Source organism: Micromonospora globosa (assembly GCF_000717585.1).
Taxonomy (GTDB): Bacteria; Actinomycetota; Actinomycetes; order Mycobacteriales; family Micromonosporaceae; genus Micromonospora; species Micromonospora aurantiaca.
In genome coordinates this window covers 1-45779 of record NZ_JNZR01000040.1, presented here as the reverse complement: position 1 = coordinate 45779, position 45779 = coordinate 1, and the positions used below count along the sequence as shown (strand labels likewise).

The 45779-nt window shown below is 74.1% G+C and carries 35 protein-coding genes and 2 pseudogenes; 18 read left to right on the top strand and 19 right to left on the bottom strand.

Annotated features, from left to right (window positions below):
- Nucleotides 1–211 precede the first annotated feature (211 nt).
- Genes IF06_RS0128625 through IF06_RS0128610 form a run of 4 tightly spaced genes read left to right on the top strand, consistent with a single transcriptional unit; the run spans nucleotide 212 to nucleotide 7884 of the window.
- Nucleotides 212–3397, top strand: a complete 3186-nt coding sequence (locus tag IF06_RS0128625; RefSeq protein WP_030274713.1) for an FtsX-like permease family protein — start codon at nucleotides 212–214, stop codon at nucleotides 3395–3397.
- Nucleotides 3394–6123, top strand: coding sequence for an FtsX-like permease family protein (locus IF06_RS0128620; RefSeq protein ID WP_030274711.1), 2730 nt, complete (start codon nucleotides 3394–3396; stop codon nucleotides 6121–6123). The genes IF06_RS0128625 and IF06_RS0128620 overlap by 4 nt, the downstream gene beginning before the upstream one ends.
- Nucleotide 6124: 1 nt before the next feature.
- Complete coding sequence (locus IF06_RS0128615; protein ID WP_030274709.1) at nucleotides 6125–7159, top strand: ABC transporter ATP-binding protein; 1035 nt, start codon at nucleotides 6125–6127, stop codon at nucleotides 7157–7159.
- Nucleotides 7159–7884 (top strand): ABC transporter ATP-binding protein, encoded by a 726-nt coding sequence (locus IF06_RS0128610; RefSeq protein ID WP_030274707.1) that lies wholly within the window; start codon nucleotides 7159–7161, stop codon nucleotides 7882–7884. The genes IF06_RS0128615 and IF06_RS0128610 overlap by 1 nt, the downstream gene beginning before the upstream one ends.
- Before the next feature lie 46 nt (nucleotides 7885–7930).
- Here IF06_RS0128610 and IF06_RS0128605 read toward each other — a convergent pair whose 3' ends face one another.
- Together IF06_RS0128605 and IF06_RS0128600 are read right to left on the bottom strand one after the other, a co-directional pair.
- Nucleotides 7931–8383: a GNAT family N-acetyltransferase gene (locus IF06_RS0128605; protein ID WP_030274704.1), complete on the bottom strand. Its 453-nt coding sequence runs from the start codon at nucleotides 8381–8383 to the stop codon at nucleotides 7931–7933.
- Between the two features lie 47 nt (nucleotides 8384–8430).
- Nucleotides 8431–9579, bottom strand: coding sequence for a helix-turn-helix domain-containing protein (locus IF06_RS0128600; protein ID WP_030274702.1), 1149 nt, complete (start codon nucleotides 9577–9579; stop codon nucleotides 8431–8433).
- A gap of 172 nt (nucleotides 9580–9751) precedes the next feature.
- Here IF06_RS0128600 and IF06_RS0128595 point away from each other — a divergent pair, with 172 nt between their 5' ends.
- On the top strand, nucleotides 9752–11029 hold the full coding sequence (locus tag IF06_RS0128595) for a YncE family protein (RefSeq protein WP_013284837.1): 1278 nt from the start codon (nucleotides 9752–9754) through the stop codon (nucleotides 11027–11029).
- A gap of 45 nt (nucleotides 11030–11074) precedes the next feature.
- On the opposite strand, the gene IF06_RS0128590 is transcribed toward IF06_RS0128595, so the two are convergent.
- Together IF06_RS0128590 and IF06_RS0128585 are read right to left on the bottom strand one after the other, a co-directional pair.
- The gene (locus IF06_RS0128590) at nucleotides 11075–12679 is read right to left on the bottom strand and encodes an alpha/beta hydrolase (protein ID WP_030274700.1); all 1605 of its coding nucleotides are present in this window, start codon (nucleotides 12677–12679) and stop codon (nucleotides 11075–11077) included.
- 19 nt (nucleotides 12680–12698) lie between these two features.
- Nucleotides 12699–13811: an ATP-dependent DNA ligase gene (locus IF06_RS0128585; protein ID WP_030274698.1), complete on the bottom strand. Its 1113-nt coding sequence runs from the start codon at nucleotides 13809–13811 to the stop codon at nucleotides 12699–12701.
- Between the two features lie 136 nt (nucleotides 13812–13947).
- Here IF06_RS0128585 and IF06_RS0128580 point away from each other — a divergent pair, with 136 nt between their 5' ends.
- Together IF06_RS0128580 and IF06_RS0128575 are read left to right on the top strand one after the other, a co-directional pair.
- A complete protein-coding gene (locus IF06_RS0128580) occupies nucleotides 13948–14160 on the top strand; it encodes a hypothetical protein (RefSeq protein ID WP_013284840.1) in 213 nt (70 codons plus the stop codon).
- Nucleotides 14161–14423: 263 nt separating this feature from the next.
- Complete coding sequence (locus tag IF06_RS0128575) at nucleotides 14424–14846, top strand: SRPBCC family protein (RefSeq protein ID WP_013474539.1); 423 nt, start codon at nucleotides 14424–14426, stop codon at nucleotides 14844–14846.
- Between the two features lie 58 nt (nucleotides 14847–14904).
- Here IF06_RS0128575 and IF06_RS0128570 read toward each other — a convergent pair whose 3' ends face one another.
- Nucleotides 14905–15393 (bottom strand): GNAT family N-acetyltransferase, encoded by a 489-nt coding sequence (locus IF06_RS0128570; protein ID WP_013284842.1) that lies wholly within the window; start codon nucleotides 15391–15393, stop codon nucleotides 14905–14907.
- Nucleotides 15394–15448: 55 nt separating this feature from the next.
- On the opposite strand from IF06_RS0128570, the gene IF06_RS0128565 reads away from it, so the two are divergent.
- Nucleotides 15449–15970: a DUF1990 family protein gene (locus IF06_RS0128565; RefSeq protein ID WP_030274696.1), complete on the top strand. Its 522-nt coding sequence runs from the start codon at nucleotides 15449–15451 to the stop codon at nucleotides 15968–15970.
- A 4-nt stretch (nucleotides 15971–15974) separates the two neighbouring features.
- Here the strand turns inward: IF06_RS0128565 and IF06_RS0128560 are convergent, their stop codons facing one another.
- The 11 genes and pseudogenes from IF06_RS0128560 to IF06_RS34475 all read right to left on the bottom strand — a co-directional run.
- Nucleotides 15975–16889, bottom strand: coding sequence for a DNA-3-methyladenine glycosylase (locus tag IF06_RS0128560; RefSeq protein ID WP_030274695.1), 915 nt, complete (start codon nucleotides 16887–16889; stop codon nucleotides 15975–15977).
- Between the two features lie 148 nt (nucleotides 16890–17037).
- Nucleotides 17038–17697 carry a hypothetical protein gene (locus IF06_RS0128555; protein WP_013474542.1) on the bottom strand — a complete coding sequence of 220 codons (660 nt, stop codon included), beginning with the start codon at nucleotides 17695–17697 and terminating at the stop codon, nucleotides 17038–17040.
- 205 nt (nucleotides 17698–17902) lie between these two features.
- Nucleotides 17903–18682 (bottom strand): anti-sigma factor family protein, encoded by a 780-nt coding sequence (locus IF06_RS0128550; protein ID WP_013474543.1) that lies wholly within the window; start codon nucleotides 18680–18682, stop codon nucleotides 17903–17905.
- Nucleotides 18679–19377 (bottom strand): sigma-70 family RNA polymerase sigma factor, encoded by a 699-nt coding sequence (locus tag IF06_RS0128545; RefSeq protein ID WP_013284847.1) that lies wholly within the window; start codon nucleotides 19375–19377, stop codon nucleotides 18679–18681. Before IF06_RS0128545 ends, IF06_RS0128550 begins: the two co-directional genes overlap by 4 nt.
- A gap of 82 nt (nucleotides 19378–19459) precedes the next feature.
- Nucleotides 19460–20317, bottom strand: coding sequence for a spermidine synthase (locus IF06_RS0128540; RefSeq protein ID WP_030274693.1), 858 nt, complete (start codon nucleotides 20315–20317; stop codon nucleotides 19460–19462).
- Nucleotides 20317–21288, bottom strand: coding sequence for a hypothetical protein (locus tag IF06_RS0128535; protein WP_030274691.1), 972 nt, complete (start codon nucleotides 21286–21288; stop codon nucleotides 20317–20319). The genes IF06_RS0128540 and IF06_RS0128535 overlap by 1 nt, the downstream gene beginning before the upstream one ends.
- 25 nt (nucleotides 21289–21313) lie before the next feature.
- Complete coding sequence (locus IF06_RS0128530) at nucleotides 21314–23788, bottom strand: AAA family ATPase (RefSeq protein ID WP_030274689.1); 2475 nt, start codon at nucleotides 23786–23788, stop codon at nucleotides 21314–21316.
- Complete coding sequence (locus tag IF06_RS0128525) at nucleotides 23788–24936, bottom strand: exonuclease SbcCD subunit D (protein ID WP_030274687.1); 1149 nt, start codon at nucleotides 24934–24936, stop codon at nucleotides 23788–23790. Before IF06_RS0128525 ends, IF06_RS0128530 begins: the two co-directional genes overlap by 1 nt.
- Nucleotides 24937–24947: 11 nt before the next feature.
- Complete coding sequence (locus IF06_RS0128520; protein WP_013284852.1) at nucleotides 24948–26696, bottom strand: ATP-binding protein; 1749 nt, start codon at nucleotides 26694–26696, stop codon at nucleotides 24948–24950.
- A 750-nt stretch (nucleotides 26697–27446) separates the two neighbouring features.
- Nucleotides 27447–27749: pseudogene (locus IF06_RS34480) on the bottom strand (dihydrofolate reductase family protein); the annotation flags it as partial.
- A gap of 264 nt (nucleotides 27750–28013) precedes the next feature.
- Nucleotides 28014–28505: pseudogene (locus IF06_RS34475) on the bottom strand (dihydrofolate reductase family protein); the annotation flags it as partial.
- Nucleotides 28506–28655: 150 nt separating this feature from the next.
- Here IF06_RS34475 and IF06_RS0128510 point away from each other — a divergent pair.
- The 6 genes from IF06_RS0128510 to IF06_RS0128485 all read left to right on the top strand — a co-directional run bounded on the left by IF06_RS0128510 (nucleotide 28656) and on the right by IF06_RS0128485 (nucleotide 35518).
- Nucleotides 28656–29219, top strand: a complete 564-nt coding sequence (locus IF06_RS0128510) for a plasmid pRiA4b ORF-3 family protein (protein ID WP_030274683.1) — start codon at nucleotides 28656–28658, stop codon at nucleotides 29217–29219.
- A 414-nt stretch (nucleotides 29220–29633) separates the two neighbouring features.
- Complete coding sequence (locus IF06_RS0128505) at nucleotides 29634–30953, top strand: ABC transporter substrate-binding protein (RefSeq protein WP_013284855.1); 1320 nt, start codon at nucleotides 29634–29636, stop codon at nucleotides 30951–30953.
- 119 nt (nucleotides 30954–31072) lie between these two features.
- The gene (locus IF06_RS0128500; protein WP_013284856.1) at nucleotides 31073–32053 is read left to right on the top strand and encodes a carbohydrate ABC transporter permease; all 981 of its coding nucleotides are present in this window, start codon (nucleotides 31073–31075) and stop codon (nucleotides 32051–32053) included.
- Nucleotides 32054–32158: 105 nt separating this feature from the next.
- A complete protein-coding gene (locus tag IF06_RS0128495) occupies nucleotides 32159–32959 on the top strand; it encodes a carbohydrate ABC transporter permease (RefSeq protein ID WP_030274682.1) in 801 nt (266 codons plus the stop codon).
- Nucleotides 32956–34389, top strand: coding sequence for a GH1 family beta-glucosidase (locus IF06_RS0128490; RefSeq protein ID WP_013284858.1), 1434 nt, complete (start codon nucleotides 32956–32958; stop codon nucleotides 34387–34389). Before IF06_RS0128495 ends, IF06_RS0128490 begins: the two co-directional genes overlap by 4 nt.
- Before the next feature lie 82 nt (nucleotides 34390–34471).
- Nucleotides 34472–35518 (top strand): LacI family DNA-binding transcriptional regulator, encoded by a 1047-nt coding sequence (locus tag IF06_RS0128485; RefSeq protein ID WP_013284859.1) that lies wholly within the window; start codon nucleotides 34472–34474, stop codon nucleotides 35516–35518.
- A gap of 25 nt (nucleotides 35519–35543) precedes the next feature.
- On the opposite strand, the gene IF06_RS0128480 is transcribed toward IF06_RS0128485, so the two are convergent.
- Both IF06_RS0128480 and IF06_RS0128475 read right to left on the bottom strand, forming a co-directional pair.
- Nucleotides 35544–36755 carry an acyl-CoA dehydrogenase family protein gene (locus IF06_RS0128480; RefSeq protein WP_030274680.1) on the bottom strand — a complete coding sequence of 404 codons (1212 nt, stop codon included), beginning with the start codon at nucleotides 36753–36755 and terminating at the stop codon, nucleotides 35544–35546.
- A complete protein-coding gene (locus tag IF06_RS0128475; RefSeq protein ID WP_030274677.1) occupies nucleotides 36756–37829 on the bottom strand; it encodes a phosphotransferase family protein in 1074 nt (357 codons plus the stop codon). It abuts the gene before it with no gap.
- Nucleotides 37830–37978: 149 nt separating this feature from the next.
- Between IF06_RS0128475 and IF06_RS0128470 the strand changes: the two genes are divergently transcribed.
- Nucleotides 37979–38683 (top strand): amino acid-binding protein, encoded by a 705-nt coding sequence (locus IF06_RS0128470; protein WP_013474552.1) that lies wholly within the window; start codon nucleotides 37979–37981, stop codon nucleotides 38681–38683.
- Between the two features lie 80 nt (nucleotides 38684–38763).
- Nucleotides 38764–39852, top strand: coding sequence for a GNAT family N-acetyltransferase (locus tag IF06_RS0128465; RefSeq protein WP_030274675.1), 1089 nt, complete (start codon nucleotides 38764–38766; stop codon nucleotides 39850–39852).
- Between the two features lie 175 nt (nucleotides 39853–40027).
- On the opposite strand, the gene IF06_RS0128460 is transcribed toward IF06_RS0128465, so the two are convergent.
- Nucleotides 40028–41593 carry an aldehyde dehydrogenase family protein gene (locus tag IF06_RS0128460; protein ID WP_030274673.1) on the bottom strand — a complete coding sequence of 522 codons (1566 nt, stop codon included), beginning with the start codon at nucleotides 41591–41593 and terminating at the stop codon, nucleotides 40028–40030.
- A 429-nt stretch (nucleotides 41594–42022) separates the two neighbouring features.
- Here IF06_RS0128460 and IF06_RS0128455 point away from each other — a divergent pair, with 429 nt between their 5' ends.
- Together IF06_RS0128455 and IF06_RS0128450 are read left to right on the top strand one after the other, a co-directional pair.
- The gene (locus IF06_RS0128455; protein WP_030274671.1) at nucleotides 42023–44896 is read left to right on the top strand and encodes a glycoside hydrolase family 9 protein; all 2874 of its coding nucleotides are present in this window, start codon (nucleotides 42023–42025) and stop codon (nucleotides 44894–44896) included.
- A gap of 214 nt (nucleotides 44897–45110) precedes the next feature.
- On the top strand, nucleotides 45111–45779 hold a 669-nt coding region (locus tag IF06_RS0128450; protein ID WP_198039694.1), incomplete at its 3' end, for an endo-1,4-beta-xylanase.

The window sequence follows — 45779 nt, the reverse complement described above, 5'->3', positions numbered from 1 at the left end:
ACCCGGGCCGGCGCCGTCGTCGACTGCGGCGCTCAGGGACCGTGACGCCGACATGCGGAACCGCCGCCGGCCCCGACGAGCGAGGGGCGGCGGCGGGGTGGGGAAGGGGGCCGGGGGGACCGATAACGATCATGTAACGGGCGCGAACCTTTTGGTGGGCGTCACTGCTCTCTCTCGGCATCGGCCCGCCGGGGCCAGGAGAGGACGTCGGATGAAGCTGGTGTGGAGGCGGGCGATAGAGGCCCGTGGGCTGCTGCTCGCCGCCGCTGTCGCGGCACTCGTCGCGGTCGCGTTGGTCACCGGGCTCTCCGACTACAACCGCCGGGCCGTCGAGGCGGGCGCCCGGGCGGTGCTCGACGCCGCCCCGGCCGAGGAACGCAGCCTGCTGATCAGCGGCTCCGGTGGTGCCGACGCCGCCGCGTTCGCCGAGCGGGACCGGGCGGTACGGGAGCAGTTCGCCGACGGCCTCGGCGGTGCTCCGGTCACCGTGGCCGCGGGCCGCTCCGGGACCGGGCGGGAGCTGACCGGTGACGTGGGCGCCGCCCGTACCGACGACGATCCGATGTTCGCCAACCTGGCCACGCTCGACGACCTGCCCGCGCACGCCGAGCTGGCCGCCGGGGCGTGGCCGGTGCCCGGCAGCAACCCGTTGCAGGTGACGTTGCCGGAGAAGGTGGCCGCGCAACTGAGCCTGGAGGTCGGGGAGCGGGTGCCGCTGTACGACCGGGGCGCGGAGCGCGCCGGCACCGTGGTGGTCGTCGGCACGTGGCGGCCCCGGGACGCGTCCGAGGCGTACTGGCGTCTCGCCCCCGGGGTGGGGGAGAGCCAGGGCGACGCGGAGATCACGTCGTACGGGCCGTTCGCGCTCGACCCGGCCGACTTCGCCCGCACCTTCCCGGGCTCCACCTCGGCGGCCTGGGTGGTCGACCCCGACCTGGTGGCGGTCGAGCCGGCCCGGCTGCCCGCCGTGACCACGGCGCTCGACGAGATCACCGGGAAGCTGCCCGAGGCCACCGGCCTGGGCTCCTCGACACAGCAGGTCAGCCACCTGGACCGGCTCGTCGACCGGCTCAGCCGGGCCGACCTGGTGGGCCGGTCCGCGCTGCTCACCCCGCTGCTGCTGATCGTGGTGCTCGGCGGGTACGCGCTGGTGCTGGTGGCGGCGCTGCTGAACGAGGACCGGCGGGCGCAGACCGCGCTGCTGCGGGCCCGGGGTGCCGCCCGGGGGCAGATCGCCGGGCTGGCCGTACGCGAGGCGACGCTCGTGGTGGCGCCGGCGCTGCTGCTGGCCCCGGCGCTGACCGGGCAGGCGATCCATTACCTGGGCGCGGACCTGGGGCTGGCCGACGGTGACCTGGCCCGGGTGTGGGTGGTGGCGGTCGGCGCGGCGGTGGGCTGCCTGCTCGCCATGGTGCTGCCGGCGATGCGCCGGGCGGGCACGTACGTCGCGGACATGGCGTCCCGGTCGCGGCCCTCCCGGGGAGCGGCCGTGCAGCGGGCGAGCGTGGACATCGCGCTGGTGGCCCTCGCCGTGCTCGCCTGGACGCAGCTGCGGCAGTACTCCTCGCCGCTCGCCGGCGCGAACGGCAGCCTCGGCATCGATCCGCTGCTGGCCGCCGCGCCCACCATCGGCGTGCTGGCCGGCGCGGTGATCGCGCTGCGGCTGCTGCCGCCGACCACCCGGATCGCGGAACGCTTCGTGGACCGGCGGACGTGGAACGCCACCATGTTCGGCATGTGGCAGGCGGGCCGCCGCCCGCACGCCGGGCCGGTGCTGCTGCTCGCGCTCGCCGTCGGCGGCAGCACGCTCGCCTGGTCGCTGGTGGCCTCCTGGGAACGCTCGCAGCGGGACCAGGCGCAGCACACGGTCGGCGCGGACCTGCGGCTGACCGAACGGGACGGCACCGCCCCCGCGGACCGGGCCGCCCAGCTGGCCGCCGTGCCGGGCGTGGACCGGGTGCTGCCGGCCTGGCGCGACGACGTACGCCTGGGCCGTGAGGCCCGGCCGGCCACAGTGGTGGCGTTCGACGCCGCCGCCGCGAAGGGGATGATCCGGCTCGACGACGCCGGCGGTGACGCGTCCACCGGCGCCCTGCTGGACCGGCTCGCGAACGGCCGGACCGCGCCGGCCGGCGGCGTCCTGCCCGAGGGGGCGAAGACGCTGTCCGGCACCGTGCGCACCCCGGTCGAGAGCATGTACGAGCGGCCCCGGGTGGCTGTCACCGCGTTGTTCGCCACCGACGCCGGGGCCACCTGGCGGGTCCGGCTCGCCGAGGGGGACGGCGACGGTAAGCCGGTGCGCTTCTCGGTGCCGCTGCCGGACAGCGGCGGCGTCCCGCTGCGCCTGGCCGGTTTCGAGGCCGACGGCGGTGACGCCACCGGCAGCTCGTACCGGCTGCTCCTGGACGAGCTGCGGCTCACCGACGCCGCCGGGGCGGCCCTGAAGCTGCCGGTGGAGGGGTCCTGGCGGGTGATCGACCCGGGCGCCGGGCCGCGCGACACCGCCGAGGCGAGCCCGACCCGGATCGACGGGACGCAGGGCTTCGACGTGCCGGCCGGGCTGTTGCAGTTCGCCCGGGTGCCCTCGTCCCGGTTCGCGCTGGTGCCGCAGGCGCCGGACCGTCCGGTGCCGGTGCTCGTCACCCCCGGCGTGGCCGCCGCGATGAGCCTCAAGACCGGCGACACCGTCAAGCTGTCGGTCGCCGAGGTGACGGTCGAGGTCACAGTGGTCGGCCAGGTCGCCGCGGTGCCCGGCACCGGGGGCGACGGGGTGCTGCTGGACCTGCCCACCGCCACCACACAACTCCTCGAACGCAGCGGCGGCGTCCGGCCGGTGGCCGAGTGGTGGCTGGGCACCACGCCCGGCGGGCACACCGCCGCCGCTGACGCGCTCGCCTCGACCGGCGGCACGGTGCTGCTGGACCGGCGGGCGGTGGCCGCGGAGGCCGCCGAGGATCCGTACTGGCAGGGCGCGCGCACCGGGCTGCTGGCCGCCGCGCTCGGCTCGGTGCTGCTCGCCCTGGTCGGCCTGGCGGTCGACGTCTGGGCCACCACCCGGCGCCGGCTCACCGAGTTCGCCGTGTTCAACACGCTCGGCGCGAACACCCGGCTGCTCGCACGCGCGTACCTCGCCGAACAGACGTTCCTGGCCGCGATCGGCGTCGGCGTCGGGATGCTCGTCGGCGCCCTCGTCGCGGCCACCATGGTGCCGCTGGTGATCCTCACCCCGGCCGCCGGCCGGCCGGTGCCCGAGGCGGCCTTCACAGTGCCCTGGCTGCCGATCGGGACGACAGCCGCCGGGCTGCTGCTCGCCGCGCTCGCCTTCGCCGCCCTCATCACCACAGGCATCCGCCAGCGGGTCGCCGCCGCGCAGCTCCGGATCGGAGGAGAACGATGAGCCTTCCTGGTGCCGCGCGCCGGGTACGCGCATACGGAGGGCAGTTCCTGCTGCTCGCCGTCCTGACCCTGGTGACCGCCCTGCTGATCACCGGCGTGCCCCGGGTCGCCGACCGGCTGACCGGGCAGGGGCTCACCGAGTACGTCGCAGGGCAGCCGGTGGCCCGCCGCGACCTCACGTACAGCACCGCGCCGACCGCGTTCCCGCCGTCGACCCGGACCGCCGTGACCGGTCACGCGGCCGAGCTGGCGGGGATCGAGGAGGCGATGCCCGGCGTGGTCCGGGACACCATCGGCCAGCGCTGGTACGTCGCCCAGACCGTGCCCGGACGGCTGCGCGGCCCGACGCTCGCCCCCGAGAAGGGCCTGATCGACGTCCACCTGCGCGCCGGTACCGGCATCAAGGAGGCGGCCACACTGGTCGACGGGCGGTGGCCGGAACGCCCCGTCGCCCCGGCCCGCACGGTCGAGGTGACGCTCGCCGAGACGATCGCCGGCACGCTCGGCGTGAAGACCGGTGACCGGTTCCTGCTCCTGATGCTCGACCCGGACGACAACGTGCTCAAGTCCCTCCCGGTCCACCTGGTCGGTGTGTGGCGGCCGAACGACCCGGCCGACGGTGTCTGGGACACGCTGCCGTCGATGCTCAAGCTCTCCCCGCCCGAGGGCGACGGCGACCCGTTCGTGGGCGTCGCCTACACCGCCGACGGCGGCGTCGACGAGGCCGTCGCGACCGGCTGGCCGGTCAGCTTCGGCTGGCGGTACCGGATCGCCCCGGACCGGCTCGAACCCGGCCGTCTCGACGCGCTGATCGCCGGCGTCGACGGGCTGGACCGGGCCCGGCCCGCCCAGATCGAGATGACCCTCACCCAGGGCGTGGACATCCCGCTGCGGCGCTTCGCCGACGCGCTGGCCGCCGCGCGTACCCTGCTCGCGGTCATCGCGGCCGGGCTGCTCGCCACGCTGGCCGGGCTGACGCTGCTGGCCGCCCGGCTGGCCGCGCGCCGCCGCCGCGCCGAGTTCCACCTGATCCGGGCACGTGGCGGCTCGACCGGCGCGGTCCTGCGCCGCGGCCTGGCCGAGTCGCTGCTGGTGCTGCCGGCCGCGGCCGGGATCGGCTGGCTGCTCGGCGGGCTGCTGCCCGGCACCGGGGCGTCGTGGCGCTGGGTGGTGATCGCCGCGCTCCTGGCCACGCTGCTGCCGCCGCTCGCCGCGCTCGCCGTCGGCCGCCGGGCCGGTGGACGTGCCGACCTGGGCGGCCGGTCACCCGCCGTCCGGCTCACCGTCGAGGTGGTAGTTCTCGGGCTCGCCGTGCTCGGCGCGTTCCTGCTGCGCCGCCGCGGGCTCACCGCCGGTTCGGTGGACCCGCTGCTGGTCTCCGTGCCGGTGCTGCTGGCGATCGCGGCGGCGCTGCTGGCGCTGCGCGCGTACCCCTGGCCGTTGCGGCTGGTCAGCCGCATCGCCGCCCGGGCGCGCGGCAGCGTCGCGTTCCTCGGCACCGCCCGGGCTGGCCGGGCCGCCAGCACCGGGCCGCTGGTCGTGGTGGTGCTGGCCGTCGCCACCGCCGCGTTCTGCGGCGTGGTGGCGACCGGCATCGAGACCGGCCGGGACACCGCCGCCGCCCAGGCCGTGCCCGGTGACCTGCTGGTACGAGGGGAGCGCTTCACCCCGGACACCGCGGAGAAGCTGGCCGCGCTGCCCGGGGTACGCGCTGTCGCGCCGCTGCTCACAGTGCCGGCCGAACGTCCGTACGCCGACCGCGCCGGACGCCCCGCCCCGGTCACCGAGCTGCGCGTGGTGCTCGTGGACGGCCAGCGGTTCGCCGACGTGGCACGGGAGGCCGGCGTACCGGTGGACGTGCCCGACCCGGTGCGGGCCCGCACCGACGGGAGCACGCCGCTGCCGGCGCTGGTGTCTCCGGCGGTGGCCGGGGAACTGGCCGACGCCGGGCTCGCCGACGCCCGGGGTGAGCGGCCCGCCTGGCTGGACGTGCAGGGCAACCGGCTGCCGGTGCGGACCGCCGCCACAGTCGACGAGTTCGCGCTCGTCGGCGAGGGCATACGCCGGTTCGTGGTGCTGCCGTGGCCGGCGTTGCCGGCCGACGCCCCGCACCAGCTCGCGCCGACCGGTTTCGTGCTCGCCGGGTCCGGCGTAAACGCGGCCGAGGTGGACCGGGTCGCGAGCGACGGGCAGCGGCGCTACCTGCGCATCGGCGAGGTCGACGCCGGGGACAAGGCCCGCGCGCCGGAGGTGACGACCCGTTCGGCAGTGCGTGCCGACCTGGGCGGCAGCGGCGTGAACGGCCTGCTGGTGTTCGGGTTCGTGCTCGGTGCCGGGGGCGGCGCCGCGCTGGGGCTGCTCGGGCTCGCGCTCGCGGTGCTCGCCGGGGCCCGCTCGCGCGGGCAGGTGCTGTCCCGGCTGCGCACGATGGGCCTGTCCCGCCGCCAGTGGCGCGGACTGCTGATGGTGGAGCTGACGCCGCTGGTGCTGGTGTCGGTGCTCACCGGAGCGGTGGTCGGCGCGTTGCTGCCGCTGCTGCTCACACCGGTGCTCGGGCTGCCCGCCTTCACCGGGGGCGTGGACGTGCGCCCGAGTTTCGAACCCGGCCTGGTGGCCGGGGTGTCGGTCCTGGCCATGCTGGCCCTCGGCTTCGCGATCACCGTGGAAGCCGTGAACAACCGCCGGTTGCGCCTCGGCGAGGTGCTGCGGCTCGGAGAGGAGAGCTGACATGACCGCGACCGCTTCCGGCCACCCGGGCCCGGCGCGTCTCACGCCGCGTGACGAACCGTCGTCCGCCGTACCGGACCTGGCGTCGCTGCAACAGCGCGCCGCCCAGCGGGCCGCCGAACGGGCCGGCGGGCGCGACCGGCTGCGCGGGCACATCGTCTGCGACGGCCTGGTGCGCATCTTCAAGACCGAGGGCGTCGAGGTCGTCGCGCTCCAGGGCCTCGACCTGGTCATCGACCGGGGCGAGCTGGTCGCGATCGTCGGCGCGTCCGGCTCCGGCAAGTCGACGCTGCTGAACATCCTGTCCGGGCTGGACACCCCGACCGCGGGCATCGCCCGGGTCGCCGACTACGACCTGCTGTCGCTGTCGAACAAGCGGCGGCTGGCGTACCGGCGGGACGTGGTCGGCTTCATCTGGCAGCAGACCGGCCGCAACCTGCTGCCGTACCTGACCGCGCTGGAGAACGTGGAACTGCCGATGAAGCTGGCCGGCCGGGCCGGCGGAGGGCGCAAGCGGCGGGAACGCGCCCGTGAGCTGCTGGACATGGTGGGCGTCGGCTACTGCGCCGACCGCCAGCCGGGCCAGATGAGCGGCGGCGAGCAGCAGCGCTGCGCGGTCGCCGTGGCGGTGGCGAACGACCCGGAGATCCTCTTCGCCGACGAGCCGACCGGTGAGCTGGACGAGGCCACCGGCGCCGAGGTCTTCGCCGCGCTGCGCACCATCAACGCCGAACTGGGGGTCACCATCGTGGTGGTCACCCACGACCACGCCGTGGCCGGCCAGGTCCGCCGTACCGTCGCGATCCGCGACGGCCGGACCGCCTCCGAGGTACGCCGGACCGCGCGCGTCACCGCCGACGGCGGCACCGAGATGGTCAGCGAGGAGTACGCGGTGCTCGATCGCACCGGCCGGATGCAACTGCCGGCGCAGTTCGTGGAGGCGCTGTCCCTGCGCGACCGGGTCCGGCTCAACCTGGAACCCGACCACGTCGAGGTGCGCCCCGGCGACCGGGCGCACGGCGAGGAGAGTGAGTGATGACCGACCAGACAGTGGTGCTGCCGGCGGTGCCGGGGACGGCCGTCGACGACGTGGTCCGGGTCGAGGGGGTGAGCCGCACCTTCGGCAAGGGGGAGCACGCGGTGCTCGCCGTGCGGGACGTCTCGTTCACTGCGGGACGCGGCGAGCTGGTCGCCGTCCGGGGCCGCTCCGGCGCCGGCAAGACCACGCTGCTGAACCTGGTCGGCGGCCTGGACCGGCCGGACGCCGGGCGGATCCGGGTGGCCGGGCACGACGTCACAGCCGCAGGTGAGCGGGAGCTGCTGTCGTTGCGCCGGGGCACCATCGGGTTCGTGTTCCAGACGTTCGGCCTGGTGCCGATCCTGTCCGCGGCGGAGAACGTCGGGGTGCCGCTGCGGCTGGCCAAGGTGCCGGCGGCCGAGCGGGAGCAGCGGGTCGCGGTGCTGCTGGAGCTGGTCGGGCTGGGCGGGCACGCGGCGCAGCGCCCGTACGAGCTGTCCGGCGGGCAGCAGCAGCGGGTGGCGGTGGCCCGGGCGCTGGCGAACGAACCGGACCTGCTGATCGCCGACGAGCCGACCGGTCAGCTCGACTCCGAGACCGGGCGGTCGATCATGGACCTGCTGCGTGCGGTGGTGCACGCCCGGGGCATGACAGCGCTCGTCGCCACGCACGACCCGGCGCTCATCGAGCTGGCCGACCGTACGCTCACACTGCGCGACGGCCGGCTGGTGTCGGAGGACTGATCCGGGTGCCGGGCCGCGCGCCTCCGTGCGGCGGCCCGGTGCCGGGTCAGAGCGCCAGCTTCATGCCCTCGTGGCTGGCCACGAAGCCCAGGTCGCGGTAGAACCGGTGCGCGTCGGCGCGCTGCTTGTCGGTGGTGAGCTGCACCAGCGCGCAGCCGTGCTCCCGGGCCCTGTCGATCGCCCAGCGCATCATCGTCCGGCCCAGACCGCGGCCGCGCCGGTCGGAGCGGACCCGCACCGACTCGATCAGGCAGCGTTCGGCGCCGTGCCGGCCCAGCCCCGGGATGTACGTGAGCTGGAAGCAGCCCACCAGTTCCCCGCCGTCGTCAGCGACGATCAGATGGTTGCGCGGGTCGGCGTCGAGGTCGGCGAAGGCACGCTCGTACGCCCCGTCCACCTCGGGCAGGTCGCGGGTGCGGCCCAGCACGTCGTCGGCGAGCAGCGCGAGCACGGCGGGCAGGTCGGCGCGGACCGCCTCCCGGAAGATCACCTCGGTCACCGGGCCAGCCTGGCACAGCGCCGCGCGCCGGTGTGGCCCGGGCGGCGTCAGCCGTCGTCCAGCCAGCTCCGCAGCGCCCACCACCAGTGCACGGTCTCCGGCACCGTGCACCGGGCGCCCTCCTCGACCGGCGGCCCGCCGGTCAGCTCCCGCAGCCGCCGCAGCCGGTAGCGCACCGTGTTCGGGTGGACGTGCAGCTCGGCGGCCGTCTGGTCCAGGCGCTGGCCGTGGTGCAGCCAGGCGAGCGCGGTGCCCGCCAGCTCCCGGTGGAACTCGTCGGCCGGGTCGAGCGCGCCGAGCAGCGTGCCCCGCAGCAGTTCGGCCAGCAACGGCTGGGCGGCGAGCGCGGTCTCCCCGGCCAGGTCGGTGACCTGACGCAGCCCGCGCAGCCGCCGATTGGCGGCCGTGGCCAGCGCCGCCAGGCAGAGCGCGTACATGTCCGGGGCCCGTGCCAGCGGCTGCGCCGGCGCCACCAGCGTCAGCATGTCGGCCGGCGCGGCGTCGGGCGGTCGCGGCAGCAGCCCGGCCAGCCGGTCCCCGACCGTGCCGAGCAGGCCGCCCCGCGCGGTGAGCTGCCGGTGCAGCGCGTACGCCCGGACCGGGTCGGGCGGCGCGGCGACCAGGCAGTGGTAGCGCCCGTCCGGCCGCAGCCCGAACCGGGTCAGCTCGGCCGGTTGCAGGCCCGCCGGACCGTCGCGCAGCAGCCGCCGCAGCAGGTGAGCCCGGGCAGCCGCGCCGGTACGTGCCAGTTCCCGTTCGGCGCCGCGGTGCCCGTCAACCACCGCCCGCTCCACCGCCGCGGCGTACCGGCCGATGGTGAGCAGCCCTTCCAGCAGCACCTCGTCCGGGATGCCGGCGGCCCGCCCGTGCCGGACCACCAGCTCCACCGCCCGGTCCCGCCCGGCCTGCACCCCGCGCAGCAGACCGGCCACCGAGACGCCCTGCGCCGCCCGGTCCGCGCCCAGCCGCCGGGCCTCGGCGAAGTCGCGTCCGGCCGGGTCCTCGCGGCGTTCCAGCGCACCCAGGCCACTGGTCAGCAGCAGCACGACCTGGCGGCGTACCTCGTCGGCCGGAAGCCGGGCCACCTCGGGGGAGTCCGCGCGGGCCGCCCGCGCCACCTCGTCGACAGCGGCCGGATCGGCGGACAGGTCGCGCAGCAGCGCGCCGAACGTCGGGGCCTGTCCGATCCGGGTCATCGGCGTCCGCCGCCCTCCGGTTGTCGACGCGGCACAACCGGGCCGCGCGGGCGTTGGCGTCAGGTCCCTAGCCCGGGCGGGCGGCCGGTTGCTCTCCTGGTTGTTACCGCAAGGTAACACCGCTCGCGCCACTGAGAAACGTCGATGTCGTACCGGCTGCCAGGAGGCGTCCATGACACCCGTGCCACAGCACCCGTCCCGTACCCGCCGCCGCCGCGCCGGCCTGGCCGTGCTGGCCGCGCTCGCCCTGGTCGCGCCGGCGCCGCTGGTGACCGCGCCCGCGCCGGCCGCCGCCGCGGCGGCGCTCCAGGAGGTGATGTTCGTCGGCAACAACTGGGACGGCACCGCCGACGTGATCCGGTCCCGCGGCGACTACGCCAGGCTCGGCCGGATCAACGTGATCCCGGACCGCGCCGCGCGGCTGCGCGAGATCTACCTCAACCCGATCAAGCTGGCGTTCTTCCTCGGCATCCGGCAGGGCCCGGGGGAGGGCCACGACCAGCTCATCGACGACATGTACACCACGCCGGACGGCACCGCGCTCGTGGTGTCCCGGCCCAGCTTCGCCGACGTCGTCTCGATCGACCTGGCCACCGGCGCGCTGCGCTGGCGGTTCCCGGTCTCCGGCTACCGCGCCGACCACATGGCCGTCTCGCCCGACGGCACCCGCGTCGCGGTCTCCGCCTCCACCTCCAACACCGTGCACGTGCTGGACATCCGCACCGGCGCGCAACTCGGCTCGTTCGGCGCCGGCGACAAGCCGCACGAGAACATCTACACCGACGGCGGCACCCGGCTGTGGAACATGTCCATCGGCGAGGTCAACACCGACCTGGACGCGCCGTGGCTCGACTGGACCAAGGGCGACCGCCGGATCACAGTCGCCGACACCAGCACGTACCAGGTGGTCAAGGTGATCGACATGCGGGACCGGCTGGACGCCGCCGGCCGCCGGGACCTCTCCGACGCGGTCCGCCCCGCCGTCTTCACCCCGGACGGCAGCCGGCTCTACTTCCAGGTGTCCTTCTTCAACGGCGTCGTCGAGTACGACGTGGCCACCGACCGGGTCACCCGCGTCGCCACGTTGCCGAAGAACCCGGCCACCAGCGAGGACCGCACCACCTGGGTCAACGACTCCCGGCACCACGGCCTGTCGATGAGCCCCGACGGCACCCGGATCTGCGTCGCCGGCACCATGGACGACTACGCCACGGTGCTGGACCGGGCCACGCTGCGCGAGGGACCGCTGGTGCCCGCGAGCAAGCCGTACTGGGCCACCGTCAGCGGGGACGGCCGGGACTGCGTGATCTCCGAATCCGGCGCGGACCAGGTCACCGCGATCAACTTCGCCACCGGGCAGAAGGTCGCGAGCGTCCCGGTCGGCGACCACCCCCAGCGCGTCCGTATCGGACACATCCCGGAGGGCTGGACGCCCCCGGCCGCCGGCTGACCGCCGGCCCGGCCGGCGTCCGCACCCCGACCGCCGGTCACGCCGTCACCGGGCGGGGCAGCGCAGCCCCTCCCGGGGGACGGTGAGTGAGATCAGGTACGCGTCGACCGCAGACGTCACGCACGAGGTCTGCGGGTAGGCGGTGTGCCCCTCGCCCTCCCAGGTCAGCACCCGTCCCACGCCGAGCATCGACGCGAGCGCGGGCGTCTGCTCGTACGGCGTGGCCGGGTCACCGGTGGTGCCGACCACCAGGATCGGCGGGGCGCCGTTCGCCCGGCCGGTCGGATACGGATCCCGCTCGCCCGGCCACTCCACGCAGCCCAGCATCCCCACCGCCAGGGCGGGACCGAACAGCGGATACTTCTGCCGCCACTGCGACTGGAGCGAGCGGACCTGCTCGCGCGACGGCTTCTCGGTCTCGTCGGCGCAGTTGACAGCCAGGTTGGCGTCGAACAGGTTCGAGTAGTGCCCGTCGGGCTCGCGGCCCGCGTACGCGTCGGCCAGCTTGAACACGCCGTCCGGGTCGCCGCCCTGGAGGTCGTCGATCGCCCGGGCCAGCTCCTGCCAGCCCTGCTCGGTGTAGAGCGACGAGATCACCGCGTAGAAGACCCAGCCGGCGGTGGCCTTGCGGCCGTCCTGCGCGCGTACCGGAGAGGTCTTCGCCTTGGCGATCGCGTCGGTGACCGCACCGCGGGCGTCCGGGGCGATCGGGCAGCGGCCCGCGTTCGCCGCGCACCACCTGGTGAAGTTGTCGAACGCCCGCTCGAAGCCCTTCGCCTGGCTCTCCGACCCGGCGATCAGCTTCTGCTGCGGGTCGACCGCGCCGTCGAGCACCAGGGCGCGCACGCGCTGCGGGTAGAGCTGCGCGTAGGTGGCGCCGAGCAGCGTGCCGTAGGAGTAGCCGAGGTAGGTGAGCTTGTCGTCGCCGACCGCCGCGCGGACCGCGTCCATGTCCCGCGCGGCCTGCTCGGTGCCGTAGAGCGGGAGCTGGTCGCCGTACTTCGCGCCGCAGCGCTCGCCGACCCGCCGGTTGAGGCCCACGAAGCCGTCGAACGACGACTGGCTCTCCGGGTCGGGGTCGTAGCCGAAGCTGGCGTCCAGGTCGGCGTCGGAGATGCACTTGACCGGGCTGGACCGGGCCACCCCGCGCGGGTCGAAGCCGACGATGTCGAACCGGTCGGTGATCGCCGTCGGCAGGCCGCCGAACGCCGGGCCGAATGACAGGTAGACGGCGGTGTCGACGCCGGACGCGCCGGGACCGCCCGGGTTGATGACAAGCGAGCCGATCCGGTCGCGCTGCTTGGTCGAGCGGGCCCGGATCAGCGCGATCTCGAACGTCTCACCGGCGCCCGGCCCGGCGGTCGCGCCGGTGGTGGCCCCGGTGCCCCAGTTGCGCGGCACGGCGATCCGGGCGCAGTCGTAGCGCATGTCCGCCGCGCCCCGGCCGACCAGCTCGTCGGGCACCTCCGGGCAGGCCCGCCACTCCGGCGCCGTGCCCGGCGGGGCGGCCTCGCCCTCGCTCTCGGCGCGCGGGGCGAACGCCGGCAGCGTGCAGCCGGCGGTGAGCACCACCGCCGCGACGAACGCGGCCAGGACGGGCCGGAACCGGCGGGTCCGTTCGGGGAAGCGGGTCACGTGGGCGCCCTCCATGATCGTGTCGACCGTCAGGCTACGCCCGGCCGCGGGTGTCACCGACCGTCGCTGCCGGATCGCCGCGCAGCACCTCGTCGACGTCGTAACGGATCGGGCGGTCGAGCTGGCCGTAGTCGCAGGAGCGGGGATCACGGTCGGGTCGCCAGCGCAGGAACCGGGCGGTGTGCCGTAGCCGGTCGCCCTCCATCGCGTCGTACGCCACCTCGACCACCAGTGCCGGACGCAGCGGCTCCCACTCCAGGTTCTTGCCGCCGGTCCACCGGCTCACCCCGCCCGGGATGCGCTGGCCCCGCTCGTGGTCGCCGTGCACCCACGGGTGCTCACCGCCGACGTCGCGGTAGGGCTCCAGCTCGTCGAGCAGCTCCTTGCGGCGGGCCATGGTGAACGAGGAGCTGACGCCGATGTGGTGCAGCACGCCGCCGTCGTCGTAGAGGCCGAGCAGCAGCGAGCCGACCACCGGACCGGACTTGTGCCAACGGAAACCGGCCACCACCGCGTCCATCGTGCGGGCGTGCTTGACCTTGAACATGAGCCGCTTGCCCGGCTCGTACGGCAGGTCGGCCGGCTTGACGATCAGCCCGTCCAGCCCGGCGCCCTCGAACACGTCGAACCAGCGGCGGGCCGTCTCCGGGTCGGTGGTCACCTGCGTCACGTGCACCGGCGGGCGTACCCCGGACAGCGCCTGCTCCAGCCGCTCCCGCCGCCGGGGATAGGGCTGGTCGATGAGCAGCTCGTCGTCGATCGCCAGCAGGTCGAACGCGACGAAGTCGGCCGGGGTGGTCTCGGCCAGCAGCTTCACCCGGGAGGCGGCCGGATGGATCCGCTGGGCCAGCAGCTCGAAGTCGAGCCGAGGCTGCCCACCCGGGCCGTCCCGGCGGATCACGATCAGCTCGCCGTCGACCGCGCACCGGGCCGGGAGCTGCCGGCGGGCCTGCTCGACCACCTCGGGGAAGTAGCGCGTCATCGACTTGCCGCCCCGGCTGGCCAGCTCGACCTCGTCGCCGTCGCGGAACACGATGCAGCGGAAGCCGTCCCACTTCGGCTCGTAGGTCAGACCGGCATCGGTGGGCAGCTCGGCGACGCTCTTGGCGAGCATCGGCTCGACCGGAGGGTTGATCGGCAGGTCCACGGCGACCAGTCAACCAGACCCCACCGACAGTGGTGAGGCAGATCACCGCCGGTGGCCGGGTGGCGTGTCCCGTCCCGGCCGCGTTCGTCACCGCCGCCCGAATGGTGGAACCGCAGGTCAGAGCTACCGTCGCGGCGTGCCGGAGTGGAGTTGCGAATGCTGCGGGCGCTGGCGGGTCAGCGTCGAGCTGGTCCGCGGCCGCTACCGCTACCGGCTGTCGCACCGCTACCCGCCGGAGCACGGCGGCGGCGCGAACGTCCTCGGCGAGGTCGGCTCGGTCGCCGAGCTGGAACACCTGCTGAAGCGGTACGCCCCGGTCTCCCTGGCCGATCTCCACGAGGCCGCCTGACCCCGGCCGGGGCGAACCGCCTGTCGGCCGGCACCGAGCGGCGGAACGCCGGGTGACCCCTGGGGCCGGGCATCTCCGGCCCGGGCGAACCGCCGATCTTGGAGTTGTGGCACCTCATAGACTTCGCCGAACGGACATCCTGGGCGCCACAACTCCAAGATCGACGAGAGCGGGCGAGCGAGGGGGGCCGGCGGGCGGGGCGGCGCGCGAGCGGAGGGCGGGCATAGGCTGAGTGGACCGTCCACGGGGGAGGGAAGAAGCCCATGCGGTTCGCCGAGTCCGTCGACATCGCCGCCGACGTCGACCGGGTCTGGGAGGTGCAGAGCGACGTCGAGCGCTGGCCCGAGTGGACGCCGTCGGTCACCGCCGCCCGCCGGCTGGAGCCCGGTCCGCTGCTCCTCGGCTCGACGGCCCGGCTGGAGCAGCCCCGGCTGCGCCCGGCCGTGTGGCGGGTCGTGGAGATCTGTCCGCCGTACTCGTTCGCCTGGGAGTCGGCGAGCCCCGGCGTGCGCACCCGGGGTGAGCACCGGCTGATCCCGCTGGAGGACGGGCGGACCCGGGCCGAGCTGATCCTGGTGCAGACCGGTCCGCTGGCCTGGCTGGTCGGGTTGCTCGGCGGCTCCACCATGCGCCGCTACCTGCGGCAGGAGGCGGACGGGCTCAGGCGCCGTTGTGCGCGGAACTGACCGAGGCGGACGGCCTCGGGCGCCGGCGAGGCCCGCTGACCGGGGCCGGAGCGCCCGCTCAGGCGCCGTCCGGAGGTTCAGGGACCGTCTTCTCCAGTACGGCCAGGCGGTTGCCGTTCTCGTCCGGCCGGTGCGCCACCACCCGGTAGCCGCGGCCCGCGTACAGGGACAGGTTCGCCGCGCTGTCCGCGCCGGTGAACAGCGCGAACCGGGTCACCCGGCCGGCGCAGGCGTGCTCGACGGCGTCCAGCAACCGTCCGCCGACGCCCCGGCCCTGCTGGTCGGGGGCGACCGAGAGACGGCCCACGTGGGCGGTGTCGCCGTCGAGGCGGGCGCGGACCGAGCCGACCAGGCGGGTGCCGCGCCGGGCGGCGAGCACCACGTCCGGCCCGGTCAGCGCCGCCCGTACCTCGTCCAGCGTCTCGGTCAGCGGGGGCAGGAACACGTCGCGGTAGCGCTGCGCCTCCACCAGGTACGCGGCACGCTGCACGGTGAGGATCTCCCCGGCGTCGGCGGGGCCGGCGGGGGCGATGGTCACGTCGGTCACCGGCTCAGCTCACCACAGCGCTCCCGGGCGGCCGTACGCTGGCTGGGGTGTTCCCATGAGCGTGGAGGTGACCGGCGTGCCGGAGCTGACGTACCCGGAGGTGGGTGCGACCCGCGACGGTGCCCTGCCGGCCGGTTACCACCACCTGCGCCACCGGGTCCGGCTGCCGGACGGCGGTTTCCCGCTGGCGGCGGACGCGGTGCTGGGCTGGCGGCTGCACCGCGCCGCAGGCGTGGTGATGCGCACGGACGCGCCGCGCGCGGCACCCGGGGTACGGGTCACGCCGGGGCTGGGCGTCGGCCCGGTGCGGCTGTGGGGCCCGACCGAGGTGGTCTGGACGGTGGCGGAACCGGACCGGGCCGGGTTCGGCTACGGCACGCTGCCCGGGCATCCGGAGGTCGGTGAGGAGGCGTTCCTGGTGACCCGGGGCGCCGACGGCGTCTGGTTCGAGGTGACCGCGTTCAGCCGCCCGGCGCACTGGTACGTGCGGGCCGGCGGGCCGGTCGTGCCGGGTTTCCAGCGGGCGTACGCCTGGTGGCTGGGGCGGACGCTGCGGCGGCTGTGCCGGCGGCGCTGACCGGTCAGTAGCGGGCGAAGGAGCGGATCGGGGCGCGCGGGCCGTACTTCGGGGCCTGGACGCCTGCCGCCTCCAGCAGCACGCACACCCGGCCGCGGTGCCCCCGGAACGGCTCCAGCAGCGCCAGCATCCGGGCGTCGTCGCCGCGCGCCTCACCGGCCAGCGCCCACGCCACGGTGTTCGGCACGTGGTAGTCGCCGACGCTCACCGCGTCCGCGTCGCCGTACGCGATCCGCACCACCTCGGCGGCGGTCCACGGCCCGATGCCGGGGATGGCGGTGAGCCGCCGGGTGGCCTCCGCCGAGTCGGCGCAGCGTTCCAGCCGGTCCGCGACGGCCGCCGCGCGGCGCAGCGTGTCGGCGCGCCGCTGCTCGACCCCGAACGGGTGGAACACCCAGTACGGCGTGGCCGCCACCGCGGCGGGCTCCGGCGGCAGCAGCAGTGGTTGCAGCGGGCCGGGCGCCGGTTCCCGGAAGTGCCGCACTGTGGCGGCGTACGCCCGGTACGCCTCCTTGCCGGTGACCTTCTGCTCGAAGACCGCCCGCAGCAGCCGGGGGAAGATCTGGCCGGTGGCGGGCATCCGCAGCCCGTGGTGCGTGTGGGCCAGGCGGGCCACCAGCGGGTGCGTACCGGCGAGCGCGGCGAACCCGGTCAGGTCGTCGCAGAGCCCGGCGATCCGGTCGGCCCGGTCGACCACCCAGGCCGCGCCGGGGCCGTACCCCTCGGCCAGCAGGTCGCCGGCGGACGGGCGCAGCGCCAGCGTGGCCGGGCCGTCCGGGGTGCGGGTGGCCCACCAGAACGTGCCGGCGGCGATCCGCGCACACGGGTCGTACGGGCTGAACGTGAGCGCCCGCACCGAGGCGGCCAGGCGGTAGCCGGCCGGCGGGCGCAGCGTACGGCGGGCGGCGGGCGAGGTCACCAGGCCACTCTGCCACGCGACCGGGCCGTGACGCCGGGCACGCCTGGCCGGGAGGCGGGCCGATGCCGGTGCGGCCCGCCTCCCGGGGTTCGCGACGGTGACCGGCCGCGCCCTCCCCGGCGGCGACCGGTCACCGTGTCCTGCGGTGTCAGTACGAGTAGTCCGAGCCGCCGCCGGAGCTGTCCGAGCTGCCCGCCGCGGGCGGCGCGACCGCCTTGGGCGTGCCGGTCGGCAGGCAGGTCAGGTTCTTCTTGCCGTTCGGGTCGACCACGAACCAGGTGCCGCCGACGCCCTGGCCCTTCCACTGGCCGGGCTTCTTGTCGCCGATGTAGCGGTAGACCGGCCAGCCGCCGATGGTGAGCTGCCGGGTGCCGTCCTGACGGGTGATGGTGCCGACCTTGTCGTCGGAGACGCCGCGCAGCTGCGGGTTGCCGTCGGTGAGCGACGGCGGCCACACCTCGGCGCACTTGTCCACGCAGTTGGACTGCGGCGGGTCGTCGGAGTCCTTGTCGAACCGGTACAGCACCCAGCCGTCCTGGTCGGTGACGACGCGGCCCATCCGGGGCAGCTTCTTGCCGACCAGCTCGTCGGTGATCTTCACGTTGGCCGGGGGCGCCTTGTCCGCGACCGGCTCCTCCTCGGGAGCCGCCGACGCCTCCGGTTCGGCCGCCGCGGTGGGTTCGGCCGCGGCGACGGCGACCGGCTCGGCCGCGCCCGAGTTCGCCCCGTTGTAGCCCGCTGGGGCGCAGGCCGTAAGTGCGACCATCGCGCTCGCGACGATGACGGTCGTCCGCTTGTGGTGTGCCACGTGCCCTCCTCGTTCTTGGCAGTTCGCCGAGTAGTACGGGCACAGCGCTGTCAAGGTTGAACCCGCAAGGGTGGCACATTTCACAGTGGACCGATTGAACCGATGGAAGCCGGCATGCGTGCGTCAGCACGAGGGGGTCCGCCGGCCCGGGCACGACGCGACGGCGCCGGGTGGCTCAGCCACCCGGCGCCGTCGGCACACCAGATCAGATGTCGTCCACCGTCACCAGCGGACTCGCCACGCCGTTCGCGTCGACCGACTGCACCTGGAGCTTGTCGATGTCGCGCACCGGGGCCGAGGTGGACGCGCTCAGCTCCAGCGGAAGCTGGTTCTGGTTCGTCCCGTAGCCGCCGACCGGCACCGACCAGGTGGAGATCACCTCGCTCGTGGCGTTCTTGCGGACCACCACCAGCCGGCACGTGCGCGGCCCCGGCAGACGGCTGAGCTGCACCGCGATCTGCGTGCCGTACTCCTTGCGGGCCAGCCACATCGTGGTCTGCACGCCGGTCCCCGGGTCGGTCGCGTTGTGCTGGTCGCCCTCGATGTCCTCTTTCCCGCCGACGCCCGGGTCGTTCGGGTTGCCCGGCTCGCCGCTCGGCGCCACGCTCGGCGCGGCCTGCGTCGGCCCGGCCTGCGGCGGCGCCGGATCGTCGCCGAGCATCCCGGCCGCCGCCGCGCTCGCGCCGCCGAACACCACCACGGCCGCCGCCGTCGCCAGCAACTGCCGCACCCGGGTACGACGGCGGTCCCGCCGTACCGCCATCAGTGTCCGGTCCAGCAGCGCCGGATCGGTGTGCGTCTGCTCCAGCGCGGCCATCGCCTCACCGTCGATGCCGGAGAGCAGTCCCACCACCGGGACCATCGTCTCCAGTTCCGCCGCGCAGGCCCAGCAGGTGGCCAGGTGCTCCTCGAACCGCTCCGCGTCCTGCGCGTCCAGTACGCCGAGCGCGTACGCGGCGACGTCCATGTGATCGGCCCGGCTCATTCGGTCACCCCCCTCTCCTGCAGAGCCGTGCGCAACGCGCGCAGCGCGTAGTAGACCCGTGACTTGGCGGTACCGAGCGGGAGCCCCAGCTCCTCGGCCGCCTCCGGCACGGTGCGCCCCCGGAAGTAGGTCGCCACCAGGATCTCCCGGTGCGACTGGCTCAGCGTACGCAGCGCGTCCGCTACGGTCATCGTGCGCAGCACCCGGTCGGTGCTGTCCGACTCGGCGAACATGGTCAGATCCCGGTCGTAAGTCTCGGGTGGGCGGGCCTGCTCACTGCGGTGCTCGTCGATGGCGATCCGCCGGGCCACGGTGACGAGCCAGGGGCGCAGCGAGCCCTGGCCCTGCACGCCGAGCCGGTGCGCGTTGCGCCAGGCCCGCAGCAGCGTCTCCTGCACGATGTCCTCGGCGCGCTGCCGGTCCCCACCGGTCAGCCGCATCACGAACATCAGCAGCGGGCCGGCGTGCTCGGCGTACAGCAGGCGGATCAACTGGTCGGAGTGGCTGGCCTCGGCGGAGGTCGCCTGGTGGCGTCCGGGAGCGGGTCGCGGCGGCACCGGGTCATTCTGGCGATCGGTGGACCGGGCGTCGACCCCCCGGCCCGAACGCGAGGCGCGCGAGTGTGGTTGTGCCCGGGCGAACATCCACTCGGGCCGCGCCACCTCGCCGTGCCAGCCGGCCGCCACCGCATGCATGCAGACCTCCGCTGTCCAATGACATCAGCCGGCCCCCCACGGGCATGGCCGCCCGGGGATACGCAGCGATCAGCCGATCGGATCAACGTTTGACCGAAAAAATTCCCGGCGGTGGGGGAGTGGAGTCGACGGCGTCCGCGTCGTGGACCACCGCCGCGCCGCCGGTGAACCGGTCCAGCTCGGCACCGGCCAGCACCCGGCCGGGGAACCAGTCACCCGCCGCCCGCCGGGTCAGCTCCGGAACCGGCGGCTCCACCCGGGACGCCACCAGCACCAGGTTGCCGTAGCGCCGGCCGCGCAGCACCGCCGCGTCGCCGACCAGGCAGGCCCGGGGCAGCACGGTACGCACCGTCGCGACCTGGGCGCGGGCGTGCCGCAGCGGCGGGCCGTCGGCCACGTTCGCCAGGTAGCTGCCGCCGGGCGCGAGCACCCGGGCCACCTCGGCGGCGTACTCCACCGAGGTCAGATGCGCGGGGGTACGGGCGCCGGCGAACACGTCGGCCACGATCACGTCGTACGCACCGTCCCGGCTCGACGTCAGCGTCGCCCGCGCGTCGGCCACCCGGACCTTCAGGCGCGGATCCGACGGCCAGGGCAGCTCGCGGCGGACCAGCTCCACCAGCGCGCCGTCCACCTCGGACACCCGCTGCGTCGAACCGGGCCGGGTGGCCTGCACGTAGCGGGGCAGGGTCAGCGCGCCGCCACCCAGGTGCAGCACCCGCAGCGGCGTCCCGGCCGGTGCCACCAGGTCCAGCGCGGCGGCCAGCCGCCGGACGTACTCGAACTCCAGGTGCGACGGGTCGTCGAGGTCCACATGCGACTGCGGCGCGCCGTCCAGCAGCAGCGTCCAGGTGCCCGGACGGTCGGCGTCCGGCACCAGCTCGGCCCGGCCGGTGTCGACGTCGGCCGTCACCCGGTCGGAGTCGCGTCGCCGGCCCATCAGCGCCGCATCCCGCGCGCCGCGGCGGTGAGCACCCGGTGCAGCAGCCGCGCGTCACCGAGCATGCCCCGCAGCCGGCGTTCCAGCCCGGCGATCGGCACCAGGTTCTGCGGGGCGCGCGGATCCTTGTACGGGGTCGAGGCGAACCGGGGCAGCGTCACCAGCGACAGGTCGGCAAGCGCGATCGCCTCCGGCACGGTCAGGTCGGCCGAGCACTCCACCCGCACGATGCCCGCCCAGGGCGCGCCCGCGCGCACCGGCAGCCGCAGATACCACGACCAGCCGCCCCACGCCGTGCCCAGCCGGAACACCGGGCAGCGCTCGCCCGGCGCCAGCCCGGTCACCACAGCGGTGAGCCGGGCGTCCAGGTACTGGCTGTGCTGCGTCTTGATGTACCCGAGCGTGCGCGGCAGGTTCCGCCGGCTACGCAGCGGGCCGTCCACCACCAGCAGGTCGCCGTCGGTGCGTACCGCGTCGGAGACGGCCACCTCCAGCGCGGTCAGCGGCGCCTGCACCGCCGCGGGCAGCTTGCTCAGCTCACCGGTGCCGCTGACCCGGTGCACCGGGTAGCGGACCGTCCCGGCGACCACGTCCTGCGCCGACGGGCTCGCCGTGAACAGGCCACGGCCCACCCGGGAACCGGCCATCTCGGCGGCGCCCCGGTCGAGGTCGCAGCGGACCACACCGGCCGCGTACGAGGCGGCGATGCCGGGGAACGAACCGCCGTCCTCCTCGGCCGTCCAGACGCTGGCGTCGATCCGGCGTACCCCGTCGACGAGCAGCACCACGTCCGGCGCCCGCACGCCCGCGCGCGGGCCGATCGCCCGCCAGTCGGTGGCCGGCAGCTCGACGTCGGCGTCGACCTGCGCGCTGCTCGGCGCGGCCGGCCCGGAGCCGCCCGCCGCCTCGAACGACGCGCCGTACGCCGGATCCCACGCGTCGACGAAGAACGCCGGCGACGGCCCGGTCACGCGGCGCTCCGCCGGCCCGTGCCGGTCACAGGCCGGTCCGTTCCACCCGGGCCGTCCGCGCGTCCTTACGGACCTCGAACCGGACCGGGATGCGCTCGGCCAGCGCCGGCACGTGGGTGACCACGCCGACCATCCGGTCGCCCCGGGCGGCCAGGTTCTCCAGCGTCGCCGCGACCGTGTCGAGCGTCGCCGCGTCGAGCGTGCCGAAACCCTCGTCCAGGACGATCGACTCCAGGCTCGCGGCGGTGGTGGACATGCCGGCGAGCTGCTCGGACAGCGCCAGCGCCAACGCCAGCGACGCCTGGAACGTCTCCCCGCCGGACAGCGTGCGCACCCCGCGCCGCAGCCCCGCGTCGTGGTGGTCGACCACGAAGAACTCACCCTTGTCGTGGACCAGGTCGTACTGCCCGCCGGACAGCTCCCGCAGGATCCCCGACGCGCCGTCGACCAGCAGGTCCAGCGCCTCGGTGAGCAGCCAGCGCTCGAAGTTGTTGGCCCGCAGGTGCGAGGCGAGCGCCCGCGCCACCCGGGCCTCGTGCTCGTGCCCGGCCCGCTGTTCCCGCAGCCCGGCGGCCTGCTCGCGGCGCTCGTCGAGCCGGCGTAACTCCGCCTCGGCCCGCTCCACCGCCACCGCCACGTCCCGCGGCGCGTCCCGCGGCGCGTCCAGCCCGGCCGCGGTGAACAACGCGGCGATCCCGTCGGCGACCTCGGCCGCCGCCCGCTGCGCCGCCTCCACCGAGTCGGCCAGCCCGTCCCGTTCCGCGCGTCGCGCCTGCGCCTGCTCGCCCGCCCAGCCGGCCAGCGCCGCCCACGCCGCCGCCACGTCGTCCCGGTCGGCGGCCGGCGGCCCGAACCGGGCCAGCCCGTCGCGTACCGCGTCGAAGTCACGCCAGGCCCGGCGCAGCCGCTCCTGCGCGGCGTCGAGTGCGCCCCGTGCCCGCCGGGCCGCCTCCCGGCCGGCCCGCACCGCGCCGGCCGCCTCCTCCAGCGCGGTCCGCAGCCGTGCGTGCTCGGCCAGCGACTCGCGCAGCCGCTCCGGCGCGGGCGCGTCCGCGAGCTGCTCGTCCAGCTCGGCCAGGCGCGCGCCGAGCTGGTCGTGCTGGGTCCGGGCGCGCAGCAGCACCCGGTCCAGGTCGCGGGCCGCGGTGTCGCGTTCCTGCACCACCCGCTTGGCCGCCTCGCTCGCCGCGCGCGCGGCCTTGCCCGCCTCGATCGCCCGGCTCACCGCCGAACCCTTCGGCACCGCCGGCACCGTGGCGACGGTCTGCTCGCACACCGGGCACGGCGCGCCGCCGACCAGGTGCGCCCGCAGCGCCACCGCCTGGTCGGCGGCCTTCGCGTCCTCGTGCGCGCGGAACGCAGACTCCAGCTCCGTCTCGGCCCGCTGCGCGTCCGCCCGCGCCGCCGCCAGCGCCTCCACCGCCGCCTCGTGCTCGGTCCGCGCCGCGTCCACCGCCGCGCGGACCGTCGCCGCCTCCGCGGTCAGCCGGTCCCGGTCCGCGTACGCCTTCAGGTGCAGCCGCAGCGCGCTCTCGTCACCGGCGGCGGCCAGCTCCCCGCGCAGCTTCTCCTCGCGCTCCTCGGCCAGCCCGACCGCGGCCGCCGCCTCGTCGGCCGCGACCCGGGCCTGCGCCACCGCCCGCGCCAGCTCGGCCGTGCCGTCCGGCGGCCGCACCCCGGCCAGCACACCCAGCTCGGCGTCGAGGGCGGCAAGCGCCGCGGCCCGCCCACCCGCCGTCGCCCGCGCCCGCTCCCATTCGGGTACGGCGGCAGCGACCGCTGCGGCCAGTTCCCGCATCGCGTCCACCCGCTCCCGGGCGGCGGTCAGACTCTCGTCGTCGACGTCGGCGAGCCCGCCGAGCATCTTGTCGACGGTCTCCAGCTTCGCCTCGGCCTGCCCGGCCCGCTCGACCGCCTTCTTCTGCACCGACTCGTAGACGCCCAGCCCGAGCAGGTTCACCAGGATCTGCTGACGGGTGGCCGGCTTGGCGTGCAGGAAGTCGGCGAACTGTCCCTGCGGCAGCACCACGCACGAGGTGAACTGCTCGTACGGCAGCCCCACCGCGTCCAGCACCGCCTGCTCCATCTCGGCCGGGGTGCCCGCCACCACCTCGCCCAGATCGTCCGGGCTGAGCCCGGTGTCGAGCTTGGTGACGTCGAACCCCGGCGGCATGAGCTGCAGACCGGCGTTCGCCGTCTTCACAGTGCCCCGCCCGTCGCGGCGCACCACCCGGGTCGCCACGTAGCGGTCCCCGGCGGACTCGAAGACCAGCCGGACCCGCGCCTCGGTCGCCGACGGCGCCAGCGCGTTCGCCAGCCCCCGGGCGCCGCCCCAGCGCGGCACCGTGCCGTAGAGCGCGAAACAGATCGCGTCGAGCACCGTCGACTTGCCCGAACCGGTCGGCCCGACCAGCGCGAAGAAGTCCGCGTCGGTGAAGTCGACAGTCGTCTCGTCGCGGAACACCGTGAACCCGGCCATGTCCAGCCGCATCGGCCGCATCAGTGCTCCACCTCCTCGAGCAGCTCGTCGAAGAGTTCCCGGACACCCTCGTCGGCGTGCCCGCGGCTGTCCAGGTAGTCGCCGAACAACTCGCCCGGCGACCGGCCGGCCCGCTGAGCCGTCCGTGTCCCGCTGCCCGGAGCGGGCACCAGCTCCGGATCGATCCGGATCTCCAGCGCCCGGGGCAGCAGCTCCTGCACCTCCTCGCGCAGCCCGGCCCGGGGCTGCTCCCGGACGTAGACGCGCAGCCAGCCCTCCGGCGCCTCGATCTCGGCGAGCTGCGCGAGCGTGCCGCGTACCGTGCGCAGCGGCACCGCGCCCGGCACCGGCACCTCGCGGATACGGGCGGCGGTGGTGGCTGTCACCTCCACGATCGTCACCGAGCCGACGTTCTCCTGCTCGCCGAAGTCGACGGCGAGCGGGCTGCCGCTGTAGCGGATCGGGCACGGGCCGATGACCCGCTGCGAGCGGTGCAGGTGACCCAGCGCCACGTAGTGCGCGTTGCCGGGGAAGACTGTCGCCGGAACCGCGTATCCGAGCACCGTGTGCGCGTCCCGCTCACCGCCGCCGGTGCTCGCCCCGACCACAGTCAGGTGCGCCGTGACCAGGTGCACGCGGTCCGGCTCGGTGAACCCCTCGGCGAGCCGGTCCAGCACCCGCCCCAGGTGGTCGGCGTACGTCTGGTTGGCCTCGGCTGGGGTGAGCGTGTACATCTCCACCGCGCGCACCGCGTACCGCTGGGACAGGAACGGCAGCGCGGCGAGCCGCCAGCGCTCCCCGCCGGCGGTGACCCCGTCGACGACGTGCTCGTCCGGGTTCTCCCGGACGCTGCCGCGCAGCGTGATCCCGGCGGCCTCGGCCCACGGGCGCAGCGCGTCCAGCGCCGCGCCGTTGTCGTGGTTGCCGCCGATCGCCACCACGTCGGCCCCGGTACGCCGCAGCGCGGTCAGCGCCCGGGTGACCAGCCGGGTCGCCTCCGGGGTCGGCGCGGCGGTGTCGTACAGGTCACCGGCGACGATCACCAGGTCGGGCCGCTCACGCTGGGCGATGTCGATGACCTGGGCGAGGACCTGCTTGTGCTCCTCGGCCCGGGACTGCCCCTTGAGGACCTTGCCGACGTGCCAGTCCGAGGTGTGCAGGATCTTCATCTGGGTGCCGCCTAGAACGGGATGTCGTCGTCGGAGGAGCCGGAGCCGACCACCGCGAACGGATCGGCGGCCTGCGTGATCGACCGTAGCGTCTCCGAGGGCGCGCGGCCCGCCTCCGAGACCCGGGTGGCCCACGCCGGGAACGGGAACTCCAGGCAGAGCGGCACCGGGATGTCCGGCTGGTTGACGAACATCGTGCCCGGCTTGGCCAGCAGCGCCCGCTGCCGCTGGGCGGGCGGCAGGAAGCCGTACTCCGGGCGGGACGCCTCGGCCGGGTCGAGCCGGCCCACCACCCGGATCGCCGAGTTGGTGACGATCCGCCGTTCCACCTCGCTGGCGGTCTGCTGCGCGCCGACCAGGATCACGCCCAGTGAGCGGCCCCGCTCGGCGATGTCGAGCAGCACCTCCTTGATCGGCGACGAGCCCTCCCGCGGCGCGTACTTGTTCAGCTCGTCGAGGACGACGAACAGCAGCGGCTTGGCGGTGCCGGCCTTCTCCTTGCGCTCGAACTCGCTCTTGAGCGTCACGCCGACCACGAACCGCTGCGCGCGATCAGGCAGGTTGTGCAGGTCGACCACTGTGACCTGGGCGCTCTCCGCCGTGTTGATCGAGTGCGGGCGACGGGTCGCCAGGTCGCCCCGGATCAGCCGGCCCAGGTCCTTCTTGCTGCCGATGAGCCGCCGGGCGAACGCGTTGACGGTGCCCAGCCCGACCGCGCTGCCCGCCCACTCGCCGCGCGTCTCGTCGTCGTTGAGCTGCTCGACCACGTGGTCGACCAGATCGGCGTACGAGCCGAGCCGCACCCCGTCGATGCTCACCCCGCCGTCGGCCGGCTGGGCGTAGCGGGCCAGGTGCGCGGCGACCGAGTGGACCACCATCGTGTACTGCTGGCGCTCGTCGTCCGCGTCGGCGAACACGTACGGCAGGAGCCGGTCGGCGCAGAACTCGGTCAGCGTCCAGTAGAAGCTGTCCACCCCGGTGAGCCGGCTGCTCACATCCGGCGTGCCGGAGGAGTCGCCGACCCGCGGCGGGGCGTACACCCGCACGTCCGGGAACGCCCCGGCGTCCAGGCCCAGCTTCGCGTACGCCGCCCGGGTCGGGTCGTCGAGCCGGCTGTTCGGGTGGTCGAGGAAGAGCAGGTCCTCGCCCTTCACGTTGAAGATCAGCGCCTTCGCGTTCACGGCGTCGCCGCCCAGCACGCCGGAGCGGAACACCGAGTAGAGCAGGAACGTGGCGAAGCTGGTCTTGGTGGCGACACCGGAGATGCCGGAGATCGACACGTGCGCGCCCCGGGTGCCGTCGAGGAAGTCGGCGTTGAGGTAGACCGGCACGCCGTCGCGGCCCATCCCCATCGGGATCCGCCGCTCCATCCGGTCGAAGTGCAGCGCCCGCGCCCGCGCGTCACCCTCGGCCCGGTGCACCACCGCGCCCGGCGTGGGCGGCACGTAGAACTCCGGGTCGACCCGCGTGGTGGTCACCTCGGCCGCCTCCTGCACCTGCGCCGGCAGCGTGCCGTCGGCGATGGCGAAGACGTCGGAGTCGAACTGCGCCCCCTCGTGCCGGGCGCGCACCTGGGTCACCACCCCGGCGATCGTCACCGGCTCACGGTCGGGCAGGTCGCGACGGGTCACCACCACGTCGTCGAGTTGCAGGTAGCTGCCCGGCGCGACGGCGGTCCAGAAGGTGAGCGGGGTGGCGTCGGCGGTGCCGAGCACCCGGCCGACACCCTCGCCGGGCCCGTCGAGCTGATCGTCGGTCATCGGCGGTCTCCGGTCGGCTGGTCGTACCGTTGGCGGTGCACGTCGTGCATCCTGCCCGAGGGATGCGACAGGTTGCCACGCGACGCGGCGGACGCCACGTCACCCGTGCGCCGAACGGTAGCCACCCGAATCCGCCCGATCACGATGCGTGCCTTTCCTCCACGTTCGCCCCTCCGCCGCCCGCAGCCTGCCGCCCCGCCCCGCCCGCAGCGCGCCGCGCCCCTCCGCCACCCGCCGCCTGCGGGCCGTCTGCGGGCCGTCTGCCGCGCCGACGCCGCAGGCTCCCGGGCGGCCCGCCCGATGACCGTCAGCGGTGCCGTCGGCTGGCCGAGATGCGGCCCGGCGCGGCGCGGCCCGGCCCGGCCCGGCCCGGCCCGGCGCGGTGCGGTGCTGTCCGGCCCGGCCCGGCCGCTCGGTGGAACACCACGGGTGCCTCCGCAGGCCGATGACACCCATGGCGTTCCACCCGTCGCCTGCCCACCCCGAACTCGCCGTTTCCGGTTTGCGCGTCCCGAGCCGCGGGAGTCGTGTCCCGCGTGTCAGGACGACGCGGAGATCTTGGTACGAAAGGGCCCCTCTAGGGGCCGTTTGATACCAAGATCTCGCGTGCCGCGTGCCGCGTGCCGCGTGCCGCGTGCCGCGTGCCGCGTGCCGCGTGCCGCGTGCCGCGTGCCGCGTCAGGCGGCGAGGGCGGCGCCAGCGCGTGGTGCGCGTCGGGGGTTGTGGGGCGTGCCGCGTTCCGCGAGCGGGTCAGGCGGCGGGGGCGGAACCGGCGGGCGGGGTCTCGGCGGGGTCGCGGGCGTAGCGCAGCATCAGCACGCCGTCGGCGGCGGCCAGCACGTGCCGCAGCGGCAGGTGACGCGGGACGCTGGCGTCCCCGGCGGTGATCCGGCCCGGCCCGGCGCCGGCGAGCAGCGGCGCCACGGTCAGGCACAGTTCGTCGACCAGGTCGGCGGCAGTGAGCGCGCCGAACAGGTGCGGGCCGCCCTCGCAGAGCAGTTGGCCGAGCCCGCGCCGACGCAACTCGGCCAGTCCGGCGACGAGATCGACCTGCCCGGCGCCGCTAATCCGCCCGGCGCCTCCGGTCCGCCCGGCACCACCGGTCCGCCCGGAGCCGTCGGTCGGGCCGCTGCCGTCGGACTGACCGGTGCCACCGGTCCGCCCGGAGCCGTCGGTCGGGCCGCTGCCGTCGGACTGACCGGCGCCGCCGATCCGCCCGGTCCCGTCGGTCGGGCCGCTGCCGTCGACCCGTCCGGCACCGTCGTCGGGCTGACCGGCGCCACCAGGCTGCCCGGTGCCGTCGGCCTGCTCAGCGTCGTCGGCCGTGTCGGTGCCGCAGCGGATCACGTCGGCGACGTCGGCCAGCCCGGGCGGCGGTACGGCGTCGGCGTGGGTGAGCACGATCGGCCGGACCGGGGCGTCTGCGAACGCGGCCTGCGCCGGGTCGAGGTCGAGCGAACCGGAGACGACCACCAGCGTGGGGTACTCGGCCAGCCCCTGCTCGCGGCGCCAGGCCCGGCGTTCCGGGCTCAGCCGGACCGCCCGGTAGCCCTCGTGCCGCAGTGTGCCGGCGGCCACCACGAGACCGTCGCAGAGCATCCGCAGCAGGCCGAAGACCCGCTTGTCCGGCTCGCCGGAGAGCCCGGCCGAGTATCCGTCCAGAGTGACCGCGCCGTCGGCGCTGGCGACGAAGTTGACCCGCAGGTGCGGGCCGGCCGTCCGGCCGTAGAGCGCGGTGAGCTGCGGATCGGTGAGCGCACCGGTGACGGGTGCGGGCCAGATCCGTTCGATCGGGGTTCCGACGGTCATTCGCCGGCCGGACCGGTGACCGGAGGGGTGGGTTCGGGGGTACGGTGCTGGCAGTCGCACCACTTCCGGCCAGGACAGTCGTCGTGCCGCCGTTCCCGGCAGGCTCGGCAGATCATGCAGGCAGCCTATGCCCAGGAAGGATGGGACGTCGTGTCGCGTCAGATCTTCCAGCTCATGGTGTCGCTGGCTGGCGTCCGGCCGCCGGTGTGGCGGCGGGTGCTGGTGCCCGGCGGCTACACGCTGGACCGGCTGCACCGGGTGATCCAGCACGCGATGGGCTGGCGCGACTGCCACCTGCACTCGTTCGACGTGGACGGCCGGCAGTACGGCGAGCCCGACCCGGACGGCGAGCTGGCGCTGCGCGACGAGCTGGCGCTGCGCGACGAGCTGGACGTCCGGCTGGACGCGCTCGTGGGCAAGGGCGACCGGTTCCGCTACACGTACGACTTCGGTGACTGGTGGGAGCACGACCTGGTGGTGGAGGACTGCTGCGCCGCCGATCCGGACGAGCGTTACCCGCTGTGCCTGGACGGGGAGCGGGCCTGCCCGCCGGAGGACGTGGGCGGTCCGGGCGGGTACGCGGTCCTGCTGGCCGCGCTCGCCGATCCCGCGCATCCGGAGCATCCGACCATGCGGGAGTGGGCCGGCCCGGCGTTCGATCCGGCCGTGTTCGACCCGGACCGCGCCACCGTCCTGCTGCGCCGCTGCTGCTGACCCGATCCCTCGCGCCATCGACTGCGCGACCAACTGCACCGCCGACCGCGCGACCACTGCACCGCCGACCGCACGACCAGCCGGGCCACCAACCGCGCGCACCCGCCGCGTCACCGACCGCGCGCACCAGCCGGGCCACCGACCGCGCGCACCTGCCGCGTCACCGACCGCGCGACCCGCGGCGCCACCGCCGCACCGCTGACCGCGCGGTCCCCGCGCAGGGGCCGCGCGCCGACGCGGTAACGAAATGGGAACGCTCCCAACGGTCTATTGACACCCCTGTCACCTCCCGGCAACCTCATGGGAGCGCTCCCGAGAGTGGTGCGGATCTCCCTCCTGCCCGCTCCGGCCCGCGCGAAACGCACCCCCCACCACACAGCAGATATCGCCTCACCACCGAAAGAGGGGTCTCGGATGAGCGTCCCAATCCGTCGTCGGCGGTTCGCGGCCATCGCGCTCGCGTCCGTCGTCGTGCTCGGCACCACCGCCGCCTGCGGCGACGACTCGGACAGCGGCGACAGCGGCAGCGGCGGCGGCCCGGTCACCCTGGTCGTCGACGTCTTCGGCGACCAGGGCTTCGGCTACGAAGAGCTGTACAAGCAGTACGAAGCGGAGCACCCGAACGTCAAGATCCAGGAGCGGGGCAAGGGCCTCGGCCTCGGTGACTACAACACCCGTCTGACGCAGCAGATCACCGCGGGCTCGGGTGCCGGCGACGTGGTGGCCCTGGAAGAGGGCACCATCGTCCAGTTCTACGCCCAGGCCGACAAGTTCGTGAACCTGGCCGACCACGGCGCGAACGACCTCAAGGGCAACTTCCTGCCGTGGAAGTGGGAGCAGGGCACCACCCCCGACGGCAAGGTGCTGGGCCTCGGCACCGACGTCGGCTCGATGGCGCTGTGCTACCGCAGCGACCTGTTCAAGGCCGCCGGGCTGCCCACCGACCGCGAGCAGGTCGGCGCGCTCTGGCCGACGTGGGACGAGTTCATCGCCACCGGCCAGAAGTTCGCCGCCGCCGACAAGAAGCACAAGTTCGTCGACTCGGCGACCAACTTCTACAACGTCGTGCTGATGCAGATCGCGGGCCAGGGCACCGGCTACACCTACTACGACAAGAGCAACAAGCTGGTCATCGACCAGAACCCGGACGTGCAGGCCGCGTACCAGCTCACCACCAAGATGATCGCCGCCGGGCTGTCCAACAACCTCCAGTCGTTCTCCAACGAGTGGAACGCCGGCTTCAAGAACGGCACCTTCGCCACCATCGCCTGCCCCGCCTGGATGACCGGTGTCATCAAGGGCCAGGCCGGTGACGCGGCGGCCGGCAAGTGGGACATCGCCAAGGCGCCGGGCGCCGGTGGCAACTGGGGCGGCTCCTTCCTCGGCGTGCCGAAGTCGAGCAAGCACCAGAAGGAGGCCGCGGAGCTGGCCAAGTTCCTGACCAGCGCCAAGGGCCAGATCGGCGCGTACAAGGCGGTCGGCAACCTGCCCTCGAACCCGCAGGCGCTCACCGACCCGGCCGTGGCCGACTCGACCAACGACTACTTCAGCAAGGCCCCGGTCGGCAAGATCTTCGCCGCCGGCGCCACCGACCTGAAGCCGGTCTACCTCGGCCCGAAGAACAACGCGGTCCGCACCGCCGTGGAGAACACGCTGCGCGCCGTGGAGCAGGGCAAGTCGGCCGACGAGCAGTGGCAGGCGGCCCTGAAGAACGGTGCGGCCGCCGGTAAGTGACCGGTTGAGCCGCCCGCGGGTGGCGTCGGCAGCCCTGGCTGCCGGCGCCACCCGCGGTGCCCGCAGAGTCCGGCGTCGCCCGTGTGGCGGGTGACGCCGGCCGAGGAGAAGGACTCCCCATGAGCCTCGACCTGCACGCCGCGGCGCCGCCCGAGCCCGGCGCGCCCCGCGCCGCACGGCACACACGCCGCCGCGCCGCCTCGATGACCCGGCTGGACCTGAAGTACTCGCCGTACCTGTACGTCCTGCCGTTCTTTGTGATCTTCGCCGTGTTCGGCGTGTACCCGATCGCGTACACGGTCTGGATCGCGCTGACCGACCGGTCGCCGCTGAACTCGACGATCTCCTTCGTCGGGATGGACAACTTCGTCGAGCTGATCACCGAGGACCCGCAGTTCTGGAACGCGGTGGTCAACACGTTCGGCATGTTCCTGCTCTCCACAGTGCCCCAGCTGCTGCTGGCGCTGATGCTCGCCAACGCGCTGAACCGGAAGCTGCGCGCGCAGACGTTCTTCCGGATGGCCATCGCGATGCCGATCATCACCTCGACCGCTGTGGTCGCGCTGATCTTCTCGATGATCTACGCCAAGGACTTCGGCCTGGTCAACTGGCTGCTCGACAGCGTCGGCCTGGACCCGATCGACTGGCGGGCGAACCGCTTCGCCTCCTGGTTCGCCATCTCCACCATGGTCGACTGGCGCTGGGTCGGCTACAACGCGCTGATCTACCTGGCCGCCATGCAGTCGATCAGCAAGGACATGTACGAGGCCGCGGCGCTGGACGGCGCCTCCCGGCGGCGCCAGTTCTGGTCCATCACGGTCCCGCAGCTGCGCCCCACGATCATCTTCACGCTGATCATCTCCACCATCGGCGGCCTCCAGCTGTTCACCGAGCCCCTGCTGTTCACCAGCGGCTCGGGCGGTCTCTCCGGTGGTTCGGAGGGCCAGTTCCAGACCATCACGATGTACCTGCTCGACGTGATGAACCAGCGCTTCCGGTGGGGCTACGCCGGGGCGGTCGCGCTCGTGCTCTTCGTGCTCATCGCGTTGATGTCGGCGATCAACTACCTGCTCGCCCGCCGCATCAGCTCCGACAAGTGAGGTGACGAGATGACGACCACCGCCGTCCGCCCGCCCACCCGGCAGAGTCCGCCGGTCAAGACCGCCCACCGGGCCGAGCGGCTCTGGAAGGCCAGCCCGCTCACCATGATCGGCCTGATCTTCGGCGTGCTGCTGTCCCTGTTCCCGTTCTACTGGATGATCGTGATCGCCAGCCGGACGAACGACGCGGCCAACTCCTGGCCTCCGCCGTTCCTGCCCGGCGGCAAGCTCGGCGAGAACATCGAGCGGGTGCTCGCCAACAGCGACGCCAACATCGTCAAGGGCCTGATGAACTCGTTCCTGGTCTCCGGGACGATCACCGTCGCGACCGTGTTCTTCGGCTCGCTGGCCGGCTTCGCGTTCGCCAAGCTCCGCTTCCGGGGCAAGAACGCGCTGCTGCTGATCATCCTCACCTCGATGATGGTGCCGATCCAGCTCGGCGTGCTGCCGCTGTACATCCTGATGGCCAAGCTCGACTGGCTGAACACCATGCCGTCGGTGACCGTCCCGTTCCTGATCGGCGGCTTCGGCATCTTCATGATGCGCCAGTACGCCGAGCAGGCGGTACCGAACGAGTTGATCGAGGCCGCCCGGGTGGACGGCTGCTCGACCTGGCGGGTGTACTGGCACGTGGTGGCACCCGCGCTGCGTCCGGCCGCCGCGGTGCTGGGCCTGCTGACCTTCATGGAGCAGTGGAACCAGTTCTTCTGGCCGTTCGTGGTGCTGGCGGACCCGTCCAACCCGACCGTCCAGATCTCGCTGCGCAGCCTCAACACCGCCTACTTCGCCGACAACTCGCAGATCTTCGCCGGTACGTTGATCGCGACCCTGCCCCTGTTCGTCGTGTTCGTTCTGTTTGGCCGCCAGATCATCGGCGGCATCATGGAAGGCGCCGTCAAGTCGTGAGCAACCCAGCAAGCCCGCCCGCTGTCGGCGTCCTCGACGCCGGTCCGGCCCTCACCTTCCCGTCCGACTTCCTCTGGGGCGCGGCGACCGCCGCGTACCAGATCGAGGGCGGGGCGACGGAGGGCGGCCGTGCCCCGTCGATCTGGGACACCTTCAGCCACACGGAGGGCCGGACGGTGGCCGGGCACACCGGCGACGTGGCGTGTGACCACTACCACCGGATGCCTGACGACGTGCGGCTGATGGCCGACCTGGGCCTGCGGTCGTACCGCTTCTCGGTGAGCTGGCCGCGGGTGCAGCCGGGCGGCACCGGCGGGGTCAACCAGGAGGGCATGGACTTCTACCGCCGGCTGGTCGACGAGCTGCTCGGCCACGGCATCGAGCCGTGGCTGACGCTCTACCACTGGGACATGCCGCAGCCGCTGGAGGACGCGGGCGGCTGGCCGGCCCGGGACACCGCGGCCCGCTTCGCCGAGTACGCCCACCTGGTCGCCGAGGCGCTCGGTGACCGGGTGAAGTACTTCACCACGCTGAACGAGCCGTGGTGCTCGGCGTTCCTCGGCTACGGCTCCGGCGTGCACGCGCCGGGCCGCAGGGACGGCGCGGACGCGGTCCGGGCCGGGCACCACCTGATGCTCGGTCACGGCCTGGCCGTGCAGGCGGTACGCGCGGTCCGCCCGGACGCGCAGCTCGGCATCACAGTCAACCTGTACCCGGTGACCCCGGCGAGCGGCTCGGCGGCGGACGCCGACGCGGCCCGCCGGATCGACGCGCTGGCGAACCGGTTCTTCCTGGACCCGGTGCTGCGCGGGTCGTACCCGGCGGACCTCGTCGCGGACCTGCGTCAGGTCACCGACATGGGGCACGTGCGCGACGGTGACCTGGCGACCATCTCCACGCCGCTGGACATGGTCGGGGTCAACTACTACAGCCGGCACGTGGTGGCCGCGCCGGTCGAGGGCGCGGAGCCGGAGCCCTACTGGCGGGCGCCGTCCTGCTGGCCGGGCAGCGAGGACGTCCGGTTCGTCACCCGGGGTGTCCCGGTGACGGACATGGACTGGGAGATCGACGCCCCGGGCCTGGTGGAGACGCTGGAGCGGGTCCACCGGGAGTACACCGACCTGCCGCTCTACGTCACCGAGAACGGCTCGGCGTTCGTCGACGAGCTGGTCGACGGCCGGGTGGACGACCCGGACCGGCTGGCCTACTTCGCCGCGCACCTGCGCGCGGCGCACGCCGCGATCGAGGCCGGCGTGCCGCTCAAGGGCTACTTCGCCTGGTCGCTTCTGGACAACTTCGAGTGGGCCTGGGGTTACACGAAGCGGTTCGGCATGGTCTATGTCGACTACGACAGCCAGGCCCGGATCGCGAAGTCCAGCGCCAGGTGGTACGCCGACGTGATCCGACGCAACGGACTGCCCGCACAATAAGCTGGGCCAGCCAGTAACGGGCGGCCCGGCGCCGACGCCTCAATCGGTGCCGGGTCCGCCCGACCGTCGGAGGAGCACAACGATGACAACGCAGCGCACCCGCTCGCTCGGGCGTCCGACCCTCGACGCGGTCGCGGCCCGCGCCGGCGTCGGGCGCGGCACGGTCTCCCGCGTGGTCAACGGCTCGCCGCAGGTCAGTCCGGAGGCCCGGGCCGCCGTCCAGCAGGCCATCGCCGAACTGGGGTACGTGCCGAACCGTGCCGCCCGTGCGCTGGTCACCCAGCGGACCGACTCGGTCGCACTGGTCGTGTCCGAGTCGGGGGAGCGGGTCTTCACCGAGCCGTTCTTCGCGGCCATCGTCCGGGGCGTCAGCTCCGGGCTGGTGGAGACGCCGATGCAGCTCTGGCTGGCCATGGTGCAGTCGCCGATCGAGCGGGAACGGGTCGAGCACCACCTGACCAACCAGCACGTGGACGGCGTACTCCTGCTGTCCCTGCACGACGCGGACCCGCTGCCCACGCTGCTGGAGGAGCGCGGTCTCCCGACGGTGCTCGGCGGCCGTCCGGCGCGGATGCTGCACCCGAACGCGCAGCCGGCGTGGTTCGTCGACATGGACAACGTCGGCGGCGCGCGGCAGGCGGTGGAGCACCTGTTCCGCCAGGGCCGCCGGCGGGTCGCGACCATCGCGGGCCCGCAGGACATGGGCGCCGGCCTGGCCCGGCTCTCCGGCTACCAGGAGGCCGTGCGCGCGGCCGGCGGCCGGGTCGACCCGGGCCTGATCGCGTACGGGGACTTCAGCGAGGGCAGCGGCACCGCGGCCATGCGCCGGCTGCTCGACGTCTGCCCGGAGCTGGACGCCGTGTTCGTGGCCTCCGACCTGATGGCGTTCGGCGCGCTGCGCGCGTTGCGCGAGGCCGGCCGCCGGGTGCCCGAGGACGTGGCGGTGATCGGCTTCGACGACGCCCCGATCGCGCGTCAGGCCGAGCCGCCGCTGACCACCGTGTTCCAGCCGGTGGAGGAGATGGGCCGGCAGATGGCCCGGCTGCTGGTGTCCCGCATCCGCGGCGAGGAGGTCCCCTCCCCGCACGTGCTGCTGGACACCGAGCTGATCCACCGGGCCTCCGGCTGACCCACCCCCGGCGACGGGGGAGCGGTCAGGACCAGCGGCGCAGTTCGCGGCGGGCCAGCGACGCGCGGTGGACCTCGTCCGGGCCGTCGGCCAGGCGCAACGTGCGGGCCTGCGCCCACAGTTCGGCCAGCGGGGTGTCCTGGCTGACCCCGGCCCCGCCGTACGCCTGGATGGCCTTGTCGATCACCCACTCGGCCATCAGCGGCGTGGCGATCTTGATGGCCTGGATCTCGCTGTGCGCGCCCTTGTTGCCGACGGTGTCCATCAGCCACGCGGTCTTGAGCACCAGCAGGCGGGCCTGCTCGATCCGGACCCGCGACTCGGCGATCCACTCGCGGACCACGCCCTGCTCGGCGAGCGGGCGGCCGAACGCGATCCGGTCGAGCACGCGCCGGCAGAGCAGCTCCAGGGCCCGCTCGGCCATGCCGATCAGGCGCATGCAGTGGTGGATCCGGCCGGGGCCGAGCCGGGCCTGGGCGATGGCGAACCCGGTGCCCTCCTCGCCGACCAGGTTGTCCACCGGCACCCGGACGTCGGTGAAGTCGATCTCGGCGTGCCCGCCGTGCGGGGCGTCGCTGTAGCCGAAGACCCGCATCCCGCGCCGTACGGTCACGCCGGGGGTGTCCCGGGGGACCAGGATCATGCTCTGCTGGCGGTGCCGGTCGGCGTCCGGGTCGGTCTTGCCCATCACGATGAAGATCTCGCAGCGCGGGTCCATCGCCCCGGACGACCACCACTTGCGGCCGTTGATCACGTAGTGGTCGCCGTCGCGGGTGATCCGGGTGGCGATGTTCGTCGCGTCGGAGGACGCCACCTCCGGCTCGGTCATGCAGAACGCGGACCGGATCTCACCGGCGAGCAGCGGCATGAGCCACTGCTTGCGCTGCTCCTCGGAGCCGAACTCGGCGAGCAGTTCCATGTTGCCGGTGTCCGGCGCGGCGCAGTTGAGCGCCTCCGGGGCCAGGTGCGGGCTGCGGCCGGTCAGCTCGGCCAGCGGCGCGTACTGGAGGTTGGTCAGCCCGGCGCCGTAGCGGGCGTCGGGCAGGAACAGGTTCCACAGCCCGCGCGCCCGCGCCTCGGCTTTGAGTTCCTCCATCACCGGCGGGCGGGCCCAGGGGTCGCCGGCCGCGGCCACCTGCTCGTGGTGCACCGGCTCGGCCGGGTACACGCACTCGGTGAGGAACGCCTCCAGCCGCTGCCGCAGCTCGACCGTCCGGTCGTCGTACGCGAACTCCATCTAGCTCTCCCTCACCGCGTGCAGTCCGTGTGCCACGAGCGGCGCCACCATGTCGCCGATCCGGTCGAAGCCCTCGCCCAGCGTCTGGCCGAGCGTGTGCCGGTAGTGGATGCCCTCGCAGATCACCGCGAGCTTGAAACAGCCGAGTGCCACGTGCCAGTGCAGCGGGCCGACGTCGACGTCGCTGCGCCCGGCGTACCGCTCGATCAGCTCGGCGCCGGTCGGGAAGCCGGCGCGCGGCCCGATGCCGTCGGCGACCGGGTTGCCCTCGCCGTGGTCGCTGTCGCCGAGCACGTCCCAGTACGTCAGCAGCAGCCCGAGGTCGGCCAGCGGGTCGCCGAGCGTGGCCATCTCCCAGTCGAGCACCGCCCGCACCGCCACCGGGTCGACGGTGGCGAGCAGGTTGTCCAGCCGGTAGTCGCCGTGCACGATCCGGCCCGCGTTCGCGCCCTCGGGCACGCTGGCGGCCAGCGCGTCGCGCAGCTCGTCGATGCCGGGCAGCGGCCGGCTGCGGGACCGGTCGAGCTGGCCGGCCCAGCGGCGCACCTGCCGGGCCAGGTAGCCCTCCGGGCGGCCGAAGTCGGCCAGCCCTACCTCGGCCGGCTCGACCCGGTGCAGCGTGGCGAGCGTGTCCATCATCGCCATGGCGAGGTCACGCCGCTGGGCGGCGGTGAGCGCGTCGGTCTGCTCGCGCCGCCGGTAGACCTCGCCGTCGACCTTCGCCATCAGGTAGAACGGCGCGCCGATGACGCTCTCGTCGGTGCACAGCAGCAGCGCCTCCGGCACCGGTACGCCGGTCGGCGTGAGCGCCGAGATCACCCGGTGCTCGCGGGCCATGTCGTGCGCGGTGGCCAGCACGTGCCCCAGGGGCGGCCGGCGCAGCACCACCTCGCGGTCGCCGGCGCGCAGCAGGTAGGTGAGGTTGGACTTGCCGCCGGCGATCAGCCGCGCCGACAGCGGCCCGCTCAGGTCCGGCCGGTGGACGGCCAGGTGGGCGGCGAGCCGGTCGAGGTCGAGCCCGCGTGGGGCCGGACCGGTCGAGGGCGCGGCGACATCGGCGGCCGGATCGGTCATCCGATTAGTTGATGGCAGCTCAGCTTTGTTGTCAAGGTCGGGTTTTCCCGGCGGGACATGCCCTTGCAACAGGGGCGAAATGGTCAACCGGCAGGCTGGGCCCAGCCTGCCGGCCGCTCGGCCGGCCCGCCGAGCGGAGGGGATCAGACATGCTGCTGAGAGTTCGGGTGACCCTGCCGGACCGTCCGGGCACGCTCGGCCAGGTGGCCCGGACACTCGGCGTCTCCGGCGCGGACATCGTGCAGGTGGTGGTGCTGGAACGGCTCGGCGGCCGGGCGGTGGACGACTTCACGGTGGTCTGGCCGGGTGCGGCGCGGGTGGAGCGGATGCTCGCCGGGCTGGCCGCGATCCCCGGCGTCCGGGTGGACGGCGTGTGGCGGGCGATCGGCGCGCCCACCACCACCGGGCAGGACGCCGAACTGCTCGCCCAGGTGGCGGCGAACCCGGTCGACGGGGTGGCCACGCTCGTCGACGCGGTGCCGGGGCTGCTCGCCGCGGACTGGGCGGTGGTCGCCGTCGTACCCCTGGACTGGGCCTCGCGCAGCGGCGAGGCCGGCGTCGCCGCGATCGGGCACGCGAGCTGGCGGGCGCCGGTGCCGCCGCGGCTGCCGGAGGTGACCCCGCTGCGGGCGCGCGCCATGACCAGCCCGGACGGGCACCACTACGCGGTGGCGCCGTTCGGCCGGGCCGGGCTGGTGCTCGTGGTCGCCCGTGACCACAGCGAACCGCTCGCCGCCGCCGGGTTCCACTCCACCGAGGTGGACCGGCTCGCCCAGCTCGTCCGCGCCGGCGCGGTGATCCTCGGCGACCGGCTGGACCTGGTCGGCACGCCGCCCGTGACCACCGTCACCTGACCGGACGGCCCACGTCACCCGGGGGCAACGGGCCCGCAACAGGCGCACGGCATGGTCGGTGCCGAGGAAGGGAGACAACCATGGCGCTCTGGCGGATCCGAGCCACGGTGGACGACCGGCCGGGTTACCTGTCGGTGCTCACGGCGAGCCTCGCGTTGCGCGGGGTCAACATCCTCAGCGTGCAGGTGCACACCACCGAGGCCGGCGCGGTCGACGACTTCCTGGTCGACGCGCCCGAGCAGGTGACCGAGGCGGAGCTGCGGGCCGCCGTGGAGCGGGGCCGGGGCCGGGACTGCTGGATCGCGCGCAGCGGGGCGCGCGGGCTGGCCGACGAGCCGACCCGGCTGCTCGGGCTCGCCGGGCGGCTGGTGCGAGACCCGGAGGCGACCGGCGAGGTGCTGCGCACGCTGCTCGGCGCCGACTCGGTGACCTGGCGTCCGACGCCCGCCACCGCGCCGGGCGGGGTGGGCGGCACCACGATGGTGCTCGCCGACCCGGCCGGCGGCGCCCACGAACTGCATCGCCGGGAGCCCAGCTTCACCCCGGCCGAGTACGCCCGCGCACAGGCCCTGGTCGAGCTGGCGGCGACACTGGCCCGGCGGGACGCTGACCGGATCACGCTGGTGCTGCCGGACGGCGGTGAGGTGTCGGTGCGGGCCGCGACCGCCGAGGACGTCCCCGGCGTACGTGACCTGCACGCCGCCTGCTCGGCGCGCAGCCGGCAGCGGCGCTACCTGAGCGGGGCGGCGGACCCGTCGCCGGCCCGGCTGCGCCGGCTGCTGGAACCGGCGCGGGGCGTGACACTGCTCGCCACGGCGGGCTCCGGCGGGGCGGCGGAGCCGGTCGTGGCGATGGCGAACCTGCTCGGCGAGGGCGACGAGGCCGAGGCGGCGCTGCTGGTCCGCGACGACTGGCAGCGCCGGGGCCTCGGCTCGGCGCTGCTGCGCCGCCTGGTGGGCCACGCCGACCGTGCCGGATACGCCGCCGTGCTGCTGCACGTGCAGTCCGAGAACACGCCGATGCTGCGGACGCTGCGCCGGCTGGACCGGCCGGTGGCGATGGAACGCGACGGCGGCGTGCTGACCGCGACGCTGCCGCTGGCCGCACGGCCGGCGGCCGAGCCGGCCGCGCGGGCCGGGGTGACGGTGCCGGCACAGCGGTCGAGTTGAGCTGACGGCCGCCGGCCGGATCCCGGAGGTGCGCCGCAACGGCGCGGCACACCCGAGGGGTACGGCCCGACGGCCGGAACCGGCGCGGTCACGCGCCACCCGGGCCGACCTCCGATACGGGGGACGGTGACACGGCGGGGCTCCCGATGCGGGGGCCCCGCCCGTCTGTGTGCGATCAGGTGGCCGGGTAGCTGTTGTAGTCGGGGAAGTTGCCGTAGAGCCGGCCGTCACCACCGACTGTGACCGCCTGCACGAGCAGGTCGCCGCCGACGAACGCGCCCTTCCAGGACGCGCCCCGGCCGCCGAACGGCTCGTCCCGGTCGCCCCGGGACCGCGGCTTGTTGATGCCCACCTTGAACGCCTGGAGGTCCACCGCCAGCTTGCCGGCGAGCTCCTCGTCGTCGCAGGCGAGCGACGCGACGAGCGCGCCGTTGGAGGCGTTCATCTGGGCCAGCAGCTCGTCGGTGGTGTCCACCACGACGATGGTGTCGACCGGGCCGAACGGCTCGGCGTGCATGAGGCGGGACCGGCCGGGCGGGGCCAGCAGCACGGCCGGTGCGACGTACGCGGACGTGTCCTGCCCGTCCAGGAACGGTGCGCCGTCGAGCTTGCCGCGGTGCAGCGGCACGGCGCCGCCGCGTACCGCCTCGTCGACCTTGCGCCGCAGCTCGTCGGCCTTCGCCCCGCTGATCAGCGGCCCGAAGTCCAGCTCGGGCAGCGGGTCGCCGGCCGACCAGTCGTCGCCGACGGCGAGCGGGTGCCCGAACCGGATCGACCGGACCACAGGCAGGTACATGTCGAGGAACTCGTCGACCAGGTCGCGCTGGACCACGAACCGGGGGTACGCGGTGCAGCGCTGCTTGCCGTACTCGAAGCCCTTGCGCAGGTGGGCGGCGAGCGAGTCCCACTGGGAGAAGTTCCAGATGCCCCAGGCGTTGAGGCCCTCCTGCTCGATGAAGTGCCGCTTGTCGCAGTCGAGCAGCGCGGCGGCGACCTTGCCGCCGTTGGAGCGCCCGCCGACGAACGCCACCGCGCCGATCTCCGGTGCGCGGACGAGCACCTCGGACAGTTCCTCGCCGCTGCCGGACAGCAGCGTGGCGGGCAGCCCGGCGCGGCGCATCAGCGCGTGCGCGACGGTGAGGCAGACCGCGCCGCCCTGCGACGGGGTCTTGGCGATCACCGCGTTGCCGGCGAGCAGCTGCACCAGCTCGGCGTGCACGAGCACGCTCATCGGGTAGTTCCAGGAGGCGATGTTGCTGACCGGGCCGGGCAGCGGCTCCCGCCCGTCGGCGAGCATCCGCTCGATCTCCTGCGCGTACCAGCGCACGCCGTCCAGCGCGCGGTCCACGTCGGCGCAGGCCAGGCGCCACGGCTTGCCGATCTCCCAGACCAGCAGCAGGGCGAGCAGGTCGCGGTGTGCGGTGAGCGCGTCGAGGGCGTCGGTGACCCGGGCGACGCGCTCGGCCAGCGGGGTCTGTGCCCACTCCCGGTGCGCGTCGGCGGCGTGGGCGACGGCGGCGCGGGCCGTCTCGGCGTCGAGCCGGGCGAGGTTCACCAGCACCGTGTTGTCCACCGGGGTCCGTACGGCGGTGGGCGTGCCGAGCGCGCGCCAGTCGCCCTGGACGAGGTTGTGCAGCGTCGTGGTGCCGTCGGGGCCGGTGCCGAACGCCTCGGGTGTGGCGGCCACCGCCCGGGCGAGGGTGTCGGACCAGGAGGTGCCCTCGGCGAGTCGTAGAGCCATCGCGATCTCCTCAGTGTCGTCCGGGGAGCGGCGGCGTCGATGGCACCGCAGGTGAGGCGTACTGTCCCGCGGGCCGGAGCGGCCGGGCAACCGTACGCTCGTATGCCAGGACGGCCGCGCCGCCGACGACAGCCCGGCGGCTGCATTCACCACCGTGACGATGCCGCTGAGCTGGGACCGAATACGCTCTATATCGACAAATATCGATGGTGTGATCCAGCTCCCGATGGTTACCCGTGAGTACGCCCGGGCGGCCCGGATCAGCGCGCTCTTCCCCTGTGATGAACGGCGCATTACATTGTCGATTGTCCATGGGAGCGCTCCCGAACCTCTCAGGGACACCCCACCACCACCGCCACGCGGCAGCCGGAGCCCTGCGATACCGTCCCCGCTCCGGCTGCCGCCCGGCGCCAGCCACAGGAGCTCGCCATGCCCCGTCCGATTCCGCCGCCGGGAGGCCGGTCCCGGCTCCGCCGGCTGTTCGCCGCCGGCGCCGCGCTGGCCGTCGGCCTGGCCACGGCCGCCGCCGCCCCGCCACCCGCGTCCGCCTCCGCCGCACAGGCCGCGCCCGCGTTCAACTACGCCGAGGCGTTGCAGAAGTCGCTGTTCTTCTACGAGGCGCAGCAGTCGGGCCGCAAGCCCTCCTGGAACCGGGTCTCCTGGCGCGGCGACTCGGCGCTCACCGACGGCGCCGACGTCGGCGTCGACCTCACCGGCGGCTGGTACGACGCCGGCGACCACGTGAAGTTCGGCTTCCCGATGGCGTTCAGCGCCACCATGCTGGCGTGGGGCGCGGTCGAGTACCGCGACGGGTACGTCGCCTCCGGCCAGCTCACCCACCTGCTGAACAACCTGCGCTTCGTCAACGACTACTTCGTCAAGGCGCACTCCGCCCCGAACGTCCTCTACGGACAGGTCGGCAAGGGCGACGACGACCACAAGTGGTGGGGTCCGGCCGAGGTGATGCCGATGGCGCGGCCCGCGTACAAGATCGACGCGAGCTGTGGCGGCGCGGACCTGGCGGGGGAGACGGCGGCCGCGATGGCCGCCTCGTCCATGGTGTTCCGGTCCACCGACGCGGCCTACGCGGACAAGCTGCTCGGCCACGCCAAGCAGCTCTACGCGTTCGCCGACACCGTGCGGAAGAACTACCACGAGTGCATCACCGACGCGACGAGCTTCTACAAGTCGTGGAGCGGCTACCAGGACGAACTGGTCTGGGGCGCGATCTGGCTGTACCGGGCCACCGGCGACGCCACCTACCTCGCCAAGGCCGAGAGCGAGTACGACAAGCTCGGCACCGAGCCGCAGTCCACCACCCGCTCCTACAAGTGGACCATCGCCTGGGACAACAAGCAGTTCGGCGCGTACGTGCTGCTGGCGAACCTCACCGGCAAGCAGAAGTACGTCGACGACGCCAACCGGTGGCTCGACTACTGGACGGTGGGCGTCAACGGTCAGCGGGTGCCGTACTCGCCGGGCGGGATGGCGGTGCTCGACTCGTGGGGCGCGCTGCGGTACGCCTCCAACACCGCGTTCGCCGCGCTCGTCTACAGCGACAGGACCACGGACACCACCCGTAAGGCGCGCTACCACGACTTCGCGGTCCGGCAGATCAACTACGCGCTCGGCGACAACCCGCGCAACTCCAGCTACCAGATCGGCTTCGGCACCAACTCGCCGCGCAACCCGCACCACCGCACCGCGCACGGCTCCTGGTGGGACAGCCAGACCGTGCCCACCGAGACCCGGCACGTGCTCTACGGCGCGCTGGTCGGCGGCCCGTCCTCGGCCAACGACGCATACACCGACAGCCGGTCGGACTACGTGATGAACGAGGTCGCCACCGACTACAACGCCGGCTTCACCTCCGCGCTGGCCCGGCTCACGAACGAGTACGGCGGCAGCCCGCGCGCCGGTTTCCCGTCCGCCGAGACGCCCGACCTGGACGAGCTGACTGTGGAGACCACAGTGATGCAGGCCGAGCCGCGCGCCACCGGGCTCAAGGCGATCATCTACAACAAGTCGGCGTTCCCGGCCCGGGCGCTGACGACCGGAAAGTTCCGGTACTTCTTCCGGCCCGACGGCACCGGACCGGTCACCGTCACGCCCGGCTACACCCAGGGCTGCCCGTCGCCGTCGACGGCGAAGCAGTTCTCCGGCGACATCTGGTACGTCGAGGTCGACTGCACCGGCTACACCATCGCTCCGGCCGGGCAGTCGCAGCACCGGATGGAGGTCCAGTTCAAGATCGGGGTGCCGGAGGGCGGCACCTGGGATCCGGCGAACGACCCGTCCTACCAGGCCACCGCGGGGCCGAACCGGAAGGTGCCGCTCTACTCCGGTGGCGTCCGCGTCTGGGGCGAGGAGCCCGGCCCGGTCACCCCTGACACCACCGCGCCCACAGTGCCCGGCACGCCCGTCGCGTCCGCCGTCACGTCGAGCGGGCTCACGCTGACCTGGGCCGCGTCCACCGACACCGGCGGCAGCGGCCTGGCCGGGTACGAGATCACCCAGTCGCAGACCGGAAGCGACGCGCTGGTGCTGCGGACCGCCACCACAAACACGCTCGCGGTGACCGGGCTGGCCCCGGAACGGACGTACCAGTTCACAGTGCGGGCGCTCGACGGTGCCGGCAACCGCTCGGCGGCGTCGGCGGCGCTGGCCGTCACCACGCCGGCCGGCCCGGCGCCGGACACCACACCGCCGACCGCGCCGGGCGCGCCCACCGCCTCCGCGGTCGGCCCGACCGGCCTGACGCTGACCTGGGGCCCGTCCACCGACGCGGTGGGCGTCACCGGGTACCGCGTCTACCGCGGCGGGAACGTCCTGGTCGGCTCCGCCACCGGCACCACGCTGGCGGTGACCGGGCTGACCGCCTCCACCACGTACACGTTCACAGTGGTGGCGGTGGACGCGGCCGGCAACGTCTCGCCCGCGTCGCCCGGCGTCACGGTGACCACCACGGCCCCGCCCGCCGGCGGCTCCTGCGCGGTGACCTGGACGGCGAACACCTGGGACACCGGGTTCACCGCGAACATCACTGTCGCCAACACCGGCACCACGGCGATCAACGGCTGGACGCTGGCGTTCACCTTCGGCAACAGCGGCCAGAAGGTCGGGCAGGCCTGGTCGGCGAACGTGACGCAGACCGGCACGGCGGTGACCGCGTCGAACCTGTCCTACAACGGGACGCTGGCGCCGGGCGCGTCGACGAGCTTCGGCTTCAACGGCACCCACACCGGCGCCAACCCGAGGCCCACCGCGTTCACGCTGAACGGCTCCGCCTGCACCGTCTCCTGACCGCCGAGGCGGCGTGGCGTGGCCGGTACCGCACCCCGGGGGACCGGCCACGCCACGCCATGCCTCGCGCGACCAAAAACGTTCCGAAACTTTTCCGAAACACCATTGTCCCCGCCGATGCGCGATGGAAGCATCGACGGAGCTAGATACCCCAATCGAGACGTCCAGTCGTTCCGCCCCGACGGCCTGGGTGTTGGCCAGTAAGGAGGCCAAGATGGCAATGAGCCCATCCGTTCATCGCGGCGGGAGTCGACGACGGCGATCACCGGCCGTCCGGGCGCTGCTCGCCGGCGCGGTCAGCGCCGTGACGGTGGCAGCCGTCGCGGTGATGATGCCGTCGGCGAACGCCGCCGCGTCCACGCTGGGCGCCGCCGCCACGCAGTCGGGCCGGTACTTCGGCACCGCCATCGCGGCGGGCCGGCTCGGCGACTCGACGTACAGCACGATCGCCGGACGTGAGTTCAACATGATCACCGCCGAGAACGAGATGAAGCCGGACGCGACCCAGCCCCAGCGGGGCCAGTTCAACTTCAACTCCGGTGACCAGATCTACAACTGGGCGACCCAGCGCGGCTTGAAGGTCCGTGGCCACACGCTGGCGTGGCACGCGCAGCAGCCGGGCTGGATGCAGAGCCTGAGCGGCAGCAACCTGCGTCAGGCGATGGTCGACCACATCAACGGCGTGATGGGCCACTACCGGGGCAAGCTGGCCGCGTGGGACGTGGTGAACGAGGCGTTCAACGAGGACGGCAGCCGCCGCCAGTCGAACCTGCAGGGCACCGGTAACGACTGGATCGAGGTGGCGTTCCGTACCGCTCGGGCGGCGGATCCGTCGGTGAAGCTCTGCTACAACGACTACAACATCGAGAACTGGTCGTACGGC

Coding starts and splice junctions, on each gene's coding strand:
- IF06_RS0128565 (WP_030274696.1), top strand. CDS start 15,449: ATGAGCGTGGAGGTGACCGGCGTGCCGGAGCTGACGTACCCGGAGGTG.
- IF06_RS0128625 (WP_030274713.1), top strand. CDS start 212: ATGAAGCTGGTGTGGAGGCGGGCGATAGAGGCCCGTGGGCTGCTGCTC.
- IF06_RS0128620 (WP_030274711.1), top strand. CDS start 3,394: ATGAGCCTTCCTGGTGCCGCGCGCCGGGTACGCGCATACGGAGGGCAG.
- IF06_RS0128600 (WP_030274702.1), bottom strand. CDS start 9,579: ATGACCCGGATCGGACAGGCCCCGACGTTCGGCGCGCTGCTGCGCGAC.
- IF06_RS0128575 (WP_013474539.1), top strand. CDS start 14,424: ATGCGGTTCGCCGAGTCCGTCGACATCGCCGCCGACGTCGACCGGGTC.
- IF06_RS0128545 (WP_013284847.1), bottom strand. CDS start 19,377: ATGCATGCGGTGGCGGCCGGCTGGCACGGCGAGGTGGCGCGGCCCGAG.
- IF06_RS0128495 (WP_030274682.1), top strand. CDS start 32,159: ATGATCGGCCTGATCTTCGGCGTGCTGCTGTCCCTGTTCCCGTTCTAC.
- IF06_RS0128520 (WP_013284852.1), bottom strand. CDS start 26,696: ATGACCGACGATCAGCTCGACGGGCCCGGCGAGGGTGTCGGCCGGGTG.
- IF06_RS0128480 (WP_030274680.1), bottom strand. CDS start 36,755: ATGGAGTTCGCGTACGACGACCGGACGGTCGAGCTGCGGCAGCGGCTG.
- IF06_RS0128550 (WP_013474543.1), bottom strand. CDS start 18,682: ATGAGCCGGGCCGATCACATGGACGTCGCCGCGTACGCGCTCGGCGTA.
- IF06_RS0128465 (WP_030274675.1), top strand. CDS start 38,764: ATGGCGCTCTGGCGGATCCGAGCCACGGTGGACGACCGGCCGGGTTAC.
- IF06_RS0128595 (WP_013284837.1), top strand. CDS start 9,752: ATGACACCCGTGCCACAGCACCCGTCCCGTACCCGCCGCCGCCGCGCC.
- IF06_RS0128455 (WP_030274671.1), top strand. CDS start 42,023: ATGCCCCGTCCGATTCCGCCGCCGGGAGGCCGGTCCCGGCTCCGCCGG.
- IF06_RS0128540 (WP_030274693.1), bottom strand. CDS start 20,317: ATGGGCCGGCGACGCGACTCCGACCGGGTGACGGCCGACGTCGACACC.
- IF06_RS0128470 (WP_013474552.1), top strand. CDS start 37,979: ATGCTGCTGAGAGTTCGGGTGACCCTGCCGGACCGTCCGGGCACGCTC.
- IF06_RS0128590 (WP_030274700.1), bottom strand. CDS start 12,679: ATGGAGGGCGCCCACGTGACCCGCTTCCCCGAACGGACCCGCCGGTTC.
- IF06_RS0128530 (WP_030274689.1), bottom strand. CDS start 23,788: ATGCGGCCGATGCGGCTGGACATGGCCGGGTTCACGGTGTTCCGCGAC.
- IF06_RS0128610 (WP_030274707.1), top strand. CDS start 7,159: ATGACCGACCAGACAGTGGTGCTGCCGGCGGTGCCGGGGACGGCCGTC.
- IF06_RS0128475 (WP_030274677.1), bottom strand. CDS start 37,829: ATGACCGATCCGGCCGCCGATGTCGCCGCGCCCTCGACCGGTCCGGCC.
- IF06_RS0128460 (WP_030274673.1), bottom strand. CDS start 41,593: ATGGCTCTACGACTCGCCGAGGGCACCTCCTGGTCCGACACCCTCGCC.
- IF06_RS0128615 (WP_030274709.1), top strand. CDS start 6,125: ATGACCGCGACCGCTTCCGGCCACCCGGGCCCGGCGCGTCTCACGCCG.
- IF06_RS0128500 (WP_013284856.1), top strand. CDS start 31,073: ATGAGCCTCGACCTGCACGCCGCGGCGCCGCCCGAGCCCGGCGCGCCC.
- IF06_RS0128525 (WP_030274687.1), bottom strand. CDS start 24,936: ATGAAGATCCTGCACACCTCGGACTGGCACGTCGGCAAGGTCCTCAAG.
- IF06_RS0128505 (WP_013284855.1), top strand. CDS start 29,634: ATGAGCGTCCCAATCCGTCGTCGGCGGTTCGCGGCCATCGCGCTCGCG.
- IF06_RS0128485 (WP_013284859.1), top strand. CDS start 34,472: ATGACAACGCAGCGCACCCGCTCGCTCGGGCGTCCGACCCTCGACGCG.